Genomic DNA, 49778 nt, shown 5'->3' on the forward strand with positions numbered 1-49778 from the left:
AGGCGATTAGCGCGACGGCCGCCAGCAGCAGAGTGATGCCTAAGCCCTGAAGCGCGCTTAATGGCTCATGATACCAGAACGTAGACATAGCTACGACCAGCACGATGTTGGCATTCGTCATCGGCGATGTGAGGCTGGCTGGGCCATACTGCAGCGCCTTCATGAATAACGAGTTGCCCCATGCGGAGCCTGCGCCAATGATGACGCCCGCGCACCATACATCAAGCCGCGATAAATCGCTTAGGCTGCCCTGCAGCGCGCTGTGTATGCCGAAGCCTGCTGCTCCGGCTGCATAGAGTCCCCGAAGCAGCTTTTGCGTTGAGCCTTGCTTCATCTGTGAAACCTTCATCCACCAGCCTGCCATTCCGAATAGGACGGCGCTGCCAATGGCAATCCATAACGACATGAGTCCACGCTCCCGAATTTGTTACACAATTGCAATGTTGCTGTTACGGCTTTAACACATCAAGGGGCTATTATAATAAGCAAGACCCCCTTTTTATATAAGCTCTTTGGGACCTGCCTCGTGCGGGTCCACTTTTTTTTGGCTATGGAAGCAGAGGCTTTACAACAGAAGAAGAGACGCGTCGCGTCTCTCCTGGAATCACCATTATAGAGGCACAGCAACGGGCTGTCTCTTGCGGTAGAACACCCACTCGGTGAAGCCGATCTCCTTCAATCGCTTCGCCACGAGCTCCCATTCGTCCCCGACTCGCGAAGGCACATGGGCGTCAGAGCCGAACGTCACCTTCACGTTGTAATGAAGCGCTCTCTCCAGCAAATCGTCGGACGGATACCAGCCGCCTACATCCTTGGTGCTGCCTGAGGTATTAATCTCGATCGCCACTCCGCATTCGCCAATTGTACGAAGCGCGTTATCGATGTGCTCATGCGCAGGAATATCCGAAAAAGCGGGATAATATCCCTTCATAGCGTCGATATGGCCCAATATATCGAACATGCCTGCGCGGGCGGATTGCTCAATAAGCTCATAGTAGCTCTTTTTCTCAAGGATATGAGCCGCTTCGTCCAGCTTCGTCCAGCGATTTCGGTTGAAGATGCTGACGCCGCTCACCTGGTGAACGGAGCCGATCAAATAATCGAACGGAACTCCCTTGTACGCTTCACGGTATGCCTCCGCATATTGGGGGAAATAATCCGATTCCATGCCGAGCAGCACTTCAATTCTGCCCGCGAACTTCTCCTTCAGCCGGAGCACTTCCTGGACATAATTCGCAAATTCGCTTCTGGCCATCGCAATGCCCGGAGATGGGTGATCCTCATCGTGATAGAAGTAAGGGGAGTGATCCGAGATGCCAATGACCTGAAGTCCATGCTTAATTCCGGCTTCAATATAATCCTCGATGCTGCCGTCAGCGTGGCCGCAACGGAAATGATGCGTGTGCAAATCAAACTTCATTCTGTTCACTCCTACTCGCTGCTTATGAATTGATGCTCCGGCATGCCCTTCAAATCGCTCAAAAACTGCTGCATCGCGGTATTCAGGTATCGACCGGATTTGTAGACGACACCGACGGGGTGCGTTGCTTCCAGCTCATGCACCTTGATCAGCTTCAATGTGCCGCGCTTCAGCTCGGACGGAATTGAAAGCTTGGATACAATGGCGGCGCCAAGATCAATCTCGACCATCCGTTTCACTTCTTCGCTGCTGGACAGCTCCATAATAATATTGGGCTGAATGTTGTATTGGCGGAACAGCGCGTCGACAAACTTCCTGCCCAGCGTATCGGGCGCCAGCATGATCATAGGCACGTCCTTCAATTGGTCCAGCGTGGTATGGTTCAGCTTGCTCAGCGGATTCTCCGGGGATACGACCAGCTCGAACGTATCGTAATAAAGGACGGATGAGGCAATGTTCGGATTTTTCTCCGTTATGTAGGTTATGCCAACATCCACGGAACCATTCTCGACACAAGCCATGACTTGGGAGGAGGGCATGGTGTGAATGGTTGTTTTGATAAGCGGGAACTGGTTCTGAAAATAAGACAGGACCCTCGGCAATATTTGGATAGCGATGGATGAAGTGGTGCCTAACAGGATATGGCCTTGCGGCGTGTGATTCAAATCGTCGAGCTTCTGCTTCAGCTCCTCCACGATAGCGAGGACGCGCTCCGCATGCTCCAGGAACACGCGGCCGTGATCCGTCAGCGTGACGGGCTGGTTGCGGTCGATCAGGACAGTCTTGAACTCGTCCTCCAGACTTTTGATTTGCGCGGATACGGCAGGCTGCGTTAGATTAAGCAGCTCGCCCGCCTTGCGGAAGCTCATCGTCTTGGAGATGGTCAGGAGCGTCTCCAGCTGGCTGATATTCATGTCCGGTATTCCCCCTTCCGATGCGTTCATAAGCCATAACTCTAGTATATCTCATTACTCCGGCATGCGGCAAAAAAAGAGGAACGGCCGCTATAGCCATTCCTTCTTGCGAAAAATATATAACATGCCGCATCCCAGCACCACCATAATGCCAAGCAGCACATAAGCGCCCCAGCCAGCATGGACGAAGGGCAGGAAGTCGAAGTTCATGCCGTAAATGCCCGTCAGGAACGTCAGCGGCATGAAGATGGTCGTAATGGCCGTGAACACGCGCATAATTTCATTGGCCCGGCTGGACAGGCTCGACTGGTAGGCCTCTCGCAAGTTGCCCATCAGATCGCGGTACGTATCGAAGGACTCCGAAATTTTGATGGCATTCTCGTATACGTCGCTAAAATACTTCTGAAGCTGGTCGTCAATCAGGCGAAGCTCCTTCTTGTTAAGCGTGAAGATCACCTCGCGCTGTGGTCCCAGCACCTTCCTCACCCACAGAATTTCCCCGCGCAGACCAATAATTTCGTTCAGATGGGACTTGCGGGTATGCATCAGGATGGCTTCCTCCAGCGTCTCGATCCGATTGTCGATCCGATCGCCGACAAGGAAATAATTGTCCACTACAAGGTCGGTCAAATAATAGAGAAACTGGTCAGGCCGGCTGACCTCCTGCTCCCACAATATCGGCTTCAAGGAACGGAGCTCATTAATCTTCTGCTTGGTAACGGTAATAATGTAATGCTGTCCCAAAAATATGTTCAGCGCGCGCAGGAAAATTTCTTCATCGTCGAATCGAATGCTGTTAATGACAATAAAATAATGGCTTTCATAAATTTCAATCTTGGGACGCTGCTCTTCTTCATTCAAGCAATCCTCTACGGCCAGGTCGTGCATGCCGAACAGCGGCTGCAGCACAACCAGATCCTCGACGTCCGCGTCTATCCAGTAGAAGCCTTCCGCCGGGGCGACAAGCGTACCCTCGATTTGGTCCACGGTTGTAAAAATACCATTGCTCACATGTCTAATTTTCATTTGCGGGAATCTCCTCTCTCATCTTGCAGGAGACTGCCGGTCAGGTGCTTCAGAGCGCTGGGCTTGCGCGCTTAATCACCAGGTCGTCGTTTCCGGAAGGTGTGAAGTCCTAATCCTGTTTAGTATACTCCCGCGCGAGGCGAACATTCAAGCGGAAAATCGCTCGTCAACAAGTTTTTAAAACAGCATATGCGGATCAGGTTCTTGACGGGAATGTCGGAATGAATTAAAGTAAAACTAATTGGAACAGCAATAATTGAATAGACTACTTTCTTATCAAGAGCAGGCGGAGGGACTAGCCCGATGAAGCCCGGCAACCGGCGTAATGAGCACGGTGCTAATTCTTGCGGAGACATCATGTCTCTGAGAGATGAGAGAGGATATGACTGCTTTCACAAGCACAGAACCTCTTCTCACGCAGAAGGGGTCTTTTTTATCCTATTGCGACTTCTAATTACTACATCATTAGGAGCGTGAGCCAACATGCCAATCAAAGTACCGGATCACCTGCCGGCCAAGGAAGTATTGAACAACGAGAACATATTTGTCATGGACGAAAGCGTCGCTTACCAGCAGGACATTCGTCCGCTCAGAATCGCGATTCTGAATTTGATGCCGACCAAAGAAACAACGGAGACGCAGCTGCTTCGCTTAATTGGCAATACGCCGCTGCAAGTGGAGGTTGTGCTGCTTCATCCCAGAACCCATACGTCGAAGAATACCTCGTCCGATCATCTGGAGTCGTTCTACAAAACGTTCGACGAGATTTCGCATCTGTATTTCGACGGCATGATTATTACGGGAGCGCCTGTGGAGCATTTGCCGTTCGAAGAGGTCAACTACTGGGAAGAGCTGAAGGAAATTATGGAATGGACCAAACGCCATGTCACGTCAACCTTCCATATATGCTGGGCTTCCCAGGCAGGGCTGTATTACCACTTCGGAGTGCCGAAATATAACCTGGATGCCAAAATATTCGGCGTCTTCCCGCATACCATTGCGGACAACAAACGGAATACCCAGCTGCTTAGAGGATTTGACGAGCTGTTTTTTGTCCCGCAGTCTCGTCATACGGAGGTAAGGCGCGAGGATATCGAGCCCATCGAGGAGCTGGAAATTTTGTCGGAATCCAACGATTCGGGCATCTATATTGTCGCGTCGCGCGACGGGAAGCAAATTTTTGTGACGGGCCATTCCGAATATGATCCTACCTCGCTCAAATTTGAATATGACCGGGATGTGGCCAGAGGGCTGGATATTGCGCTTCCTAGGAATTATTTCCCGGGCGATAACCCGTCCTGTATGCCGCTCTCCACATGGAGAGCTCACGCCAATCTGCTGTTCTCTAATTGGCTTAACTATTATGTGTACCAGCAAACGCCTTATGAACTGGGCGCAGGCATCTGAACAATAAAACAAGGAGTTGCGTATCCGAAATGAAAATCGAAAGTCAGTTGGCCCATATCGGCTCCGAGAAGGAGCCTGTAACGGGAGCGGTCAGCTTCCCGGTCTATCAAGCGACGGCATTCCGCCATCCCAAGCTAGGGCAGAGCACGGGATTTGATTATGCCCGAACCAAAAGTCCGACGCGCGCCGTGCTGGAGGAAGCAGCAGCACAGCTGGAAGCGGGAGACGCCGGCTTCGCTTGCAGCTCTGGAATGGCTGCCCTGCAAACGATTTTTGCTTATTTCAGCCAAGGCGACCATCTGATTGTATCGCTGGATTTGTATGGCGGCACATACAGGCTGCTGGAGCGCATTATGTCGAGATTCGGCGTAACGGCGTCCTACGTGGACACGAACGACATAGATGCCATGTCGACGCTGGTGACGCCAAATACCAAAGCGGTCCTGATCGAGACGCCAACCAATCCGCTTATGATGATTACGGATTTGGAGAGAGTTTGCGCGTGGGCGAAGTCCAAGGGCTTGCTTACGATTGTCGACAATACGCTGCTTACGCCCTATCTCCAGCGCCCCATCGAGCTGGGAGCCGATATCGTTATCCATAGCGCGACCAAATATTTGGGCGGGCATAACGACGTGCTTGCGGGCTTGATCGTGACCAAGGGCGAAGAGCTGTCCCAGCAGATGGCCATTCTTCACAATTCCATCGGCGCGGTTTTGGGTCCGCAGGATTCCTGGCTGCTGATGAGAGGGATGAAGACGCTGGCTCTCCGCATGGAGCGGCATCAGTACAACGCAACCAAAATCGCGGAATATTTGCTGGAGCATCCAGCGATTGAAGAGGTGTATTACCCGGCCCTGCCGCATCATCCTGGCCATGATGTCCAGAACAGGCAATCCTCGGGCAACACCGGCATCTTCTCGTTCCGCCTGAAGGATGCGCGTTATGTGGAGCCCATTCTCCGTCATATTAAATTGATCGCGTTTGCCGAGAGCCTTGGCGGCGTAGAATCGCTGATGACCTACCCGGCGATGCAGACGCACGCCGATATTCCGGAGGAAATCCGCAAAGCGATTGGCGTAGACGATAGGCTGCTGCGCTTCTCCGTCGGTATTGAGCATGTGGACGATCTGATCGCCGACCTCGAAGGAGCCTTGGCCGCGGCCAAGCTCGAAATCGACGAACGCTAATCAACCATTTTCGAGCTGCGCAGGCCATTGTCTGCGCAGCTTTTTCGTTCTTCCCTTTGCGAAGTTGGTTATGGTCTTGATCGTGGTTGTGCTCCGAGGAGCGGAGCAGCCGAATGCTCTGGAGAAGCGACAGCGTTCGCCTTTGCAGGCGGGTTCCAACCTTAGCAAGGTTGATCAATGGAACCCGCCTGCAACAGCGATCGGAAGAGCATTCGACTGCGCAGGGACCATAGAGCATCACCGAGTATCCGGCTAAAAGCCAACTTTCGCATTTTTGCCATATTGGCCATCAACCTTATGGATGACTAGGCTTGCTCATCTATGTTAGGATTAAGTATTGCGTCATACTATGAAGTCATCGTTAAGGAGGTCTTGCGGATGAGCGCGATAGACCGGATATTGGATAAGGCGCTGCGCGCCGAGCGCATTACGCTGGAAGAAGGAATGGAGCTGCTGGCTTACGATGGGATCGAGAAGCTGGGGCATGTCGCCAATCAAATTATGCTGAGGCACCACCCTGAGCCGGTAACGACATTTGTTGTGGGCCGCAATGTCAATTATACGAACGTATGCGACGTATATTGCCGCTTCTGCGCGTTCTACAGAGCGCCGGGCTCGAAGGAAGGATATGTGCTGGATGACGAGGTCATTTTAAATAAAATTCAGGAAACAAAGGATGTAGGCGGAACGGAGATTCTAATGCAGGGCGGCACCAATCCCAATCTGCCCTTCACTTATTATCTGGACCTGCTGCGCAAGATCAAGACCAGGTTCCCGGATATTACGATGCACTCCTTCTCGCCGGCCGAAATCCAGAAGATGAAGGTTGTCTCGGACGGGCTGTCGCTGGACGAGGTTGTCAAGCAGCTGCATGAAGCGGGGCTTGATTCGCTGCCGGGAGGCGGCGCGGAAATATTGGACGATCGAACCCGCAGAAAGATTAGTCGGTTGAAGGGCTCCTGGACGGATTGGATGGATGTGATGGACGCCGCTCACCGCCATGGCATGAATACAACCGCAACGATGGTGTATGGACTTGGCGAAACGATCGAGGAGCGGGCGCTTCATATGCTGCGCATCCGCGACCAGCAGGATAAGGTGCTTGCGAACGGGTATCCTTCGCCGGGCTTCCTGGCCTTTATTTCCTGGCCGTTCCAGCCGGACAATACGAATCTGAAGCTGGAGAAAGCAAAGCCTGAGGAATATCTCCGTATTGTGGCGGTTAGCCGGATTATGCTGGACAACATTCCGAACTTCCAATCGTCGTGGGTGACGATGGGACCGGAGATGGGCAAGCTGTCGCTTCATTATGGCTGCAATGACTTCGGCAGCACCATGATCGAAGAGAATGTCGTGTCCGCTGCAGGCACAACGCATAAGGTTAATATCGATCTCATCCTTCAGCTCATTCGTGAATCGGGCAAAATACCTGCTCAGCGCGATACCAAATACAATATTTTGCGCATGTATAACGATACCGACAAGGCGGAGCGGGATTTCGTTATGCAGAACTAATGCTTCCTGCATGGAGCGGCTCAGGCAATCGCCTGGGCCGTTTTTGCCGTTCTCTGCTTTAATCCATCATGCCAAACTCTTCCCTGTATATACGCCGCCTCCGGACCATATACTGTAACGGAAGGAAAGGGGTGAGCGCATGGATTTGTTTACGGTAACGATGCCTTCGAATCATGACGAATCGCTTCAAATGCTGCGGGATTCGCTGGCCAAGCATGTAAACGCCGATTTACATAAGCTAAAGCCATCTGCCCAGGCTGTCGTGGAGTTTCATATAGAGGGACCGCTGCGCATTCGGTGTGAGGCGTCTGCCGCGGCCTTCCAGCTCAAAGCGGACGGACCAGCCGTCTATAAAGCGGCGGCACATGTCATTGCGGATTATGTAATCAGCGAGCTGGAGCCGCAGCTGCTGTCCGCTATCATCAGGAAGAAATACAAAAACAACCCGTCGATGGACGCGGCCATTATCGAAAAATATTGCTACGAGCTGCTCCATGGCAAGGAGTGGGAGTCGCTGGGCAGCCGCTTCCACGAGGCGGATCGGACACGGCGGCGCAATAAAGTGGCCGACGAGCTGGAGAAGCATCTGCTGGAGGATACGGTGCTCAATATCGGGGGCTTTCTGGCCTTTCGCCTGCTGCCGTATCGCAATGAGCTGACAGACATTGTGGAATACGCGCTGGATGAATACGTGTTAGATAAACAATACCAGGAGTTTATTTCCCTGTTGAAATATTTTGTCCAGCTGCAGGAGTCCAAGGTGCCTATTGTACATTTGCTGCACAAGGGCGGGCATGAATTTACGTTATACAACGAAAGCTTCCAGACACTGGATCCCAAGCCGCCCGCTGACCGGCTGGTCGCGGAGATGCTGGAGACGGAGATGAATATCGAGGATATGGTCATCAGCTCTCTGATCTCTGTCTCGCCCAAACAAATTACAGTGCACACCAGGAATCCTGATATGCAGGTCATCCGCACCATTGAAACGATATTCGACGGCAGAGTAAATGTCTGTGTGAAATGCTCATCCTGCGCCAGTACGCTGGATGAATGGATTCAGCCATAAGCTTAGGGGCAGACTGGCGATTGCCTTTGACCCTTGACCAAGGCCGTCCCCAGAGGCTATAATGATGGCACAATACAAGTCAAGCAACAGCATTGACAAGAGACATGTATTCGGCAAAGCGCTCGGACCAGAGAGAGGAAACCAGGCTGAAAGTTCCTTCCTTGACGCGGCCCAATGTACCCCTCTTGTAGCTGTACGGTTGAACCTGCCCTCCCAGCATGGGTGCGCAGCTGTAAGCCGTACCGGATATCCCCGTTACCGGATAGTACGAGAACTGATGTCCGAGCTGATCCCATGATCCGCCGGAACGGTTGAAGTAGGGTGGAACCACGAGTATACAAGCACTCGTCCCTTTGCGGGATGCGTGCTTTTTTTTTGTGCCTTCCCGCGCTTCGCTTGCACCACCAGATCAGGAGGATGATGAAAGTGAGCATTAAAGTAGCGTTCCCGGACGGAGCCATCCGAGAATATGAGGCCGGGACAACAATTGAAGACGTCGCGGGATCCATTAGCCCAGGGCTGAAGAAAAACGCGATCGCAGGCAAGCTGGACGGCAAGGTGGTCGATGTGTATACACCCATCGTGAAGGATGCCGCTATCGAGATTGTAACCGTTGATTCGGTAGACGGACTGGAGGTGTACCGTCATAGTACGGCGCATCTGCTGGCTCAGGCGTTGAAGCGGATTTATGGCGAAACAACCGTCAAGCTGGGCATCGGCCCCGTTATTGAGGACGGCTTCTATTATGATATCGATATGGAGCAATCGCTGACTCCGGATGATCTGGCCGCAATCGAGAAGGAAATGGGCAAGATTGTCAATGAGAACCTGGATATCCGCCGCAGAGTTGTTGGCCGCAGTGAGGCCATCGCAATCTTTGAGGAGCTGGGGGATAACCTGAAGCTTGAGCTTATCCGCGATTTGCCGGAGGACTCGGAGCTTACCATCTATGATCAAGGCGAGTTTTTTGACCTGTGCCGCGGGCCGCATCTGCCGTCCACTGGGCGCATCAAGGCGTTTAAGCTGCTGAGCGTTGCGGGGGCCTATTGGAGAGGCGACTCCAAAAACAAAATGCTGCAGCGCATCTACGGAACCGCCTTTCCCAAAAAAGCGCAGCTGGATGAGCATCTTCATTTCCTGGAGGAAGCGAAGAAGCGCGATCACCGCAAGCTGGGACGCGAGCTGAAGACGTTCACCTTCTCTCGCGAGGTTGGCCAGGGCTTGCCGTTATGGCTTCCGCATGGCTCCAAAATCCGCAGAACAATGGAGCGTTACATTGTAGACATGGAGGAGCGTCTGGGCTATCAGCACGTCTATACGCCGGTGCTTGCCAACGTGGATCTATACAAAATTTCCGGACACTGGGAGCATTACAGCGAAGACATGTTCCCGGTCATGCAGATGGACAATGAGGAGCTTGTGCTTCGTCCCATGAACTGCCCGCATCACATGATGGTGTTCAAGAGCGACATGCGCAGCTACCGTGATCTGCCGGTGCGCATCGCCGAGCTTGGCACGATGCACCGGTACGAAATGTCCGGCGCTTTGACAGGCCTGCACCGCGTGCGCGCCATGACCCTGAACGATGCGCATATCTTCTGCCGTCCTGACCAGATCAAAGAGGAGTTCGCACGTGTCGTCAACCTGATTCGCAAGGTATATGAGGACTTTGGCATCAAGGAGTACCGTTTCCGTCTGTCGTATCGGGACCCGCAGGATACGGAGAAATATTTTCAAAATGATGAAATGTGGGAAATGTCCCAGCGTATGCTGAGGGAGGTCGTAGAGGAGCTGGGCTTGCCATTCTTCGAGGCGGAAGGCGAAGCCGCGTTCTACGGACCGAAGCTGGACGTTCAGATCAAGACGGCGCTGGGCAAGGAAGAGACGCTCTCCACCGCGCAGCTGGACTTCCTGCTGCCTGAGCGCTTCGAGCTGGAGTATATCGGCGAGGACGGCAAGAAGCATCGCCCTGTCGTTATTCATCGGGGCATTATCAGCACCATGGAGCGTATGACGGCGTTCCTGCTGGAGAACTTCGCGGGCGCTCTGCCGCTCTGGCTGTCGCCAGTGCAAGCGAAGGTTATTCCGGTCTCCACCCACTATGAGGAGTACGCTCGCCAAGTGGCGGAGAAGCTGCAGGAAGCGGGTATCCGCGTAGAGAGCGACCTTCGCAACGAGAAGCTGGGCTACAAGATTCGGGAAGCGCAGCTGGAGAAAATGCCTTATATGCTCGTCGTCGGGGAAAACGAAATGCAGTCGGGCTCCGTATCTATCCGCAAACGGGGCGAAGGCGATATTGGCGCGAAGACGCTGGATGAGCTTATTACGTTCCTTCAGTCGCAGATCGCGGCCAAGGAATAATGGATTACGCATAAAGCTTGTGCCATCTGGGCAATATTTCTCTGAGGAGGAGTTTGAACAGATGGTTACAAGCTTTTTTCTTTGTGCAAGGAAATGGATAGGGATCGCCATAGCGCTAACGATCAGTCTGGAAGCAACCGCCTTGCAAAGCGCTGCCGCAGATGCCGCGGCTTATGAAGTTCTGGATGCCAAGGCGTCCGCGTCGAATGTCATTGAGGTTGTGGCCACCGGCTATACGGCGGGCGTAGAATCCACCGGGAAGAGACCGGGCCATCCCGGTTATGGCATTACGTATTCCGGCGTCAAGGTTCGGAGAGACCAGGTATCGACAATAGCAGCAGACCCTAAGCTGTTCCCGATCGGCACGCTGCTGTTCATTCCCGGCTACGGCTACGGAGTGGTGGCGGACACTGGCTCAGCTATTAAAGGAAACCGCATCGATCTTTATTTCGATACAATTAGCGAGGTATACGAGCAGTGGGGCAAACGCAAGGTAGAGGTTCAGGTGCTGAGACGCGGCACCGGCAAGCTGACGGAAACGTGGCTGAACGACATTAACGAGGCCGTGGAGGTTGGCAAGTCGATTCCGCAATCGTACCTGGAATCGTAACGAATATTCGGGTGGGCCGGCACGCATAAGAAGCCGGACGGGTGCCATACTAAACATCGACGGGGAGGTGACGACAATGGCGAAAAACAAATACAACAAAGCCGCTCAAAACAACAAATTCAACGCTGAATTTGCTGAGGAGTTCAACCAGAACAACGCAGCGGGCAACCAGGCTGGCGCTAACCAAAAGGCGAACCAGGCTAACCAGAACAACCCAAACAATAACCAGTAGCATTTTCTTTTGAGGATTCACCAATAGCATGTCGAGGAAGAGGAACCTTGTCGGTTCCTCTTTTCTTTTGCCGAATGCTGGATTATAATGACTTCATCATTTATCCATTCTTAGGGGGCGATTCCATGGCAATCGCACAATGGTTCAACCGCGGACAAGCATTGCAGGACTCGGCAGAGCAGGAGAAGATGACGCGGCTGTTGAACGAGTCCGTCGTCATCTCCGATCAGTTAAGCGCGGCAGTTGACGAGGTGGACGGCACAATCGCCCATCTGTCTGATATCGCAGATCAATCCGTTGCTCAGGAGAGCTTGCTTAGACGCTCCAGCGAAGGCGCAATGACCCGCATCGAGGAGACGTTTGCGGCACTGCAGGAGGTCGCTTCTGCAGCTGAGCAGATTAGCGGCGCGTCCTCGACGCTGAAGAGCAAGAGTCAGGAAACGAAGGACGTTGTGCTGGATGTATGCAAGTCATTGCTAAGCACGGACGAGGTTATGAATGAATTGAACAGCCATAATCGCACCATGGAACGCCACATCAGAGAATTGATTCAGCATACCTCCCATATTAATGAAATGAACAGCCTGATTCAGGAGATCGTATCGCAGACCTCCCTGCTGGCATTAAACGCCTCCATTGAAGCGGCTCATGCGGGCGAATTCGGCAGAGGCTTCGCCGTTGTCGCGGGACAGATCAAGAAGCTCGCAGAGCAAAGCGGGGAAGCGGTCCGGCGCTCCTCCACGATGGTGGAGCAGATCGAAAACGGCGTGAAGCTTGTTGTGCGTGCGGTCGAGGAGGAAAAAACATTCGTCGAGCGGGGCGTAACGGAGATGCAGTCCACCAAAGCAAGCATGGATGTGATCTTCGCCAAAATAACGGAGGTGGACGAGCTTGCCGCTCATACCGACAGCGCAAGCGCCAGGCAGACAGAGCATATGGGCGGTACGACACGTATGCTTCGTGAGGTGGTGGACTCCGTCAACGATACGCTGCACAGCGTTGACGAGACGCTGAAGATGGCCCAGAAGCAGCGAGAGCAAATCGCGAAGCTTGATCTGGTCAAGGCCAACCTGGGCAAGTCCTCTCAAGCTTTGTCACAAGCCATTGACAATGTAGGCATGAAGCGAACAGTTGCCGAAGCCAAAGGCAATGTGCCGGCGCTGCAGCAATGGCTGAAGAGCGCAGCTTCAGACTCTCGTCTGGTGGCGCTGGAGGAGGGAGAGCACGCCGCGCTCTTGACGGAGCTGCTCCGTGGGAAGCCGGAGATCGAGGCGATCTGGTCCAACCGGGCGGACGGCTCCTTTGTGTTCTCCTTGCCGGAGGCGGGCTTGCTTAACGCCAAGGGCCGCGAATGGTGGAAGCAGGCGATGAAGGGACAGTCGTTCCAATCCGAGGTGTATGTCTCCGCCATTACGAAGCAGCTCTGCATGACATTATCCGTACCGATTCGGAATGCGCAAGGCGTTATTGTTGGCGTATTAGGCGCTGACATGTCTATACGTTAGAGAGAAGCCGCCGAGGTATCTACTTAGGCGGCTTCTTCCTGTTCAATTTATGAAAGGGTGGAATAGGAAAATTAGGAAATCCCCTCAGTCTCCAGACGGAGGACAATTTCAATCGGTCGTCCCTTATGAATGAAGCGGCGTTCGAGGTATACTGATGGTAAGCTTAATTGATCTAGCATAAGGAGTTGTGCGGTATGAATGGAAACTTCGCGAGCCGGCTGTTTACCGGACTTGTTGTGATCTCGCTCGGCGTCGCTTTCCTGCTAAGACAGCTGGGCTTTCTGTCTTTCAGCATTGGAGATCTGATCTCGACCTATTGGCCCTGCATTCTTCTTTATTTCGGCATGACCTCGATTCTCGCGGGAAGCTCCCACGGCGGCTCCGGCTGGTGGGGGGCCATTCTTATTCTTATAGGCGCCGTATTTCTGGGCAACAACCTGAATCTCATGACATGGTCGATTGGTGATCTCATACCCTTCCTCATCCCGATCGCCATCATATGTATCGGTCTACGCATGCTGTGGAGTCCCCGGTCGAAGCGGCAATCGCCTCCGTCTGATGAATGGAAGTCGTACCGTCCCTATCATGACGGCCATGTCGTGCCTCCAGCGCCCCCGCTGCATCCCGATCCTACTCAAGCGGACAGTCGGGAGGCTGAAGCTTCGCAATCGTATGAGGCTGGCTCAGCACGCCAGGCAGCCGGCGCATACAGCGGCGAGCATATGAGGAATAAGGGCTATTCCTCTTACGGCAAGAAGAAAAAAAACGGGTGCCAGTCAAGCAAAGAACATGTGGAGTGGTGGAATCACGACTCGACGGTCATCAATCGCTCAGGCTTCATTGGGGATATTCATATGGGCCAGGAATATTGGGAGCTGAAGCCGATGAATATAAGCCATTTCATCGGGGATACGGTGCTGGATTTGACGAAAGCGAATATTCCGCCCGGAGAGACCAAGATTACGATTTCCTCCTTTATCGGGGATGTGAAGGTGTATGTGCCTAATGATTACGAGCTGGGCGTGAAGGTTGTCACCAGCGCGTTCATCGGAGACGTTAAGGTTCTGGGGCAGAGAGACGGCGGCTTGTTCACGAACATCAGCTCCCACTCGCCTGGCTATTCCGAGTCTGATCGGCGAATCAAGCTGGTCGTCAGCACCTTTATCGGCGATACGCGCGTAACGAAGGTGGGGTGATTCGTTATGATGGTGCGTTTCCTTCGAAGCGGCAAATGGGAAATGATCGGCATATTTGTCCTGGCTACATGGATAACGGCTGTGCTGGCATTCGTATTCTGGTATATGATGGAGCAGCATCTGCGGCCAATCGAGCTGAAGGTTTGGACTGGCGGGCTTATCCTGCTGTCCAGCGGGGGGGTCGGCTATTGGACCGCGCAGCGGTTCGGCAGAAGGCTGGATACGTTGCATTTGTCGCTGAAGCAGGCGGTGAACGGCAACTACGAGGCGCGAATTGCGGAGGATGGCAAGGGCCATCATTCTTTTATCCCCATATACCGGGAGTTTAACGAGCTGGCAGAGCAGATGGAAGGCAAGATGAAGCTGCTTCAGCAGATGGGAGAGGAGCGCGTCCTGTCGGAGACCGCTTCCAATGAAGCCGCCGTGCTGGAGGAGAGAAGGCGGCTGGCTAGGGATCTCCATGATACCGTCAGCCAGCAGCTGTTCGCCATTCATATGTGCGCATCTTCCTTGCCCAAGCTGCAGCAGGTCGACAGCGAGCGTGCCGCTTCTGTGCTGGACCAACTGATTGGAATGTCGAATCTGGCCCAGAAGCAAATGCGTAATTTCATTGCTCAGCTAAGGCCGATGGAGCTGGAGGGAAGAACGCTCCAGGAAGCGCTGGACAAGTGGTTTCCGGATTATTGCCGGCAAAATCATTTGCAAGGTGTGATGGAATGGAAGCTGACAGAGCGGCTGAGCGAAGCGAAGGAGCATCAGCTGTTCCTCATTGTACAGGAAGCGATGGCGAACATTGTGAAGCATGCTTCAGCCCGAGGTGTGACGCTGACGCTAGCCGAAACGGAGCGCCAGACTATGATGATTTTGGCGGATGACGGCAAGGGCTTCAAGGCGGATGCGGTGAAGGGCGGCTCCTACGGCCTGTCCACGATGCAGGAGAGAGCTCAGAAGCTGGGCGGAACGGCGGAGATTGTGAGCAAGCTGGGCAGCGGCACGCGGGTGAAGGTCACGATTCCAAAAATATACCGGGGAGAGCAGATTCGATGAATAGTTCCGAAACGATCAAGGTTATGATTGTCGATGATCACGACATGGTGCGTATTGGCTTGCGTACCTACTTAATGCTGGACCCCAAGCTGGACGTCATTGCTGAAGCGGGCAATGGCAGGGAGGCGCTGGGATGGCTGGACTCGCATGCTGAGGAGGAGCGTCCCCATATTGTGCTGATGGACATGATGATGCCGGAGCTGGACGGAATCGAGACGACCAGAGCTGTTATGGCCAAATATCCCAACACCAAAATTGTCATGCTCACAAGCTTCCTGGAGGATGACAAGGTCTATGCGGCGATAGAAGCGGGGGCCGTCAGCTATGTGCTCAAGACGGTATCCGCAGAGGAATTGATCTACGCGATTGGCGGCGCTTATAAGGGGATGCCGGTGATGACCTCGGACGTATCGCAAGCGCTGACCCGAGGCCTTCGCAAGCGCACAGCCCAGTCGGGCGACGAGGATCTGACGGAGCGGGAGAAGGAAGTGCTGCTCTTGATTGCCGACGGCTTATCCAATAAGGAGATTGCGGATGAGCTCCATATTAGCATTAAGACGGTCAAGACGCATGTCAGCAATCTGCTTATGAAGTGCGAGCTGGAGGATCGGACGCAGCTGGCTGTGCTGGCTCACCGCAAGGGCTGGGCGAATCGCGTCTAAACATGGCATAATGCCGGAAGGCGAGGGGCATACTACCATTCAACAGGCAGAGGAAAGGTTGGAGGTAGCGCGGCATGATTCCTATCCATTCGGCAATTGATGGCATGCAGAAGAAGTTTACAGAAATGCAGGTTCGGCTAAGCGACCATGGATTTACGCTTGGCGGCAACTGGGATTATAACGGCGGGTCCTTCGACCATGCGCTGGATGAAAAAAACAAGGTGTGGCTCAGGCTGCCGTTCCAGGTGACAGACGGCAATATCGACAGCGAGCTGTCAGAGAACAACGCGCAAATACGGTTCAACGAGCCCTATGTGCTGAGGCATCTGTACAACGAAGGAAGCGACCCGGAAGCATCCGTTCGCGTGCTTGGCGCGCTGTTCGATCAATTCCAGGCTCCGGTGGATCCCGACGCGGCAATCGATGCCGGCTGGGTGGATCGGGCCAAGGCCGTTATGCGGGAAGTGGAACGCGATATCGCCTATTAACAGTCCACTTTATAGGTTTTGAGCAGGCTCTCCCTCCATTTGGGAGAGTTTTTTATGTTTGTTTAAATTCCTTTTAAGTTTGTTTTAAGGTAGAATGTGCATGATAGAACTAATCCATTATAAGTGCGTGTTCAAAAAGTCCAGTTTTCAGCACCGAGAAGATCGGATGAAGCTAGGAAGTGAGGAGCGGAGCGTAGTGGAGCTACGTGAGCACCTCCAGTGTTTCCGGAGGAAACACACTTCGTAAGGATACGCTTGTTCCGGCTGAATTCGATATTCGATGCCGAGTATGCTTCTTGATTGGCTTCGTGATCAAAAGTGGGCTTTTTGAACAACCTCTATAAGCATTCAGTAGTGAAGATAAGAGCCTAAGAGCTGACTCAGATTCATTGAACGGAGGAGATAGACAATGGAAGATCAGAACAACAAGAAGGGTTATGACGATTTCTTCGGCTCGAACGGGAGCAACGGCTCTGATGAAACGGAGCGCAGCAGCAGCGAGGAGCGTCATGGCGAACGGGAGACGGAGCAGCAAGCCAAGCCTTCCTACTATTACACATATGGCCCGTTAAACGGGGAACGCCAGCCGTCCCAGCCTCAGCAGGTATCCAGCTATATGCCGCCGGGGGAGCTGAGAGTGGAGGAGCATGGCCCTGCTGCAGCGCAGCCGCCGCAGCTGCGTTCGTTCACAACGTCCGGCTCCGGCAAGGGCGCATTCCAGGTGAGAGAGAAGCGAGGAGGCTCCTTCAAGTCTATGTTCGCCTCCTTCCTCGCGGGTGTGCTGGTTGTAGGAGGCTTGATGTATACCGCCGACGTACAGAACTGGTTCACACCTACTGCGGAATCAGTCCTCCCGGCACAATCGGAAAGCTCCGGAACGGGCAGCGCAGCAAGCGCGGGCTCCTCTGGCGCTTCCACTATAGCGGCTCGTCCCGATAACATCGCCGATTTGTTCGAGAAAGCCAGCCCAGCGGTTATTAAAATTGAGACGTATGTGCGGGCGTCGCGCTCCAATGGCGGCGGTCTGCTGGACGATCCTTTTTTCCGCCAGTTTTTTGGGGATAATTATCCCGGTGTAACGGAGCAGCAGGAGCCGCAGGGCCAAATGCAGCAATCCGGCATCGGCACAGGCTTTTTCTTCGATTCCACAGGCTACATTCTGACCAACCAGCATGTTATCGGAGATTCGGATGAAATTCGCGTAACCGTACAGGGCTATGACGAGCCGTTTACCGCCAAGCTGCTGGGCTCCAGCTATGAGCTGGATCTCGCGGTCATCAAGATTGAAGGCGAGAAGGAATTCCCGACGCTGCCGCTGGGAAGCTCCGATGATATTGAGATTGGCGATTGGGTTGTTGCGATCGGCAACCCGTACGGCTTCGACCATACGATAACTGCTGGCGTGCTCAGCGCCAAGGAGCGTCCGATCGACATTCAGGACGCCAACGGCGAAAGAAACTACAAGCACCTGCTGCAGACGGACGCTTCCATTAACCCTGGCAACTCGGGAGGTCCGCTGCTGAACGTTAACGGAGAGGTTATCGGCATTAACACGGCCGTCAGCTCTCAGGCGCAAGGCATCGGCTTCGCGATTCCGACTAGCACGATCAACGAGGTGCTGGACAGCTTGAAGAACAACACGGAGGTGCCGAAGGAGCCGGCGCCGTTCATCGGCGCAGAGCTGGGCGAGATGACGGAGCAATTCGCTCAGCAGCTGGGCATTGAGAAGGCGGAGGGCTCGCTCGTTCGAAGCGTGTATTACAATTCGCCTGCGTATCTTGCAGGACTGAAGCAATATGACGTCATCGTTGGCGTGGAAGGCAAGAATATGAACACGACAACGGAATTGATCAAGGAGATTCAGTCGCGCAAGGTAGGCGACGAGGTAGAATTCAACATTATCCGCCAAGGCCAGAATATGAGCCTGACGGTGACCATCGGCGACAAAAATGAATTTGGCCTGGAATAACCCACATTAGCCAACCTGCGGGAAGCGCAGAGCGCAGACGCTCTGCGCTTCTTGACTGTAGAGAAGGAGACTGCCGTTCCTATGAGACCTCATATTGTAGTGGTAGATGACGATGACAAAATCATATCCATGCTGCGCCGGAGCCTTGCGTTCGAGGGCTATGATGTTACGACCGCCTCGAACGGCGCGGAGGGGCTGAAGACGCTATTGACGGTGGAGCCCGACCTGTTAATCCTCGATGTGATGATGCCTCAGATTGACGGCTGGGAGGTATGCCGGCGCGTGCGGGAGGGCGGCAGCAACGTTCCAATCCTGATGCTGACAGCGAAGGATGATATCAGCGACCGCGTGAAGGGCTTGGATCTCGGGGCAGACGACTATTTGGTGAAGCCGTTCGCGCTGGAGGAGCTGCTGGCGAGAGCTAGAGCGCTGCTTCGCAGGAAAAGCGACAAACTGGAGGAGGCCGGCAGTCAGCTCGCCTTCGACGATCTCGTGCTGGACATGGACGCTCGAGAGGCCATTCGAGCGGGCAGACGGATCGAGCTTACGAGCAAGGAATACGATCTGCTGCTGCTGTTCATGAACAATCCGAAGCGGGTGCTGACTCGTGACGCCATCATGGAGAAAATATGGGGCTATGATTTCAGCGGCGAATCCAATGTGCTGGAGGTCTATATCGCCATGCTGCGCCAAAAGCTGGAGGATGGCGGGGCCAGACGGATCATACAGACGGTTCGCGGCACGGGTTATGTGCTGAGAGGAGAGGCGGGGTAAGAGCATGTCCATACGGCTTCGTCTGACGTTATGGTATTCGGGACTATTGGCTGTGACGCTTCTTGCGTTCGGAGTCGCCGTCTATATGTTTATCAATTGGAATACGTACGATGACTTGAAGGGCCAAGTGAAACGGGAGAGCGAAAATCTGCGCATCAATTATGACTCCGTTTCGTTGATGTTTTTTGATACGCTGGATTTGAATGTGGATACAAGAACGGTTGTCGGCAATGACATCTTCGTGCAATTAATTAATTACAAGGAAGGCAACGTCATTAAGAGGTCCCGCAATCTCATAGCCGAAAATGTGTTGATTCCTTACCCTGAGAATTCGGCAGATTTAAAAAATGCCTTCAATAGGCACAAGCTGAAGTTCGGCAATGAAACCTATAATATGATCGTCTACGAGCGTCCCATCCCGCTGAAGGACGGAACTGTTGTGGGACTGCTGCAGGTAGGCGCCATTCCTTACAATGAGGAGAAGTTTATGGACGGCCTCCGCACGACGCTTATTTTCTCGTCTCTCGCCGTTGTGCTGATCGCTTTCTCCGTAGGGATGCTCATTGCCCGTCAGGCGCTGCGTCCGATCGGAGCCGTCATTCAAGCGACGAAGCAGATTGAGAACGGAGCGGATCTCAGCGTCCGTATTCCTGCCGGAGGTCCGAAGGATGAGATTCGCCAGCTTGCCGACACGCTGAACTCTATGCTGTCGAGGCTGGAGCTGGCGTATAATGAGCTCGATGACGCGTACAAGGCGCAGCGGCGCTTCGTCTCGGATGCCTCGCATGAGCTTCGGACCCCGCTTACGACGATTCGCGGCAATATTGATCTGCTGGAGAAAATGTGGAGCCGCGCAGCTGAAGCGGGCGGGAGCAGCGCCCCGCACGGGCTGCAGCTGACATCCGACCACTGGCAAATGTCGAACGAAGCGATGTCCGACATCGCGGCGGAAGCGAAACGAATGAGCACGCTTGTCGGCGACCTGCTTGCCCTGGCAAGAGCGGATGCGGGATATGCCATGGAGAAGCGTGTGCTACCTCTCCTGCCGCTGACGGAGGAGGTTGTACGCAAGGCGCAGCTGCTGCCTCGGACCGCCATTTGGCAGGTTGGCGACTTGTCGAAGCTGGGGGACGCGCGTGTATACGGCAATCACGACTACTTGCAGCAGCTGCTGTTTATTTTCATCGAGAACGCCTTCAAATACACGCCTGAGGGTTATGTCGAGCTGAGCGCTGTCCGCAGGGAGGAGCATATCGGATGGAGGCTCCAGGATACGGGCATCGGCATGAATCCAGACGAAATACCGCATATCTTCGATCGCTTCTATCGAGCGGACGAATCTCGCGGCGTAACAGTAGGCACGGGCCTGGGTCTGTCGATCGCCAAGTGGATTCTGGATGAGCATGGAGGCTCGGTTGAGGTTGTAACACGGGAGGACGAGGGCTCGACATTCACGATCTGGCTGCCCTTGGACTTTTCCGAGCGGCCCGATTCGACTATAATGGTAGAAGCAGACCAAGATGAAGGCCATTCCATTCATTGAGTTGCTGTCTGCCAGAAAGCAGGTGCCTGAACATGGAAATAGTGAAAATATCGCCAAGAGGGTATTGCTACGGCGTTGTCGACGCGATGGTGCTCGCCTTGCAAACCGCCAAAAACCTGGAGCTGCCGCGTCCCATCTATATACTGGGAATGATCGTTCATAACGCCCATGTCACGGAGGCGTTCGAGAAGGAAGGCGTTATTACGCTGGACGGAGCGAACCGCCTCGAAATTCTGGACCGGATTGATGAGGGAACGGTGATCTTCACGGCTCACGGCGTATCGCCGGAGGTGCGAGAGCGCGCGAGACAGAAGGGGCTGTCCGTTGTGGACGCCACCTGTCCGGATGTGACGAAGACTCATGATCTGATTCGTGAGAAGACGGCGGACGGCTATCATATTATTTATATCGGCAAGAAGGGTCACCCGGAGCCGGAGGGCGCTGTAGGCGTCGCGCCGTCGTTTGTCCACCTCATCGAGAAGGAGGAGGAAATCGAGGGGCTGCAGGTGCCGGAGGGCCGTCTGATCATTACGAATCAGACCACGATGTCTCAGTGGGATATCCGTCATATTATACAGAGGCTGCAGGAAAAATATCCGCATGCCGAGGTGCACAACGAGATCTGCCTCGCGACGCAGGTGCGCCAAGAGGCGGTAGCGGAGCAGGCAGGAACGGCCCAGCTGTGCATTGTCGTCGGCGATCCGCGCAGCAACAACTCCAACCGTCTCGCCCAGGTATCGGAGGAGATTGCTGGCGTCAAGGCGTACCGCGTATCCGACGTGACGGAGATTAAACGGGAATGGCTGGAAGGGATCGACCGCGTAGCGGTTACGTCGGGCGCATCTACCCCAACTCCGATTACGAAGGAAGTAATCGCCTATTTGGAGCAATATGATTACCGGGATCCATCCACCTGGGAAATGAACCGGTCTATTAATATGAACAAGCTTCTGCCCAATGTAAAGGTGAAGACGGCGGCTGGTGCGGAGAACGCGACGTAAGCCATAACCCAACAAGAGAGCACAGGATGAACGTTGTTACTTATTTCGGGGGGAATCGCGAAAAAAGGTATTGACGTTCATCCTGACTTTTTGTATATTTACTTTAGCAGTTAAAAGCATAAAAGCTTAAAAGCCAAAAAGCTTAAAAGTGCGAAAGCGAAGCGCCGTACAGAAGCGCTGATTCTAATAGACAGAGGAGAGATCGATATGATCGTCATTACGAAAAACAACATTGCGGATGAAAGACTGAATGAAATTGTGAAGGTGATTGAGAATGGAGGCGTTCAGGCTCACGTGTCGCGCGGAACCGATCGTACGGTGATCGGCATCATCGGCAAAGCGGAGCCTTCCCTTGCCGAGCATCTCCGCTCCATGAAGGATGTAGAGAACGTCATCAAAATTTCAAAGTCCTATAAGCTGGCCAGCCGTGACTTCCATCCGGACGACACCATCATCGAAATCAAGGGGGTCAAAATCGGCGGCAGCAATCTGGTCGTAATGGGCGGACCTTGCGCGGTTGAGACGCCGGAGCAGATCGACGAGATCGCTCGACTGGTCAAAGCGGCGGGCGGCCAGGTGCTCCGCGGGGGTGCGTTTAAGCCAAGAACGGGTCCTTACAGCTTCCAGGGCATCGGCGTTGAAGGGCTTGCCATGATGGCGGAGGCCGGCAAGAAGCACGGGTTACTGACGATTACGGAGGTTATGACGCCGGAATACGTGGATGTTTGCGCGGAATATGCCGATATTCTTCAGGTGGGAACGCGCAATATGCAGAACTTCGATCTGCTGCGCAAGCTAGGCACCATCCAGACGCCTGTGCTGCTGAAGCGCGGCTTCAGTTCAACCTACGACGAGTTCCTGAACGCGGCGGAATACATCCTGGCGGGCGGCAATCCGAACGTTATGCTCTGCGAGCGCGGAATCCGAACGTTCGAGACTTACACAAGAAACACGCTTGACCTGAGCGCCATTCCGGTGCTGCAATCCCTCAGCCATCTGCCGGTGATCTCGGATCCGAGCCACGGTACGGGCCGCAGGGAATTAGTAGAGCCGATGGCCAAAGCTTCGGTCGCCGCAGGCGCAAACGGGTTGATTGTCGAGATGCATACCGACCCGGACAACTCCATGACAGGCGATGGCGTGCAGTCGCTGTTCCCAGACCAATTCGCAGCTTTGTTGAAGGACCTGGCGCTGCTTGCGCCTATCGTCGGCAAGCAGTTCGACACGCCGAAGGAGCCTGCTGAAGCCTTTAAAGAATGGAAGGTCGTATAACGGTTTCTTATAGCCCCGGCATCCTCAAATGGGATGTCGGGGCTTCACTTTGCAGCGGGAAAACGCTACCAATGTGAACAGATGTTCAAACTTGTAAGTATACCTAACATAGTGATAAAAAATACCTGACATAGCTATTGACGGAGTGGAAACGGTAGTTTTATAATAACAACAAGATTTGGAGCAATTATTGAACATTCGATGTTCAAATACCAGTTAATGTTCGGAAATGGAGGAAGTTTAGAATGTCAGTTCAAAAGGTTTTGGAAACAATCAAAGAAAACAACATTCAGTTTGTGGATTTCCGTTTCGTAGGTCTCGACGGTGCAGCTCATCACATCACGTTGCCTGCTACAGAGGTGGACGCTGATACTTTCGTAAATGGCGTTGCATTCGACGGTTCCTCGATTCCTGGCTTCCGCGGCATCGAAGAGTCCGATATGGTTATGATGCCAGATACAGAGACGGCTTATGTTGATCCTTTCACAAGCCATCCAACCTTGAACGTTATGTGTAACATCCACACGCCGGACGGCGATCGTTATGACCGCGATCCGCGCAGCATCGCTCAAAGAGCTGAAGAGTACCTGCAAACGACAGGAATCGGCACAACGGCATTCTTCGCTCCTGAATCCGAGTTCTTCATCTTCGACGATGTTCGCTACGAGAGCTCGATGAACACTTCCTTCTTCTCGGTGGATTCCGAGGAAGGCGCTTGGAACACAAACCGCAAAGAAGAAGGCGGCAACCTGGGCTTCAAGGTTCCAGTCAAAGGCGGTTACGTGCCAGTTGCTCCGGTTGACTCCCAACAAGACATCCGCAGCGAGATGGTTCGCCTGATGCAAGAGTCCGGCCTTCGCGTAGAGCGTCATCACCATGAGGTTGCTACTGCTGGCCAAGCGGAAATCAACTTCCGTTTCGATACGCTGACTAAGACTGCCGACAACCTTCTGAAATACAAATATATCGTTCACAACGTTGCTCGCCAATGGGGCAAAGTTGCAACATTTATGCCTAAACCGCTCTTCGGCGACAACGGAAGCGGCATGCACGTTCATACGTCCATCTTCAACGGCGACACTCCGTTGTTCTATGACAACAAGGAGTACGCGAACCTGAGCAAGCTGGCTATGAGCTACATCGCGGGCATTCTGTACCATGCTCCGGCTCTGATCGCTATCACGAACCCTTCGACGAACTCGTTCAAACGTCTGGTTCCTGGCTATGAAGCACCGGTTAACCTGGTATTCTCCAAAGGCAACCGTTCCGCTGCGGTTCGTATTCCAATCGCTGCTGTTACGCCAAAAGGCTGCCGTATCGAGTTCCGTACACCGGACTCCACTGCTAACCCATACCTGGCATTCGCAGCTATGCTGCTTGCAGGTCTGGACGGCATCAAGAAAGGTCTTGACCCGGTTGCTCTGGGCTATGGACCGTTCGACAAAAACATCTACGATCTGCCAGAAGAAGAGAAAAGAGAAATCCGCAGCGTTCCAGGCACACTGGACGAAGCGCTTGACGCTCTTGAAGCTGATTCCAGCTTCCTGACAGAAAGCGGCGTATTCTCCCAAGACTTCATCGACAACTATGTGGCTTTCAAACGCGCAGAAGCAAAAGCGGTATCCATCCGCGTGCATCCGCACGAATACAGCCTCTACTTCGGTTGCTAATAGCAGCTCCAATAAACAATGGAACGAGCCCTCTGGGCTCGTTCTTTTTGGTATAAATAATGGATCGGATACATTTGCAAAAAACCGAATATTTATTGAAGATTATTATAAATATGTTCGACTTTTCAATGATTTTCTTCCTATTCCCCTTGATGCAGGCGTTCAAAATTGCTATCATAGCCATATCATGTACAAAGAATGAGGGAGTGGGACGACAGGATGGCCAGAGCATTTAATTTTAACGCGGGACCGGCGGCAATTCCATTAGAGGTGCTGCAGCAAGCCCAGGAGCAATTTGTCGATTACCATGGCGCGGGCATGTCGATTATGGAGATGTCGCATCGCAGCGCATTGTACGAGGACGTCAATAATGAAGCACAAGCTTTGATGCGGGAGCTTCTCGGCATTCCGAGCCATTATGAAATTATGTTCCTTCAGGGCGGAGCAAGCACGCAATTCGCGATGCTGCCAATGAACCTGCTGCGCGAAGGGCAGCCTGCAGCCTACGTACAGACGGGCGCATGGGCGGACAAGGCGATTAAGGAAGCGAAGCTGATCGGAGAGACGGTCATCGCCGCATCCACAGCAGAAGACAAGTTCATGCGGATGCCTAACCTGGCTGAAATCGCGGTTCCGGCGAATGCTTCCTATCTTCACCTGACCTCCAACGAGACAATCGGAGGCACGCAATTCCACGAGTTCCCTGACACGGGCAGCGTTCCGCTTGTTGCGGATATGTCCAGCGATATTCTGAGCCGCCCCATTGACGTCAGCAAGTTCGGCGTGATCTACGCCGGCGCACAAAAAAATCTTGGTCCATCTGGCGCAACGGTTGTTATTATGCGCGAAGATCTGGTCAAGGATAACCCGAAGACCATTCCAGCGATGTTCCGCTATGAGACGCATGCCAAAGCAAAATCGTTATACAATACACCGCCGTCCTTCGCGGTCTATATGGTTAGTCTTGTTCTGAAGTGGATTCAAGCCAAAGGCGGCGTCGCGGAGATGGAGCAGTACAACCGCGACAAAACGAAGCTGATCTACGATGTAATCGACGGCAGCGGCGGCTACTACAAGGGCTGCGCTCACGAGGGAAGCCGTTCCCTCATGAACATTACGTTCCGACTGGGCAGCGAGGAGCTGGAGAAGCAGTTCGTGAAGGAATCCGAGAAGGAAGGTTTTATCGGATTGAAGGGGCACCGTGATGTAGGCGGCCTGCGCGCTTCCACGTACAATGCCGTGCCGCTTGAAAGCTGCCAGGCGCTTGCGCAGTTCATGAAGGACTTCCAGCAGCGTAACGGCTAATGAACGACAAAACCGCCCTAACCTTCGAGGTCTGTCGAAGGCAGGGCGGTCTTTCGTCATCGGAGCCTATGCCAGAGACGACTCATTCGCCATGGCTGGGCCGTTCAGCTTGTAGCCGACATTTCTAACTGTCATAATATATTCAGGTGTTCTTGCGTTTTTCTCAATCTTATCCCTGAGATGGCTAATATGAACGTCGACTATACGAGTGTCGCCGAGGAAATGATAGTCCCAGACGCCATGCAGCAGCTGCTGGCGGCTTAACACCTTTCCTTTGTGCTTGCAGAGGAAGAGGAGCAGCTCGAATTCCTTGGGTGTCAGCTCGACCTGGTTGCCGTCCAGATACACCTCGCGTTGATCGGCATGCACCTGCAGTCTGCCGATGGAGAAGATGATATCATCAGTTCCGCCCGGCAGCGATTGAAGACGGCGGAAGATGGCTTGAATACGCGAGATCAGCTCCTGCGGGCTGAATGGCTTCGTCATATAATCGTCGGCGCCATTATCAAGTCCGGCGATTTTATCTGTTACATCCTGTAGCGCGGTTAGCATAATAATCGGTACAGCATTGTTCTGCTTGCGAAGCTCTCTGCACACTTGAATTCCGTCCATCTTGGGCAGCATGAGGTCAAGCACAATTAAGTCGGGGCGGAACGGCTTAAGCATATCGAATACGGCTTCGCCGTCGCTGACGCATCTGACATCGTACCCCGCGAGCTTCAAGTTGAATTCAATTAGCATGGAGATCGATGGCTCGTCATCCACGACCAGAATTTTTTTACGCATGCGGTAATCTCCTTTACCTGCTAGTTTAAACCTATTATGAAGGCGTACATTATTCCTGAGATTAACGGTGCGTTAAGCGAATGTAAAATATTAAAAGGAAGCAACGTAAGGAGCAGTCAATTATGGCCTTTCATATCGTGCTGGTTGAACCGGAAATACCGGCCAATACCGGCAATATCGCAAGAACCTGCGCCGCAACAGGCGCGCATCTGCATCTTGTCAGACCGCTTGGCTTTGATACGGACGACCGTACGCTGAAGCGCGCGGGACTGGACTATTGGCATGCGGTGCATGTCCATTATTATGATTCGTTCCAGGAGCTGAGGGACCAGTACCCGGAATCGCGTTTTTATTTTGCCAGCACACGGGCGACTAAGGTTTATTCCGAGTTTCGTTATGAGGATGGGGATTTCTTCGTATTCGGCAAGGAGACGAAAGGCCTGCCTCAAGAGCTGATCGACAGCAATCTTGAGACCTGTATTCGGATGCCGATGACCAGTGATGTGCGTTCGCTGAATTTATCCAATTCGGCGGCCATCGTTATTTATGAGGCGTTTCGACAAAATGGCTTTGTTGGGCTTCGATAAATTGCGTGAAAATTAGAATTTAATGTTGTCGGAAGGAATTGTGAAGTGGGCGTCGAAACACTATTACTGCATAGGTTTCTCAAGCTACTTACAAAATAGACATAATAAAGAGGTGAATCATCTGATGAAACCAGCGGGAGTGGTAAGAAAGGTAGATCAGCTTGGACGCATTGTGCTTCCGAAATCATTGCGCAAACGATATTTGATGAACGAGGGCGACCCTGTTGAAATATTCGTTCAAGGCGATCATATTATTTTAGAGCGTTATCGTCCAAAATGCGTTTTCTGCGGATCGATGTCTGATGTGCGCGAATTCAAAGAGCGTTACGTATGCGGCGTTTGCATGGACGAGATGGGATATCTGAAGCGTTAGTCGGAATGATGGCTTGACCGGGCATCGGTCGAGTCTCCTCTAACGAAATGAAGCTTCCATGTACTAAGCATTCGCTTAGCATGGAAGCTTCATTTGTTTTATAGGCCGCTAGTTTTGTCGTCGTTATACGAGCTGGTCAGGATTGCTGCGATAAACAGAACCAATACGGTCATGACAATGATGAAGTTCACGGTTTCGACACCTCCAGTTAGCTATTTTTATTATAACCAACAAGTTTCAAAAAGAAAACTTTAAATGTTGTGAACACATTGTTAACATATAGGATATGAGTATGATGAGGAGGAAGGAAACAATGGAATACCGGTTTTCGACAAGCGTATCGCAGCTGAAGTCATCGGCGGTGCGGGATATATTGAAGCTTACGCAAGGGAAGGATATGATCTCCTTCGCAGGGGGATTGCCGGCGGAGGAATTATTCCCTGTGGAGGCGGTTCGCGCCGCGGCGGACAGCGTGTTTCAAGGCGGTCCGGGAGCGCTCCAATATGGATTGACTGAGGGCTACTTGCCGCTGAGGGAGCAGATCTGTGCCCGGATGGCCGTCAAGGGCATGCATGTCACTCCTGATGAGATGATTCTGACAACTGGCTCTCAGCAGGCGATTGATCTGCTGGTGCAGGTGCTGATGGAGCCGGGAGACGTTATTCTGGTGGAACGTCCTACTTATCTGGCAAGCCTGCAGGTGTTCGCTATGCGCGGCGTCAAGGTTATTGCTGCGGAAAGTGACGAATTCGGCATCATACCGGAGTCGGCGGAGGAGCTGATTCGACAGCATCAGCCTAAGCTGCTGTATGCGGTGCCAACCTTCGGCAATCCGACAGGGCGCGTATGGAGCCTGGAGCGTCGAAAGCGGATGCTCGAGCTTTGTCGCCAGCATAACATGCTTATTATTGAAGACGATCCATACGGAGATATTCAGTTCGACAAAACCGAGCAGTTTCCGTCGCTGTTCTCCCTGGGCGGCAAAGCGGAGGGCGGCCATGTCCTGTATACAAGCACGTTCTCGAAGACGGTTGCTCCGGCGCTTCGAACAGGCTGGGCGATCGGCGACAGCCGCGTAATCCGTATGGTTGCCAAAGCGAAGCAGGCTGCCGATCTTCATTCCAGCACGATGGATCAGCAGGTTCTCAGCCAGCTGCTTAAGCAGTTTGATCTGGACGCTCATATCGACCTCATCTCCAGGGAATACGGCGCGCGTATGCTGGAGATGGAGAGCCTGCTGAGAAAAGCGGCGCTGCCTGATCTTCACTGGGTAACGCCCAAGGGCGGCATGTTCATCTGGGTGGAGCTTCCGGACGGGATGGAGGCGGAAGCATTGCTCCGCTGCGCGGTGCAGAAGGGTGTCGCGTTTGTACCGGGCAGCTCCTTCTATGCGGATGATGCCATGCGTAATACGATGCGCCTGAATTATACGCACAACAAAGGCGCGCGCACAGAGCAGGGCGTCGCGCGCCTTGTGGAAGCGATTGGCGAGTTTACAGTTCGCAGCTAAGGGTCCATTCGGCCAGCACATCGCGGTATTGCTCCAGCGCTGCAGCGCCTTGTGGCACCAAGGCATACCTGCCGCGCTCCAGACGCTGGAACCAGCCGTAATGATTGGTTCGCATCAGCTCGCCGCTTCTGGCAAAGCCCGTCGCGGCGGCAACCTCCCGCGGAGCGGAGGGGCCGCGCTTGCTCAGGACGTAGGCGCAGCGCAGCGCCTTCTCCCGGTAAGCGGTGACCAGCTTGCGTCCGCTGCTGCCGCCGACGTTGTAATCGCCGCTGCGTTCCCGGAACTCCATCAGCAGCCGTTCGCGCTTGCGATGGCGCGCGCCTCTGATGGGAGGGTCGCCGGGCTCACAGAGCCATTCCACGACCGGCGCCTTTGTTTGGTAGAAGGTCACGGTCATCAGGCCGAGCCCAAGCATGCGGCACAGCTCGGTCAAATCGCCGAAGCGCTGGTTGTGCGCGCCCTTCTTCCTGCGGTTGCGCTCAACTGCCAGCACGACATGATCATTGATTCGCAGGCGTTCAATCCCTTGCAGCAGCAAGGCGAGATTGAACGTCTTTTTCATTTCGACTATGATCGTCTCTTCCTTTAGAGGATGCATGGCAACTAGATCGCAATGCTTGACCTCGCTTTTGACCTGGTAGCCTCTGTCTTCATAATATCGTTTGATCGGTTCGTATAATTCTTCTTCTCGTTTGACTGCCACGCTGACGTCTCTCCTCTCCCGCTCGACTGGGCGTCGTTACACTATTATAACAAAGGACTGACAGGGCTTGGCCCTGATTTGCGGCTGTCCACAATAAATTTGTGGGCAATTTCCGGTTGGAATAAGCATAGGTATGTAATACTTCACAAATCAGTTAGGACCATGAGGTCATTGTTTGAGTTCGTCATTCCCGTGCGGAGTAGGCAAAATGCGGAAAGCGGAAGCGATGGGAGGAGGCACAGCATGGACATTTTTAAACGGATATCGGAATACCAGGCAGAAGGCGAGAGGCTGGCGTGGACAGGGACCTTCAAGGAGTATATCGAGCTGCTGAGAAAGGATCCCTCCCCTGCCATGACCGCACACGCGCGCGTCTACGAAATGATCGAGTCTTATGGCATCGAAGAGGTCGGAGGCCGCAAAACGTATAAGTTTTTCGAGCAGGAAATCTTCGGTTTAGATCGAGCTGTAGAAAAGCTGGTGGAGGAATACTTTCATTCGGCGGCTCGAAGGCTTGATGTCCGCAAGCGGATATTGCTGCTGATGGGACCCGTCAGCGGGGGCAAATCGACGATTGTGACCATGCTCAAAAAAGGGCTGGAGAAGTTCTCGCGAACCCAACGCGGCGCCGTCTATGCGATAAAAGGCTGTCCCATGCATGAAGATCCGCTTCACTTGATCCCTCATGAGCTGAGGCCCGAGATCGAGAAGGAGCTGGGGGTAAGAATCGAAGGCAATCTGTGCCCGTCCTGCCAGCTGAGGCTGCAGACGGAGTTCGGCGGCAATATCGAAAATGTTATGGTGGAGCGGGTATTTATCTCCGAGGACAATCGCGTGGGCATCGGCACGTTCAGTCCATCCGATCCGAAGTCTCAGGACATCGCGGACCTGACCGGAAGCATCGACTTCTCCACGATTACGGAATTCGGTTCGGAATCCGATCCCAGAGCTTACCGGTTCGATGGAGAGCTTAATAAGGCGAACCGCGGCTTAATGGAATTCCAGGAGATGCTGAAGTGCGACGAGAAGTTTCTGTGGAATTTGCTGTCCTTGACGCAGGAGGGCAATTTCAAGGCTGGGCGGTTCGCGCTCATCAGCGCGGATGAGCTCATCATCGCGCATACGAATGAATCCGAGTACAAATCGTTTATCAGCAATAAGAAAAACGAGGCGCTGCAGTCCCGGATGATCGTTATGCCGATTCCTTATAACCTTAAGGTGTCCGAGGAAGAAAAAATTTATGAAAAGTTGATTGCGCAAAGCGACATGCGGCATATTCATATTGCCCCTCACGCTTTGAAGGCTGCGGCGATATTCTCCATATTGACCCGCCTGAAGGAAACAAAAAAGCAAGGCATGGATCTTGTGAAGAAGATGCGCATGTATGACGGGCAAGAGGTAGAGGGCTTCAAGGAAGCGGACCTTAAGGAAATGCAGAATGAGTATATCGAAGAGGGCATGACCGGCATCGATCCGCGTTACGTTATAAACCGGATTTCCAGCGCCCTTATCAAGCATGATATGCAGTGTATTAACGCTCTGGATGTGCTAAGAGCGCTTAAGGATGGTCTCGACCAGCATCCTTCCATTACGAAGGAGGAGCGGGAGCGCTATCTCAACTTCATCTCCATTGCGCGCAAGGAGTACGACAGCCTGGCCAAGAAAGAAATCCAGAAGGCATTCGTCTATTCGTTCGAGGAGTCGGCGCGCACGCTGTTCGAGAACTATCTGGATAATATCGAGGCGTATTGCAACTGGGCCAAAATTAAGGATCCGCTTACAGGCGAGGAGATGGATCCGGACGAAAGGCTGATGCGTTCGATCGAGGAGCAGATCGGCGTGTCGGAAAATGCAAAAAAAGCGTTTCGCGAAGAAATTCTTATTCGTATCTCCTCTTATTCGCGCAAAGGCAAAAAATTTGACTTTACGAGCCACGAGCGTTTGCGGGAAGCCGTAGAGAAGAAGCTGTTCGCGGACTTGAAGGACATCGTTAAAATCACAACATCGACCAAGACGCCGGATGAAAGCCAGCTGAAGCGAATTAACGAAGTCACGAAGCGGCTGATCGACGAGCATGGGTATTGCCCGGTATGCGCCAACGAATTGCTGCGTTACGTTGGAAGCCTGCTTAACCGGTAATGAGCCGGAGAGTCAGAAGAAGCCTTCGCGAGCAAGCTTTGCGAAGGCTTTATTCGCTCTTTTGCCATAGTTTGCGGAATTAAGGCCATAAGCTTCCTAGTGATTCGCGTTATAATAGGGATAGACTTACATATCTCTTAAGGAGCTGCATTCCTATTGATTAACGTATCCGAAGCACGCCAGAAACAGCTAGATTATACCGGGATCCGGGAACATGACCTGCGGCTGCTAGCCGAGCATAAGGCCATATTCAGCGCGGTTGTTGATGAAGTTGTCAATCGATTCTATGACAGGATTGAGCAGCAGCCTGAGCTTGTTGCGATTATCGATAATGTAAGTAATGTTGAGAGATTGAAAGAAACGCAGCGGGTATACTGGATGTCGCTGACTAACGGCTTGATTGATGAGGCCTTTATCCAAAATCGGATTCGGATCGGAGCTGTTCATTCGCGCATCGGCTTAACAACCAGCTGGTACCTTGGCGCTTATCTGAATTATTTGGACATCGCGGCTGATGTGCTGAAGCGGGTCATACCGGAGACGTGGCAGTCTGTCCTTCATGCTCTGTCCAAGATGTTCAATCTCGACTCCCAATACGTCCTTGAGGCGTATAATGAATTCGAGCAGCAGCGCATTCAGGAGCTTGCGGACAGCCGTTCCGCCATGCTGCATACCGTTACGAACGCCGTCCAGCAATTGGCTGGACTGATGGTTGAGCTGGATGAGGGAGCTAGATCCATTGCGGCTACGGCGGTTTCGACCTCCCAATCCCAGGATAAGACGCATATGCTGTTGGGAGAGCTGAGACACGAGCTGGAAGGTATACATGAGATGGGGGCGCTTATCCGCGGTTTGTCTGATCAGACGCATCTGCTGGGCTTGAACGCGGCCATTGAGGCGGCTCGGGCAGGCGAGCATGGCCGCGGCTTCGAGGTCGTAGCCAATGAAGTGCGCAAGCTGGCCTCCTCCTCCCGCCAAGCGCTGGAGGGCATTGGGGGCAAGGTGGTTGAGATTGAGAAGAAGCTGCGCGCTGTTCGCAGCGAGTCGGAGCTCACGTCTCAGGAGGCTCGCAATCAGGCAGGCCGTTCCCAGGAGCTGGCGGCATTTGTGCAGATGGTAGAGAAGGTGACTCAGGATTTGCAGCAATTGCATTCATCGGATCAATAGACAGGGCATTATCTGAAGCAGGGGATCTCGGAAAAGCAGAGATGTCTCTGCTTCTTTTATGTAATATAAGTTGACACTAAAAATTGGATTATAGTATGATAATCCTAACATTAACCTGCTACTGTGTCATTAATGTTAAGAAATATAACCTATATATGACACAAGAGAGGGTATTGGGGAAGCTGTAAGCGGCAAAACGCTTACATAGAGCAGAAGGAGGCGGTTGTCCATGTCGACGGCCAAACAGTCGCAATCGCATTATTACGATGCCGGGTCCTTTTATGACGAGATGTTCGACAAGGATTGTTCCATTCGACCGCATTACGGGAGTGTACACCGCTTGTTCGATCGGATGAAGCCACAGGAGCTTGCGTTCAAGGCGCAGGCCTTCCACCAACGCATGCTGGAGGAGGGCATCACGTTCACGCTGTATAGTGAATCGCAATCTGATCCGCTGGAGAGGACGATTCCCTTCGACTACATCCCGAGGGTCATACCGCAGCATGAATGGCAGTTGATTGACCATGGTGTAAAGCAGCGGACGAAGGCGCTGAACGCCTTTGTGCAGGACGTGTACCATAAGGCGCGGATAGTCAAGGATGGTATTATCCCGAGGGGGATGATCCTGTCGAATACGTACTTCCGACCGGAGATGGCTGGTCTTGAGGTTCCTGGAGGCGTCTATGTCACGGCTTCGGGCATCGATCTGATCCGCGACGAGAAGGGAAGGTATTTCGTCCTGGAGGACAATCTGCGATCGCCGTCCGGCTTCTCCTATCTCTTCAAAGGCCGGACCTTGATGAGCGAGCTGTTCCATGAGCTTTACCTCTCCTGCTCTGTGCAAAGCGTTGACCGCAGTCTGAATTGCTTCCTCAGTGCCTTACGTCATCTGTGCCCCAATGGCAAACGCGACCCGCTTATCGTGCTGCTCACGCCGGGGGCCTTCAACTCCGCCTACTACGAGCATGCCTTCCTGGCACAGCAGATGGGGATTCAGCTTGTAGAAGGAAGAGATCTAGTATATAAGGATCATAAAATTTATTTGCGCGGCATCGGGGGCATGCGGCAAGTGGACGTCATCTATAGAAGGATCGACGACAGCTTCCTTGATCCGCTTGCGTTCCAGCCTGATTCGATGCTTGGCGTTCCTGGCCTGATGAACGCGTACCGCGCAGGCAATGTAGCCATAGCGAATGCGCCGGGAACGGGCATTGCGGACGATAAGGCGATATATGCTTACGTTCCGGATATGATCCGGTATTATTTGGGCGAGGAGCCGATCCTCCATAATGTGCCTACCTATATCCTGACCCGAGATGAGGAGAGGGAGTTTGTGCTGGCCAACCTGGATCAGCTGGTCGTCAAGGAAACGTCGCTTTCGGGCGGCTACGGCATGCTGATCGGCCCCTCTGCCAGCTCCAAGGAGCTGAAGGCATTCGCCGAGGCGATTCAGAGGGAGCCGTCGCGTTATATTGCCCAGACGACAATGAAGCTGTCACAGGCGCCTGTTATGCTGGATGGGCAGATGAGTCCGAGGCATATCGACTTGCGCGCATTCGCGCTAATGGGCCAGGATACGCATGTCATTCCCGGCGGACTGACGCGGGTGGCTATGCAGGAGGGTTCCTTGGTCGTTAATTCCTCGCAAGGCGGAGGAGTGAAGGATACGTGGGTTCTTAATCGATAATTGAGGGAGGGCTTTTGCCATGCTGAATCGCAATGCGGAGGCTTTGTTCTGGATCGGGAGATATATGGAGCGTGCGGAGAACCATGCTAGACTGATCGATGTGCATTACCATCTTCAGCTTGATAAGGATGCGGCGGCGGATGAGGAATCTGGAGGAGCGGGAGGCTCTGCCAAGTGGGTGAGAATTGTGGATGCCCTGGGCAGCCGGGAGGCGTATGAAGCGCAGTATGGCGTGTACAATGAGCAAAATGTGCTTCATTATACGACGCTCGACCGCGATAATCCCAATTCCCTTGTGTCCTGCGTCAGTCATGCCAGAAGCAATGTCCGCACGCTAAGAGAGCGGCTTCCTAGCGAAATGTGGGACACGGCCAACGGCTTCTATCTCTGGCTCAGGGAGAAAAGCCCGGAGGAGCTGCTGAAGGAATCGCCGCATCTGTTCTACGGCAGAATCAAGGAGTGGACAGCGCTGTTCCTGGGCGTCAGCGGCTCTGTCATGCCCCGGGAGAATGAATGGCATCTCATGGAGTGCGGTCGTTACCTGGAGCGCGGCGAAAATACGCTGCGGATTATCCGATCCGCGATATGGACCTCGTCGCAGGAAGGCTGGGACGCCGCCACCGCATACCCGTATCTTCAAGCCGTACTGCGCTCCCTCAGCGGCTTCCAGCCCTTCAGGCGATATTATGCGGACGGCATGTCAGTGGAAGCGATTATGGAATTTGTAGTGCTGAGCAACACCTTCCCTCGCTCCCTGCACTTCGCGCTGGATAAGCTCGATGATCATCTGAAGCAGATTGAGCTGTACGACAAAACGATGCGGGCGGATCATGACCGGATGATCAGGCAGGTGGGCAAAATGCGGGCGGATATGGGCTGCATGGAGCGGGAGGATCTTGTTATTGATCCAGAGGGCATGATCCTAACTCACCTGCTGAAGGCGTGCCAGCAGCTCGGCGGCTCCTTCGCCAAAACCTTTTTTCGTATGGGGGAGGCAACCGCATGAAGCTCAGCATTACGCATCATACCCAATACGAATATGCAGAGGCGGTTACGGACAGTGTCAATGAGCTAAGGCTAACGCCCAGCACGAATGAGAGGCAGTCCTGCTATCAGCAGTCTATTACTGTTGAGCCCAATGCGCCCCTGTTCAGCTATGAGGATTATTTCGGCAACCGCGTGCACGCCTTCTCCGTTAATCAGCCCCATCGCAAGCTTTCCATTCGCACCTCGATGGTTGTTGTCACCAAGAGAGCGCCATCAGCGGAGGAGCGGGAAGCGTATTTGACGGGGCGTACTCCAGAGCAGGGGTGGGCGTGGCTTACATCGGAGGAGGCAGGCAATCGCTTCGCCGAGTTTCTGCTGGAGACGGATTATACAACGATAACGGATGATGTGCGGTCCTTCGCGGCGGCAGCTGACAACCCTGACACGGTGAATCAGCCAACTGCGAGCTCTATGAAGGTGAGTGTGCTGGATTGGCTCAGCTCCCTAAGCTCGCGCATTCGAAGCGAATTTCAATACGATCCAGAAGCGACCACAGTGGAGACAACAACGTCGGAGATGTTCGAGCGGAAGCGTGGCGTATGCCAGGATTTTGCGCATTTGATGATTGCTTGCGCCCGGTCGGAGGGCGTGCCGGCAAGATACGTAAGCGGATATCACTTTGTGGGAGATCTACAGGGGGGAAGTGCGGACTTCGAGCAGGCGTCTCACGCCTGGGTAGAGGCTTACGTGCCGACGCTTGGCTGGTGCAGCTTCGATCCCACCAATGCGGACCCCGTCGGGGAGAGGTATGTGAAGCTTGGCCATGGCCGTGATTACAAGGATATAGTCCCGGTCAAGGGAGTCTATCGCGGCACCGGAGAGCAGCGGCTGAAGGTGACGGTGGATGTTCGGAACATCGAGGAATAATCTTCATTCTTATATGTATATTTCAAATGCCTTCGCACATGTTATACACATGGACGGAGGTGTTTGTGATGAGATCAAAATGGATGGTGTCGCTGTCCGCGCTTCTGTTGACGGGAGCATTGGCGGGCGGCTGCGGCCATTATGACGGAAATCGAAGCGACAGCGATAATGAGCTGAGGCAGAACAAGCGCGGCGAAGCGGAGATGTTGTCTTCGGGAGATTACCCGCCGCGACCGGCTGATTCCGTTAGGACTCCGGGTGTGATGGAGAGCGGACAGGGTGAGAGGATTAACGCGGAGCAGTTGGCCCATATCGCAGAGCAGGTGCCTGGTGTGGAGCGGGCGGCTGTCGCCATGAATACGACCGATGTATTGGTCGGCATTGAGGTCGACAATACAGGCAAGCGCCGTATTCTGGAGAAGCAGGTTATGTCCGCTTTGCATTGGCAATACCCTGAATATCGTTATCACGTGACATCCGACGAAATGTATTGCGGCAAAATTAAAGCGACCGCTTCCAGAAAAAACGGAATTGAGGCGCAGATGTACAATCAGGATATTGAGATTCTGTCTCGCTCCATCGACCGATTGAACTTACCGTAGCCTCAATACGTGTGAAGCAGAGAAAACCTTCAGGAGAGGCTCCTGAAGGTTTTTCCGCTTCAATAGGTTTCGATCGTCATTATGCGCGGTCGCGGTCTCTGCTTCTCATACCGGCAAGACCAAGCAAGCCGAGCAGACCAAGCCAGCCCCAGCTGAAGCCGTCGTTATCATCAGCAGCCGTTGTAGCGGCATTGGCGCGGTAATTCGCTTGATTCATTGTGCGGACGCGATTGGCATCCATTGCGTTGTTCGTGTTGTAGCTGTCATTGTCGCGGACTCCGAAGGTGCGGGTCATGCCATTCTCTGTGCGGTTGGCGGCACGATCCACACCGTTCTCCATCCGGTTGGCAGCGCGATTCACGCCGTTTTCTACACGGTTCGCAGCGCGCTCCATGCCGTTCTCCATACGGTTCCAGCCACGCTCCAGATCATTTTCCAGTCGGGACTCGCCAGGAGTAATGACGACATTGCCGCGTGGTGCGATAACCTCGCCTCGTTCAGCGCTTGCTGTTGGGACGGTGCCTGCTAAAGCGAGAGAAGTGAAAATAACGGCCATCAAACCTGCTTTTTTCATGCGTTGTGTCCATTCCCTTCACATATTGATTTGACTTCCGGCTTATGTTTGTCAAAATCCGCGAGCGGTATGCGGGAAGTCGCCTCCATGAGGGCTGGTAAGTTTTAAGCTGGATTCATTCGTCACGTTGATCGATAAAAAGGCTGTCCCCCGACAGCCTTAACCATTTGCCTATACAAATTTCCGGGTAACCTTCTTCCCGTCATACATAAACAATAACGCCTTATCCTCCACAACCGTCTCCAAATAAATGGTCTTCCCCCACAGCTGATAGACATAAGGCAGCGTCCGCTCGACATACTTCAAATCCAGCTCAACGCCTTCAAATTGATGGTACAAATACAGCTCGCCATTGTTCAGATAATCGCCGTTTTTGACAACGAGGTAGGGGAACCCGCCGTTTACTCGTGCGTAAGCCAGCTGATCGCGGATGTTCTCCCAAGATTTATCCGTTATTTTCCACTCGGGACCTTTCTTCTCGAATACGTACAGATCCAGCTCCTTCACCAGCTCCTTGGTCAAATAATTGCGAATGAACGAGATGTCGGCATCGTTTTCACGAACCTCGAACATCTTCTCTCTGCCGCGACCGGGCACCCGTCCGAACCGTTCCCTTTCCTCCGGCGTGGGGTTATCCCAGCGCTTCTCGATATCCTCGAATATTTTCACGCCAAGATAATAGGGGTTTAAGGTATGCCGGGAAGGCTGGACGACGGAAGCATTCAGCGTGGCGTATTCCACCGTCTCCTCCGAGGTTAAGTCGAGCTCTCTCATGATGCGCTGGTGAAAAAAGCTTGCCCAGCCCTCGTTCATGATTTTGGTCTCGATTTGCGGCCAGAAGTATAACATTTCATCGCGAAGCATCGTTAGGATATCTCGCTGCCAAGGTTCCAGTATGGGTGAATATTCCTCAATAAACCATAAAATATCCTTTTCCGGATGAGGGGGAAAGGCGATGGTCGGCTCCTTCTCCTCCTGTGAAGCATCCTTCTCCAATGACCATAGATCGTCATATGGCGATGAGGGCTTAGCCGGTTTAACCGGCGCTGATCGCTTCTGCATAGAGGAGACGTAATCGTCCTTGGACATTCGATATGGCTTGACAATGGAAGGGTCCACATGCTCCTGTATGGCAAGCACGGCGTCAATAAATTGCTCCACGACAAGCGAGCCATGGATCATGCTGTATTCGCTGATGCGTTCCGCTGTGGCGGTCATGCTTTCGACCATATTCCGGTTGGTCTTGGAGAAGCGGGCATTGTTCTTGAAGAAGTCGCAGTGAGCGAGCACGTGAGCGACAATCAGCTTGTTCTGTACAAGGGAGTTGCTGTCGAGCAGGAAGGCGTAGCAAGGATTGGAGTTAATAACAAGCTCATAAATTTTGCTGAGGCCAAAATCGTATTGCATCTTCATCTTATTAAACGTCTTCCCGAAGCTCCAATGGCTGAAGCGGGTAGGCATGCCATACGCACCGAAGGTGTAAATAATATCTGATGGGCAGATCTCGTATCGCATGGGGTAGAAGTCCAGTCCAAGCCCCGTCGCTATCTCCGTAATTTCATCAATCGCATATTCCAGCTTTTTTATATCTGTAGACGGCATATTGCATTCCTCCAGTCGTTAGGTGAGGATGACAGCTCAGCGTTAAGAAATTGATGTGATACATATGTATGAGCCCCATACCCAGAACATACGCGGTAAGGATATTTCGCTTCTGTTCAGCCTTGTGAAATAAAACCTCACAGCAGGTATCGCTCGATTTATGTCGAATTACAAAAACGAACTGGAAATCGATGTTAATCAAGTGACGCTGAAGGGATGACGTTCATTGATTCAATCGGTAGGGATTCCACTGTTGCAAGGATGGCTGTTTATTTCCGGCATTTGCTTCCTATATCTGATCCTCTTGTCCAAGCTGAAGCTTGGCTATCGGCAGAATCAACTGCTGTTCGCGGGGCTTGGCACGCTAATGTTCCAGCTGTATATGATCACTGTAAAGCCAGGACCAGAAATGTATGCGCTTATCATTGTGCCGACATGCCTGCTCTGCGTCATGTTTCTGGAGGGCTGGACGATCAGCCTCTATACTTATGTCGTGATAGCCGCCAGCGGGTTCGCCCTCCTGGGCTATGATCCTTGGCCTCCGATTGCCGGGGGAGCGCTGTTGACAGCACTCGGTTTATTCTATGCGCGCAGGCTGCTATGGGATGCGACATGGCGGATATATGTATTTGCGCTGAGCGGGGTGGTTGTATATATTGCCGCCAGCTTCATAACTAGCGGGGTAGCGGGCACCTCCGATTTGCTTCGGCTGCCAATCCCAGAACTGGGCATTATTCTATTAACCTCGCTCCTCAGCTCGCAATACGTCCCCTTCGTCTATCAATTTGTCAAGCTGCAAGTCAAGCTTCAACGGGAGCTGATTCTTTCGGAAAAATATCAATCCGTCGGTCAGATGGCTGCTTCCATATCCCATGAAATTCGTAATCCGCTGACGACTGCCAGGGGGTTTCTGCAGCTCATGGATATAGATAAGCTGTCTAAAGAAAACTTTGAGCGTTATCGCAAATATGCCTTCGAGGGGCTTGACCATGCCAACAATGTGATTACTGAATATTTGAATTATACAAAGCCTTCCGTGGAGGCTGCGAAATTGCTGGATGTGAAGGGAGAGATCGAAAGCGTGGTTCAATGGCTGCAGCCCTACTCCGTGCAGCAGAACGTCACAATCGTGACGCATCATATGTCGGAAGAGAAGCCTTATGTGTACGCGCAGCCCAAGCACTTTCAGCAATGTATGCTGAACATCATGAAAAATGCGATCGAAGCGATGGTCGACGGTGGATTGCTGACGGTTCAAACACAGATCGAGCAGGGGCAGGTGCAAATATTAATCCGCGACACAGGAACCGGCATGAGCAGGGAGCAGTTGAAGCGTATCGGAAAACCGTACTTTTCCACCAAGGAAACCGGAACGGGTCTGGGGCTCATGGTTGTGATGAGTCTCGTCAAAGCGATGAAGGGGAAAATCATATTTCGCAGCAAGTTGAATCAAGGGACGATATGCGAGATTCATCTGCAGAGATATCCCCAGTCGATCGAAAACAGCCATTAAAGTGCGATTAGCTTTGATGGCTTTATTTTACCAAAGTGATTAATTAAAACATTAATTCATATAAAGTTAAAATAATTGTTGAATTAATCTAAAGTTTCATGTTAAATAAAAGCTAATGGGATGCCATTCTATTCAGCTAAGGAGTGTTTGCGAATGACGCTGCAGGCGAAGATGACTGTGGACAAGGATTTTGTAATTGGTGAAGTGGATGAACGAATTTACGGCTCCTTTATCGAACATTTGGGCAGGGCTGTCTATGGGGGAATATACGAGGCTGATCACCCTTCCTCCGATGAGCAGGGGTTTCGGGAAGATGTGCTGGCGCTTGTGAAGGAGCTTCAGGTTCCTATTGTTCGTTATCCAGGCGGCAACTTCGTGTCCGGCTATAATTGGGAGGATGGAGTCGGACCGGTAGAGAGCCGTCCCAGAAGATTGGAATTGGCGTGGCGTACAATCGAGCCGAACTGGATTGGCTTTAATGAATTTATGGACTGGTGCCGTAAGGCGGGCACAGATGCGATGATGGCCATTAATCTCGGCACACGCGGGATTGATGAAGCCAGAAGCCTGATTGAATATGCGAACCATCCTTCCGGCTCCTACTGGAGTGATCTGCGAAGAGCTCATGGCTACGAGAAGCCGCATGGAGTCAAAACCTGGTGCCTGGGCAACGAGATGGACGGTCCTTGGCAGATCGGCCACAAGACGGCTGTAGAATACGGCCGATTGGCGAATGAAGCGGGTAAAGCGATGAAGTGGGTCGATCCCACTATTGAGCTTGTCGCCTGCGGCAGCTCCGCAAGAGGCATGCAGACATTCCCGGAGTGGGAAGCTACGGTGCTGGACCTGGCTTATGACACGGCGGATTATATCTCTATCCATCAATATTACGGCAACCCGAAGAGGGATACACCCAACTTCCTTGCCCAGACGGTGGGCATGGATCAGTTCATTAACACGGTTATCGCGACCTGCGATTATGTGCAAGCCAAGAAGCGAAGCAAGAAGCAGATGCATCTCTCCTTCGACGAATGGAATGTATGGTTCCACTCCAATGAGCAGGATCGCAAGCTTGAGCCCTGGACAATCGCTCCCCCTCAGCTGGAGGATGTGTATACACATGAAGACGCGCTTGTCGTCGGCTGTATGCTGATCAGTCTGCTGAAGCGCGCCGATCGTGTGAAGATGGCGTGCCTGGCGCAGCTCGTCAACGTCATTGCTCCAATCATGACGAGGAATGGAGGTCCGGCTTGGAAGCAAACAATCTTCTATCCCTTCCTGCATGCCAGCGTATTCGGAAGGGGCAAGGTGCTGGTGCCGCTTGTGAAATCGCCGAAATATGACAGCAGCGAATATACCGATGTCCCCTATCTGGAATCCATTGCGGTCTATCGAGAGGACAAGGCGGAGATTACGCTATTCGCGGTGAACCGCCACACGGAAGAAGCGCTGCCGCTTGAAATTGACCTGCGCAGCTTCGGCTCGGGCCGAATTCTTGAGCATATTGTATTGGAGCATGAGGATCTGATGGCAACGAATACGGAGGAGTTCCCGGACCGCGTGAAGCCGCACAGCAGAGGCAACGCAGTGTGGAGCGACACTGGTCGAATCAGCGCAAAGCTGGGCAAGGCCTCGTGGAACGTTATACGCATTCAGCTTCAATAATAGAGAACAAGCTTTACGCCGGAGGGCGCCGCAAGCGGCATTGCTGCTTTTGCTGCGCCCTCCTTTTGTATTATGATGAGGATAGAGAGAAAGGAAGTGCGTAATGATTCAAGCAAATACGGATAAAAGGTGGCTCCCGCTCTATGAAGCGCTTGCCAGCGAGGTTCGCTTGTCTATTCTCGACCTGCTGGCCAAGCGAACGCTTAATGTCAAGGAAATTGCGGCTTCGCTAGGACTTAGCAGCGCGATTGTGACGATGCATGTGCGCAAGCTGGAGACGGCGGGGCTCGTCTCCACGCGTATGGTCCGCAAGGACGGAGGCACTCATAAGATGTGCGAGCTGTCGCAGGAAGCTGTCCATATCGAGCTGCCGCGGCTTTCCTCCTCGCTCAAGTCGCATGAGATCAGTGTTCCGATTGGACATTATACGTCGTTCGATGTCTATCCTACCTGCGGCATTGCAACGAAGGAGAAGATCATCGGCCAATTCGATGATCCAAGATTTTTTCTGGAGCCAGAACGAATGAACGCGGGCATTCTGTGGTTCGGTCACGGGTATGTGGAATACAAATTCCCCAATTATCTGGTGCCTGGGCAGCGTCCGGCCGCCATTGAGATTGCGATGGAGCTGGGCTCTGAAGCGCCAGGCACAAATGAGCATTGGCCTTCGGACATTAGCTTCGAGCTGAACGGCAAGGCGCTGGGCACATGGACCAGTCCCGGCGATTTCGGCCAATCGCGCGGCAGGTATAGTCCGGACTGGTGGCCGGAGTGGGTGAATCAGTACGGCCTCCTCAAGATGATTCGCATTCAGAGTGATGGCACCTATATGGACGGCCAGTTGCTATCGTCCGTCGTCATCGACGATATTATGCCTGACCGCAACGTGTGGACCTTCCGAATCGCTGTGCAGGAAGGCGCGGAGCATGTTGGAGGCGCTACTCTATTCGGAAGCGGCTTCGGCAATTATAATCAGGATATTTTGTTCAAAATCATGTACCAATCATCGAATGGGTGAGAAAGAGGTGCCTGAGCCATGCGAAATATTTTTAAGTATTTGCGTACTTATCGGGCTGCTGCGTTTGTGGCCATTGGCCTGATGTTTGTGGAGCTGCTGCTGGAGCTGCTTCAGCCCTTCCTGATGGCCAGAATGATTGATGAAGGCATTCAGGAGCGAGACCTTGGTGTCGTTATGCAATGGGGAGGCTTTCTGCTTGGGTTTTCAATCGTTGCCTTCGGCGCTGGTATACTGAGCTCTTTTTTCTCCGCGCATGTCAGTCAAAGCTTTGGCTTCGACCTGAGAGAGAAGCTGTACAGCAAGGTGCAATCATTCTCCTTCGCCAACTTCAATCGTTTCCCGGAGTCGTCCCTGATTACGAGAATAACAAATGATGTGACGCAGCTTCAGAATACGGTATTTATGGGGCTTCGTATTATGTTAAGGGCGCCGCTGCTGGTCGTGGGCAGCGTGCTGATGGCATTTGTTGTGAATCCGTCGCTGGCCGTATGGTTTGCCGCGTCGATTCCTTTTTTGGGGTTATTCCTATTATGGGTGCTTAAGAGGGGCGAGCGGTTGTTCCGTTCCGTACAGCAAGGCGTAGACGATGTCAATGCGGTCATGCAGCAAAATTTGATCGGCATGCGTCTTGTTCGCGTTTTTGTCCGGATGGCGCATGAGTCTCGCCGCTTCTCCTCTCACAGCACAGAACTGATGAATCGCACGGTGGCCGCTCTAAGGCTGACAGAGCTTACGATGCCGGTCATTATGCTCGTCATTAACGCTAGCGTCATCGCTGTATTATGGTTCGGCCGCGGGCTTCTGGATACCTCCGGCGCTACGGTGGGAGAGATTGTCGCTATCGTCAATTATGCGACTCGGACCTCGGGAGCGCTTTCATTAATGTCAATGATCGTCGTCAATTTCTCAAGGGCCAAGGCATCGGCGCAGCGCATGGACGAGGTGCTGTCAACAGAGGTTGATCTGAAAGATACAACGGAAGAACGAGCGGCTGAGGCTAAAGCTGCAGGCAGCGTAAGGTTCGAGGGGGTCAGCTTCCGTTACCCTGATACGGAAGCTCCGATTCTTAGAGGGATCAGCTTCGAAGCCTCGCCAGGTGAGACAATCGCTATTATGGGGGCAACCGGCTCGGGCAAAACCTCGCTGCTGCAGCTCATTCCGAGGCTCTACGAGGCGGCGGAAGGCGTGGTGCGGGTAGGCGGCGTTGATACCCGATTATGGAAGCTTGAACGGCTGCGCCAAGGTATTGGGTATGTTCCGCAGGATATTATGCTGTTCACGGGAAGTGTGGCCGACAATTTGCGCTGGGGCAAGGAGGAAGCCTCGCTCGATGAGCTGATGCAAGCGGCAAAGCTGGCACAGATTCACGATACAATCATGTCGCTTCCTCAGCAATATGACACCATCGTGGGACAGAAGGGCGTAAATCTGTCGGGCGGGCAGAAGCAGCGGTTGACGATCGCCAGGGCGCTTGTCCGCAAGCCCAACATCCTTCTGCTTGACGATTGCACCAGCGCGCTTGATGTGCAGACGGAGAACGCGCTGCTGAATGCGCTTCGCGAAGTAAGGTGTACAACGTTCCTTGTCACCCAGAAGATCAGCTCCACTTATGGCTCCGATCGCATCCTGCTGCTGGATGACGGTGAGCTTCTAGCCAGCGGCACGCATGAGGAGCTGCTGGAAAGCTCTATTTTGTACCAAAAAATTTGCGAGTCTCAGCTCCGGAAGGCAGGTGTGTCCCATGCTTGACAGCTTGAAAGCGCCCTTCCGTTATGAGCGGCCGGGCGTTCTCGGAGGAGAAGGAGGGGGCGCCCAAGCCGCGCATGACGGCGGCCAAGGGAAGAAGCCCAAGGCCAAAGCCAAGGATACGATAGGCACACTTAGACGGCTGTGGTCTTATTTGATTGCGTACAAGGGGAAGCTGTTTGGCGTTATGGCGATGATTGTATGCAGCTCCTCGTTGTCTCTTCTTGGACCGTACCTCGCTGGGACGGCGGTGGATCATTATTTGACGCAGCCTGGTTCCGGCTTTATAACGTTTCTAATGGGGATGGCTGCTGTCTACGCGCTCCACGCCTTGACGACCTGGCTGCAGAACGTGTGGATGATTCGGGTGTCCCAGAACACTGTTCTCAGGCTTCGGGGGGATTTGTTCGAGCATTTGCATAAGCTCCCAATCCCATTCTTCGCGAAACGCCAGCATGGCGAGCTGATGAGCCGGGTAACCAATGATATTGAGAATGTGAGCTCCTCCTTGAACAGCTCCTTTATCCAAGTGGCCTCAAGCGCGCTTCTGCTGGTTGGAATTGTGGGGGTCATGCTGTCGCTTAGTCCGCTGCTCACTCTGCTTACGTTTCTCGTGATTCCGTTTATGCTGCTTGGGATGAAATGGATCACATCCCGCACGAGCGTATTGTTCAGGGCTCAGCAAAAAAACCTGGGAGCCTTAAACGGCTTTGTAGAGGAAACCTTATCCGGTCAGCGCATTGTCAAAACCTTCTCCCGCGAGGAGGCGGTCATCGCGCAATTCGGGAGGCTGAACGGGCGTATACATCTGTCCGGCTTCTGGGCTCAGGCCATCTCCGGGTTTATTCCGAAGCTGATGAACGGGTTGAACAACTTAAGCTTTGCGCTGATCGCCGGTGTTGGCGCGATTCTCATTATTTCGGACAGCTCCAGCGTTACGGTAGGGGTCATTGTCATCTTCGCGGAATTCGCGCGCCAATTTACTCGTCCGCTTAATGACTTGGCCAACCAGTGGAATACCTTGCTGTCAGCGGTTGCGGGAGCGGAGCGGGTATTCGCCATTCTTGATGAGAAAACGGAGGCTTCGGATGAGCAGGCAGCGCGAGAAATAACAACGCTGGAGGGCCATGTGGCGTTCAAATCCGTGACATTTGGTTATGGTGAGGGTGACCCGGTCCTTCGTGAGATCAGCTTTGAGTCCAGGCCAGGTGAAACAACGGCGTTCGTAGGGCCCACAGGAGCGGGCAAAACGACGCTGATCGGCTTGCTCTGCAGATTCTATGAGCCAGCCTCGGGCGTCATTGCTATTGACGGCCGTGATATCCGTGGCCTGAAGCGGGACAGCCTGCGCGCTCATATGGCGTTTGTGCTGCAGGATCCATTCCTGTTCGAGGGCACCATCCGCGACAATATTCGGTATGGGCGCTTGCATGCAACCGATCAAGAGGTGGAGGAGGCGGCCAAGCTGGCGAATGCGCACTCCTTCATTACGAGGCTGCGTGGCGGTTATGACCACAGGCTCAAGCTTGACGGAGGGGGCATAAGCCAGGGCCAGAAGCAGCTGCTGGCAATCGCCAGAGCCATTCTGGCCGATCCAGCCATTCTTGTCCTCGACGAGGCGACGAGCAGCATTGATACGGTAACGGAGATTAAAATCCAAGAAGCGCTGCAGCGGCTGATGAAGGGGAGAACGTGCTTCGTCATCGCCCATCGACTCAATACGATCAGGCAGGCCGATCAGATTGTTGTGCTGCAGAATGGAAGAGTTGCAGAGCGCGGCTCCCATGAAGCGCTCGCAGCCAATGATGGATTTTACGCTAAGCTTGTTAATGGGCAAGTCGAGCTTCAGTCCTCATAATGCTGGACCCTTTAATTACCGCTAGGAGCCGGCTCCGTAATTTGATATCCTTTCGACTTGTAGGCGGTCGGACCGATACAAGTGAAGGGAGAGAGCTTGATGAGGAGAGGATATGCTGCGTTTATTATGCTCCTGGCTGCGGCGCTGATCGTATCGCCAATGGCAATGAAGCCACTGCAGGCTGCGGAAGCGACGGATATGGGCATGTATTTTCCCATAGATATAGAGGGGCATTGGGCATATGAGGAGCTGGACAACTTTGTGATGGCGGATCTTCTGAAGGGCTACCTGGATGCGAGCGGACAGGTTGCCGTCAGGCCGGACCACCCTATTACAAGAGCCGAATTTGTTGCGCTGCTGGTTCGCGTGCTGGGATTGACGGGTGTCCATTCCGGCAAATCGTTTACGGATGTGCAGGCGGACAAATGGTATAATGAGCCGATCCGTATTGCCAGCTCGTTAGGTATTGTGAACGGTCAAAACGAATATGAATTTGGTCCCAATAAGCTCATCGAGAGAGGCGACATCGCCACGATGATTATGCGCGCTTTTCAGGGCACACTCACATATGTTCCTTATACGAATAAGCTGCCGTTTCATGACGTTCCGCCATACTATGCTTCGCCTTATATTCTGGAAGCTTACAATGCAGTTATCGTAAACGGTATAACAGAGCAGTCCTTCAAACCCTTCGCCAACGCCAAACGCTCCGAGGCCATTGTCATGCTGAAGCGCGCGCTGGATGCCCAGCAGACTGACATGCCGAACGGAGAGCTGCTGAAATCGGTGATTACGGCTTCAGACACGTTGGAATACAACGCAATTAATGGGCAGGAATTGGGGTCGCTGACGGAGGGCTATTCGAAGCATTATACCGCTTTCCAACTGGCGGCTAACCAAGCTTATGGGGAAGTGCTGCAAGCTATTGCGGACGAGGGGTATGCCATGAGCATGGAAGAGACATCGCCACGAAATATGAATGTTGTGATGAGCACCAATCGATTTGCGATAGTGGAATCCTTCGGCGGCGCTGCGCGGTTCACGTATTCCATTGACGGCGAAGAATCGGTGGATACGCAATCCAATGACGGGTTGTATTATTTGAAAAAGGTGGAAGACGGCACGTGGAAAATATATGCCGTCTACCAATAGGGGCTATATGTCGTTCAGGTTAGCGGGACCGGGAGGGCTCTATGGCTGCTGGACTGCAGGGCTGACTGTGTGATTATTAGAACAGGCTCCAGTCCAGCTCCTTGGATAAGGTCTCCAGCAAATGAACGCCTGCGATGCTGTTTCCCTTAGGATTAAGCGCGGGGCCATACACACCAATGCCATAACGACCCGGAACCAGAGTGAGGATGCCGCCGGCAACTCCGCTTTTGGCGGGCAGTCCAACATCAATGGCGAATTCGCCGGACGCGTTGTACATGCCGCAGGTTACCATAAACGTTTTGGCGATCTGGACATACCGGCGCGGAATGTGACGAATTCCCGTAATGGGATCCCTTCCGTCGAAGGCGAGCACAAGCGCCATTCGGGCGAGGTCTTCACACCGGACTTGAATGGAGCAGTGGCGGAAATACACATCGAGCACGTCGTTAACCTTGCCGGTCAGCACACCGTTATCCCTGAGGAAATAAGCCATTGACCGGTTCAGGTCGGCGCTTTCTGCTTCTGAACGGTATACGTCGAGATCAACCTGGAGCTTATCGTTGTGCGCAAGCTTGCGGAAAAATTGCAGCGTCCGCTCAGCCTTTTCCTCGGGACCGTTCCCCCCGATCAGCGAAGAGATGACAATCGCGCCCGCGTTAATGAGCGGATTAAACGGAATACCTGGCTGAACAAGCTCAAGCTTGAGCATCGAATTGAAATTATCCCCGGTCGGCTCCATGCCAACCTTGTCGAATACAATCTTCTCGCCGTTATCCATTAACGCAAGCAGTAATGTAAACACCTTGGATATGCTCTGCATCGTAAAGGAAAGTCCGCAATCTCCAGCCGTGATGCCGCCGCCCTTCTGGTCCATAATATGTATGCCCAGCGCGCTCTGGGGCGCCTTGGACAGCTCGGGGATATACGAGGCAACAGTTCCTTCCGAGCAGAGCGCCTTGCTTGCTGCCAGCCATTCGGGCAGTTTTTGGCTCCATTGGTCGTTCTC

Annotated in this window: 43 protein-coding genes and 1 riboswitch (2 of these 44 cut by a window edge); of the genes, 34 read left to right on the plus strand and 9 right to left on the minus strand. The window is 53.1% G+C overall.

Features of this window, described 5'->3' with window-relative positions:
• From AB1S56_RS07310 to corA, 4 genes are all read right to left on the minus strand, one after another.
• Window positions 1-406, minus strand: partial view of a DMT family transporter gene (locus tag AB1S56_RS07310; protein WP_340871441.1) — the 5' portion only. It extends 440 nt beyond the left edge of the window; only the first 406 of its 846 coding nucleotides appear in the window; it begins with the start codon at window positions 404-406; its stop codon lies beyond the left edge, outside the window.
• 204 nt (window positions 407-610) lie between these two features.
• Complete coding sequence (locus AB1S56_RS07315) at window positions 611-1420, minus strand: histidinol-phosphatase (RefSeq protein ID WP_340871439.1); 810 nt, start codon at window positions 1418-1420, stop codon at window positions 611-613.
• Between the two features lie 11 nt (window positions 1421-1431).
• Window positions 1432-2334, minus strand: a complete 903-nt coding sequence (locus AB1S56_RS07320; protein WP_340871437.1) for a LysR family transcriptional regulator — start codon at window positions 2332-2334, stop codon at window positions 1432-1434.
• Window positions 2335-2424: 90 nt separating this feature from the next.
• A complete protein-coding gene (gene corA / locus AB1S56_RS07325) occupies window positions 2425-3360 on the minus strand; it encodes a magnesium/cobalt transporter CorA (RefSeq protein WP_340871435.1) in 936 nt (311 codons plus the stop codon).
• A gap of 270 nt (window positions 3361-3630) precedes the next feature.
• Window positions 3631-3737, plus strand: a riboswitch (SAM riboswitch).
• A 106-nt stretch (window positions 3738-3843) separates the two neighbouring features.
• Between corA and metA the strand changes: the two genes are divergently transcribed.
• From metA to serC, 19 genes are all read left to right on the plus strand, one after another.
• Entirely contained in the window at window positions 3844-4767 is a 924-nt protein-coding gene (gene metA / locus AB1S56_RS07330) for a homoserine O-succinyltransferase (RefSeq protein WP_340871434.1), read from the plus strand.
• Between the two features lie 29 nt (window positions 4768-4796).
• On the plus strand, window positions 4797-5957 hold the full coding sequence (locus tag AB1S56_RS07335) for an aminotransferase class I/II-fold pyridoxal phosphate-dependent enzyme (RefSeq protein WP_340871431.1): 1161 nt from the start codon (window positions 4797-4799) through the stop codon (window positions 5955-5957).
• 378 nt (window positions 5958-6335) lie between these two features.
• Window positions 6336-7472, plus strand: a complete 1137-nt coding sequence (gene mqnC, locus AB1S56_RS07340; RefSeq protein ID WP_340871430.1) for a cyclic dehypoxanthinyl futalosine synthase — start codon at window positions 6336-6338, stop codon at window positions 7470-7472.
• A gap of 139 nt (window positions 7473-7611) precedes the next feature.
• On the plus strand, window positions 7612-8541 hold the full coding sequence (locus AB1S56_RS07345) for a putative sporulation protein YtxC (protein ID WP_340871429.1): 930 nt from the start codon (window positions 7612-7614) through the stop codon (window positions 8539-8541).
• A gap of 426 nt (window positions 8542-8967) precedes the next feature.
• Window positions 8968-10902, plus strand: a complete 1935-nt coding sequence (gene thrS, locus AB1S56_RS07350) for a threonine--tRNA ligase (protein ID WP_340871426.1) — start codon at window positions 8968-8970, stop codon at window positions 10900-10902.
• Window positions 10903-10963: 61 nt separating this feature from the next.
• Complete coding sequence (locus AB1S56_RS07355; RefSeq protein ID WP_340871425.1) at window positions 10964-11512, plus strand: 3D domain-containing protein; 549 nt, start codon at window positions 10964-10966, stop codon at window positions 11510-11512.
• Window positions 11513-11588: 76 nt separating this feature from the next.
• Window positions 11589-11744 carry a hypothetical protein gene (locus AB1S56_RS07360; protein ID WP_340871422.1) on the plus strand — a complete coding sequence of 52 codons (156 nt, stop codon included), beginning with the start codon at window positions 11589-11591 and terminating at the stop codon, window positions 11742-11744.
• 125 nt (window positions 11745-11869) lie between these two features.
• Window positions 11870-13249, plus strand: coding sequence for a methyl-accepting chemotaxis protein (locus AB1S56_RS07365; RefSeq protein ID WP_340871420.1), 1380 nt, complete (start codon window positions 11870-11872; stop codon window positions 13247-13249).
• A 194-nt stretch (window positions 13250-13443) separates the two neighbouring features.
• Entirely contained in the window at window positions 13444-14445 is a 1002-nt protein-coding gene (gene liaF / locus AB1S56_RS07370) for a cell wall-active antibiotics response protein LiaF (protein WP_340871418.1), read from the plus strand.
• 6 nt (window positions 14446-14451) lie between these two features.
• On the plus strand, window positions 14452-15492 hold the full coding sequence (locus AB1S56_RS07375; protein WP_340871416.1) for a sensor histidine kinase: 1041 nt from the start codon (window positions 14452-14454) through the stop codon (window positions 15490-15492).
• Window positions 15489-16154: a response regulator transcription factor gene (locus AB1S56_RS07380; RefSeq protein WP_340871415.1), complete on the plus strand. Its 666-nt coding sequence runs from the start codon at window positions 15489-15491 to the stop codon at window positions 16152-16154. The genes AB1S56_RS07375 and AB1S56_RS07380 overlap by 4 nt, the downstream gene beginning before the upstream one ends.
• 74 nt (window positions 16155-16228) lie before the next feature.
• Window positions 16229-16642, plus strand: a complete 414-nt coding sequence (locus tag AB1S56_RS07385; protein ID WP_340871414.1) for a YugN family protein — start codon at window positions 16229-16231, stop codon at window positions 16640-16642.
• Between the two features lie 409 nt (window positions 16643-17051).
• Window positions 17052-18611: a trypsin-like peptidase domain-containing protein gene (locus AB1S56_RS07390; RefSeq protein WP_340871413.1), complete on the plus strand. Its 1560-nt coding sequence runs from the start codon at window positions 17052-17054 to the stop codon at window positions 18609-18611.
• 81 nt (window positions 18612-18692) lie between these two features.
• The gene (locus AB1S56_RS07395) at window positions 18693-19385 is read left to right on the plus strand and encodes a response regulator transcription factor (protein ID WP_340871412.1); all 693 of its coding nucleotides are present in this window, start codon (window positions 18693-18695) and stop codon (window positions 19383-19385) included.
• 4 nt (window positions 19386-19389) lie between these two features.
• Window positions 19390-20928, plus strand: a complete 1539-nt coding sequence (locus AB1S56_RS07400) for a HAMP domain-containing sensor histidine kinase (RefSeq protein WP_340871411.1) — start codon at window positions 19390-19392, stop codon at window positions 20926-20928.
• 32 nt (window positions 20929-20960) lie between these two features.
• A complete protein-coding gene (locus tag AB1S56_RS07405) occupies window positions 20961-21929 on the plus strand; it encodes a 4-hydroxy-3-methylbut-2-enyl diphosphate reductase (RefSeq protein WP_340871409.1) in 969 nt (322 codons plus the stop codon).
• 207 nt (window positions 21930-22136) lie between these two features.
• On the plus strand, window positions 22137-23201 hold the full coding sequence (gene aroF / locus AB1S56_RS07410; RefSeq protein ID WP_340871408.1) for a 3-deoxy-7-phosphoheptulonate synthase: 1065 nt from the start codon (window positions 22137-22139) through the stop codon (window positions 23199-23201).
• A 245-nt stretch (window positions 23202-23446) separates the two neighbouring features.
• Window positions 23447-24871, plus strand: coding sequence for a type I glutamate--ammonia ligase (glnA, locus tag AB1S56_RS07415; RefSeq protein ID WP_340871407.1), 1425 nt, complete (start codon window positions 23447-23449; stop codon window positions 24869-24871).
• 219 nt (window positions 24872-25090) lie between these two features.
• On the plus strand, window positions 25091-26176 hold the full coding sequence (serC, locus tag AB1S56_RS07420) for a 3-phosphoserine/phosphohydroxythreonine transaminase (protein ID WP_340871405.1): 1086 nt from the start codon (window positions 25091-25093) through the stop codon (window positions 26174-26176).
• 66 nt (window positions 26177-26242) lie between these two features.
• On the opposite strand, the gene AB1S56_RS07425 is transcribed toward serC, so the two are convergent.
• Window positions 26243-26962, minus strand: coding sequence for a response regulator transcription factor (locus AB1S56_RS07425; protein WP_340871404.1), 720 nt, complete (start codon window positions 26960-26962; stop codon window positions 26243-26245).
• A 122-nt stretch (window positions 26963-27084) separates the two neighbouring features.
• Here AB1S56_RS07425 and trmL point away from each other — a divergent pair, with 122 nt between their 5' ends.
• The 3 genes from trmL to AB1S56_RS07440 all read left to right on the plus strand — a co-directional run bounded on the left by trmL (window position 27085) and on the right by AB1S56_RS07440 (window position 29432).
• Window positions 27085-27549, plus strand: coding sequence for a tRNA (uridine(34)/cytosine(34)/5-carboxymethylaminomethyluridine(34)-2'-O)-methyltransferase TrmL (gene trmL / locus AB1S56_RS07430; RefSeq protein ID WP_340871403.1), 465 nt, complete (start codon window positions 27085-27087; stop codon window positions 27547-27549).
• Window positions 27550-27673: 124 nt separating this feature from the next.
• Window positions 27674-27922 carry an AbrB/MazE/SpoVT family DNA-binding domain-containing protein gene (locus AB1S56_RS07435; RefSeq protein WP_340871402.1) on the plus strand — a complete coding sequence of 83 codons (249 nt, stop codon included), beginning with the start codon at window positions 27674-27676 and terminating at the stop codon, window positions 27920-27922.
• A gap of 313 nt (window positions 27923-28235) precedes the next feature.
• On the plus strand, window positions 28236-29432 hold the full coding sequence (locus AB1S56_RS07440) for a PLP-dependent aminotransferase family protein (RefSeq protein WP_340871400.1): 1197 nt from the start codon (window positions 28236-28238) through the stop codon (window positions 29430-29432).
• Here the strand turns inward: AB1S56_RS07440 and AB1S56_RS07445 are convergent.
• On the minus strand, window positions 29416-30135 hold the full coding sequence (locus tag AB1S56_RS07445) for a DUF2161 family putative PD-(D/E)XK-type phosphodiesterase (protein ID WP_340871399.1): 720 nt from the start codon (window positions 30133-30135) through the stop codon (window positions 29416-29418). The two genes, AB1S56_RS07440 and AB1S56_RS07445, sit on opposite strands and share 17 nt — an antisense overlap.
• A gap of 243 nt (window positions 30136-30378) precedes the next feature.
• Between AB1S56_RS07445 and AB1S56_RS07450 the strand changes: the two genes are divergently transcribed.
• From AB1S56_RS07450 to AB1S56_RS07475, 6 genes are all read left to right on the plus strand, one after another.
• Window positions 30379-32274 (plus strand): PrkA family serine protein kinase, encoded by a 1896-nt coding sequence (locus tag AB1S56_RS07450; RefSeq protein ID WP_340871398.1) that lies wholly within the window; start codon window positions 30379-30381, stop codon window positions 32272-32274.
• A gap of 156 nt (window positions 32275-32430) precedes the next feature.
• Window positions 32431-33441: a globin-coupled sensor protein gene (locus AB1S56_RS07455; RefSeq protein ID WP_340871396.1), complete on the plus strand. Its 1011-nt coding sequence runs from the start codon at window positions 32431-32433 to the stop codon at window positions 33439-33441.
• Between the two features lie 229 nt (window positions 33442-33670).
• A complete protein-coding gene (locus tag AB1S56_RS07460) occupies window positions 33671-35128 on the plus strand; it encodes a circularly permuted type 2 ATP-grasp protein (RefSeq protein WP_340871395.1) in 1458 nt (485 codons plus the stop codon).
• A gap of 19 nt (window positions 35129-35147) precedes the next feature.
• Window positions 35148-36134, plus strand: a complete 987-nt coding sequence (locus AB1S56_RS07465) for an alpha-E domain-containing protein (protein WP_340871393.1) — start codon at window positions 35148-35150, stop codon at window positions 36132-36134.
• Window positions 36131-37042, plus strand: coding sequence for a transglutaminase family protein (locus AB1S56_RS07470; protein ID WP_340871392.1), 912 nt, complete (start codon window positions 36131-36133; stop codon window positions 37040-37042). The genes AB1S56_RS07465 and AB1S56_RS07470 overlap by 4 nt, the downstream gene beginning before the upstream one ends.
• Before the next feature lie 68 nt (window positions 37043-37110).
• A complete protein-coding gene (locus AB1S56_RS07475) occupies window positions 37111-37644 on the plus strand; it encodes a YhcN/YlaJ family sporulation lipoprotein (protein WP_340871390.1) in 534 nt (177 codons plus the stop codon).
• Window positions 37645-37723: 79 nt separating this feature from the next.
• Here AB1S56_RS07475 and AB1S56_RS07480 read toward each other — a convergent pair whose 3' ends face one another.
• Both AB1S56_RS07480 and AB1S56_RS07485 read right to left on the minus strand, forming a co-directional pair.
• Window positions 37724-38218, minus strand: a complete 495-nt coding sequence (locus AB1S56_RS07480; protein ID WP_340871389.1) for a WGxxGxxG family protein — start codon at window positions 38216-38218, stop codon at window positions 37724-37726.
• 171 nt (window positions 38219-38389) lie between these two features.
• The gene (locus tag AB1S56_RS07485; protein WP_340871388.1) at window positions 38390-39820 is read right to left on the minus strand and encodes a SpoVR family protein; all 1431 of its coding nucleotides are present in this window, start codon (window positions 39818-39820) and stop codon (window positions 38390-38392) included.
• A 226-nt stretch (window positions 39821-40046) separates the two neighbouring features.
• Here AB1S56_RS07485 and AB1S56_RS07490 point away from each other — a divergent pair, with 226 nt between their 5' ends.
• The 6 genes from AB1S56_RS07490 (at window position 40047) to AB1S56_RS07515 (ending at window position 48772) form a co-directional block, all read left to right on the plus strand.
• The gene (locus tag AB1S56_RS07490) at window positions 40047-41333 is read left to right on the plus strand and encodes an ATP-binding protein (RefSeq protein WP_340871386.1); all 1287 of its coding nucleotides are present in this window, start codon (window positions 40047-40049) and stop codon (window positions 41331-41333) included.
• 153 nt (window positions 41334-41486) lie between these two features.
• Window positions 41487-42998 (plus strand): alpha-N-arabinofuranosidase, encoded by a 1512-nt coding sequence (locus AB1S56_RS07495; protein ID WP_340871383.1) that lies wholly within the window; start codon window positions 41487-41489, stop codon window positions 42996-42998.
• Window positions 42999-43101: 103 nt separating this feature from the next.
• Window positions 43102-44016, plus strand: coding sequence for an ArsR family transcriptional regulator (locus tag AB1S56_RS07500; RefSeq protein WP_340871381.1), 915 nt, complete (start codon window positions 43102-43104; stop codon window positions 44014-44016).
• Between the two features lie 18 nt (window positions 44017-44034).
• Entirely contained in the window at window positions 44035-45765 is a 1731-nt protein-coding gene (locus AB1S56_RS07505) for an ABC transporter ATP-binding protein (protein WP_340871379.1), read from the plus strand.
• Window positions 45758-47620, plus strand: a complete 1863-nt coding sequence (locus AB1S56_RS07510) for an ABC transporter ATP-binding protein (RefSeq protein WP_340871378.1) — start codon at window positions 45758-45760, stop codon at window positions 47618-47620. Before AB1S56_RS07505 ends, AB1S56_RS07510 begins: the two co-directional genes overlap by 8 nt.
• A gap of 99 nt (window positions 47621-47719) precedes the next feature.
• Window positions 47720-48772 (plus strand): S-layer homology domain-containing protein, encoded by a 1053-nt coding sequence (locus AB1S56_RS07515; protein WP_340871376.1) that lies wholly within the window; start codon window positions 47720-47722, stop codon window positions 48770-48772.
• Between the two features lie 76 nt (window positions 48773-48848).
• On the opposite strand, the gene glsA is transcribed toward AB1S56_RS07515, so the two are convergent.
• Window positions 48849-49778: the 3' portion of a glutaminase A gene (glsA, locus tag AB1S56_RS07520; RefSeq protein ID WP_340871374.1), read on the minus strand. It continues 21 nt past the right edge of the window; 930 of the gene's 951 nt are visible here — the last part of the coding sequence; its start codon lies beyond the right edge, outside the window; its stop codon occupies window positions 48849-48851.

It is taken from the genome of Paenibacillus sp. PL2-23 (genome assembly GCF_040834005.1).
Taxonomy (GTDB): Bacteria; Bacillota; Bacilli; order Paenibacillales; family Paenibacillaceae; genus Pristimantibacillus.

Excerpts from the sequence above, each read along its gene's own strand:
- AB1S56_RS07335 (WP_340871431.1), top strand. The coding sequence starts at position 4,797 with ATGAAAATCGAAAGTCAGTTGGCCCATATCGGCTCCGAGAAGGAGCCT.
- AB1S56_RS07485 (WP_340871388.1), bottom strand. The coding sequence starts at position 39,820 with ATGCCGTCTACAGATATAAAAAAGCTGGAATATGCGATTGATGAAATT.
- AB1S56_RS07500 (WP_340871381.1), top strand. The coding sequence starts at position 43,102 with ATGATTCAAGCAAATACGGATAAAAGGTGGCTCCCGCTCTATGAAGCG.
- AB1S56_RS07400 (WP_340871411.1), top strand. The coding sequence starts at position 19,390 with ATGTCCATACGGCTTCGTCTGACGTTATGGTATTCGGGACTATTGGCT.
- AB1S56_RS07385 (WP_340871414.1), top strand. The coding sequence starts at position 16,229 with ATGATTCCTATCCATTCGGCAATTGATGGCATGCAGAAGAAGTTTACA.
- AB1S56_RS07375 (WP_340871416.1), top strand. The coding sequence starts at position 14,452 with ATGATGGTGCGTTTCCTTCGAAGCGGCAAATGGGAAATGATCGGCATA.
- AB1S56_RS07465 (WP_340871393.1), top strand. The coding sequence starts at position 35,148 with ATGCTGAATCGCAATGCGGAGGCTTTGTTCTGGATCGGGAGATATATG.
- serC (WP_340871405.1), top strand. The coding sequence starts at position 25,091 with ATGGCCAGAGCATTTAATTTTAACGCGGGACCGGCGGCAATTCCATTA.
- AB1S56_RS07440 (WP_340871400.1), top strand. The coding sequence starts at position 28,236 with ATGGAATACCGGTTTTCGACAAGCGTATCGCAGCTGAAGTCATCGGCG.
- AB1S56_RS07425 (WP_340871404.1), bottom strand. The coding sequence starts at position 26,962 with ATGCGTAAAAAAATTCTGGTCGTGGATGACGAGCCATCGATCTCCATG.
- aroF (WP_340871408.1), top strand. The coding sequence starts at position 22,137 with ATGATCGTCATTACGAAAAACAACATTGCGGATGAAAGACTGAATGAA.
- AB1S56_RS07480 (WP_340871389.1), bottom strand. The coding sequence starts at position 38,218 with ATGAAAAAAGCAGGTTTGATGGCCGTTATTTTCACTTCTCTCGCTTTA.
- AB1S56_RS07475 (WP_340871390.1), top strand. The coding sequence starts at position 37,111 with ATGAGATCAAAATGGATGGTGTCGCTGTCCGCGCTTCTGTTGACGGGA.
- AB1S56_RS07510 (WP_340871378.1), top strand. The coding sequence starts at position 45,758 with ATGCTTGACAGCTTGAAAGCGCCCTTCCGTTATGAGCGGCCGGGCGTT.
- glnA (WP_340871407.1), top strand. The coding sequence starts at position 23,447 with ATGTCAGTTCAAAAGGTTTTGGAAACAATCAAAGAAAACAACATTCAG.
- liaF (WP_340871418.1), top strand. The coding sequence starts at position 13,444 with ATGAATGGAAACTTCGCGAGCCGGCTGTTTACCGGACTTGTTGTGATC.
- AB1S56_RS07405 (WP_340871409.1), top strand. The coding sequence starts at position 20,961 with ATGGAAATAGTGAAAATATCGCCAAGAGGGTATTGCTACGGCGTTGTC.
- AB1S56_RS07365 (WP_340871420.1), top strand. The coding sequence starts at position 11,870 with ATGGCAATCGCACAATGGTTCAACCGCGGACAAGCATTGCAGGACTCG.
- AB1S56_RS07355 (WP_340871425.1), top strand. The coding sequence starts at position 10,964 with ATGGTTACAAGCTTTTTTCTTTGTGCAAGGAAATGGATAGGGATCGCC.
- AB1S56_RS07320 (WP_340871437.1), bottom strand. The coding sequence starts at position 2,334 with ATGAATATCAGCCAGCTGGAGACGCTCCTGACCATCTCCAAGACGATG.
- metA (WP_340871434.1), top strand. The coding sequence starts at position 3,844 with ATGCCAATCAAAGTACCGGATCACCTGCCGGCCAAGGAAGTATTGAAC.
- corA (WP_340871435.1), bottom strand. The coding sequence starts at position 3,360 with ATGAAAATTAGACATGTGAGCAATGGTATTTTTACAACCGTGGACCAA.
- AB1S56_RS07450 (WP_340871398.1), top strand. The coding sequence starts at position 30,379 with ATGGACATTTTTAAACGGATATCGGAATACCAGGCAGAAGGCGAGAGG.
- AB1S56_RS07360 (WP_340871422.1), top strand. The coding sequence starts at position 11,589 with ATGGCGAAAAACAAATACAACAAAGCCGCTCAAAACAACAAATTCAAC.
- AB1S56_RS07380 (WP_340871415.1), top strand. The coding sequence starts at position 15,489 with ATGAATAGTTCCGAAACGATCAAGGTTATGATTGTCGATGATCACGAC.
- mqnC (WP_340871430.1), top strand. The coding sequence starts at position 6,336 with ATGAGCGCGATAGACCGGATATTGGATAAGGCGCTGCGCGCCGAGCGC.
- AB1S56_RS07495 (WP_340871383.1), top strand. The coding sequence starts at position 41,487 with ATGACGCTGCAGGCGAAGATGACTGTGGACAAGGATTTTGTAATTGGT.
- AB1S56_RS07435 (WP_340871402.1), top strand. The coding sequence starts at position 27,674 with ATGAAACCAGCGGGAGTGGTAAGAAAGGTAGATCAGCTTGGACGCATT.
- AB1S56_RS07390 (WP_340871413.1), top strand. The coding sequence starts at position 17,052 with ATGGAAGATCAGAACAACAAGAAGGGTTATGACGATTTCTTCGGCTCG.
- AB1S56_RS07460 (WP_340871395.1), top strand. The coding sequence starts at position 33,671 with ATGTCGACGGCCAAACAGTCGCAATCGCATTATTACGATGCCGGGTCC.
- trmL (WP_340871403.1), top strand. The coding sequence starts at position 27,085 with ATGGCCTTTCATATCGTGCTGGTTGAACCGGAAATACCGGCCAATACC.
- AB1S56_RS07315 (WP_340871439.1), bottom strand. The coding sequence starts at position 1,420 with ATGAAGTTTGATTTGCACACGCATCATTTCCGTTGCGGCCACGCTGAC.
- AB1S56_RS07515 (WP_340871376.1), top strand. The coding sequence starts at position 47,720 with ATGAGGAGAGGATATGCTGCGTTTATTATGCTCCTGGCTGCGGCGCTG.
- AB1S56_RS07505 (WP_340871379.1), top strand. The coding sequence starts at position 44,035 with ATGCGAAATATTTTTAAGTATTTGCGTACTTATCGGGCTGCTGCGTTT.
- AB1S56_RS07345 (WP_340871429.1), top strand. The coding sequence starts at position 7,612 with ATGGATTTGTTTACGGTAACGATGCCTTCGAATCATGACGAATCGCTT.
- AB1S56_RS07395 (WP_340871412.1), top strand. The coding sequence starts at position 18,693 with ATGAGACCTCATATTGTAGTGGTAGATGACGATGACAAAATCATATCC.
- AB1S56_RS07470 (WP_340871392.1), top strand. The coding sequence starts at position 36,131 with ATGAAGCTCAGCATTACGCATCATACCCAATACGAATATGCAGAGGCG.